The sequence below is a fragment of the Bacillus sp. PS196 genome, assembly GCF_037963555.1.
Taxonomy (GTDB): Bacteria; Bacillota; Bacilli; order Bacillales; family Bacillaceae; genus Bacillus; species Bacillus subtilis.
This window is the reverse complement of record NZ_CP150159.1, coordinates 1,213,838-1,267,991: the sequence shown is the minus strand read 5'-3', so window position 1 is coordinate 1,267,991 and position 54,154 is coordinate 1,213,838. Positions and strand designations below refer to the sequence as shown.

76 protein-coding genes, 1 tRNA gene, 1 pseudogene and 2 riboswitches (1 of these 80 only partly in view) are annotated in these 54,154 nt (G+C 42.3%); of the genes and pseudogenes, 24 read left to right on the top strand and 54 right to left on the bottom strand.

Annotated elements, in window-relative coordinates; all coding sequences use genetic code 11:
• Positions 1-298 precede the first annotated feature (298 nt).
• A complete protein-coding gene (locus tag NST79_RS06720) occupies positions 299-628 on the top strand; it encodes a YjdJ family protein (protein WP_003232822.1) in 330 nt (109 codons plus the stop codon).
• Positions 629-759: 131 nt separating this feature from the next.
• Entirely contained in the window at positions 760-954 is a 195-nt protein-coding gene (locus tag NST79_RS06715) for a DUF4177 domain-containing protein (protein WP_003232825.1), read from the top strand.
• 39 nt (positions 955-993) lie between these two features.
• On the opposite strand, the gene ybaK is transcribed toward NST79_RS06715, so the two are convergent.
• Complete coding sequence (gene ybaK / locus NST79_RS06710) at positions 994-1,473, bottom strand: Cys-tRNA(Pro) deacylase (RefSeq protein WP_038828768.1); 480 nt, start codon at positions 1,471-1,473, stop codon at positions 994-996.
• A 228-nt stretch (positions 1,474-1,701) separates the two neighbouring features.
• On the opposite strand from ybaK, the gene NST79_RS06705 reads away from it, so the two are divergent.
• On the top strand, positions 1,702-2,097 hold the full coding sequence (locus NST79_RS06705; protein ID WP_212059122.1) for a hypothetical protein: 396 nt from the start codon (positions 1,702-1,704) through the stop codon (positions 2,095-2,097).
• Positions 2,098-2,315: 218 nt separating this feature from the next.
• Complete coding sequence (locus NST79_RS06700; RefSeq protein ID WP_212059121.1) at positions 2,316-2,822, top strand: GNAT family N-acetyltransferase; 507 nt, start codon at positions 2,316-2,318, stop codon at positions 2,820-2,822.
• A gap of 45 nt (positions 2,823-2,867) precedes the next feature.
• Here NST79_RS06700 and NST79_RS06695 read toward each other — a convergent pair whose 3' ends face one another.
• The 4 genes from NST79_RS06695 to manR form a co-directional block, all read right to left on the bottom strand.
• Positions 2,868-3,350 carry a YjdF family protein gene (locus NST79_RS06695; RefSeq protein ID WP_212059233.1) on the bottom strand — a complete coding sequence of 161 codons (483 nt, stop codon included), beginning with the start codon at positions 3,348-3,350 and terminating at the stop codon, positions 2,868-2,870.
• Between the two features lie 169 nt (positions 3,351-3,519).
• Positions 3,520-4,467 carry a mannose-6-phosphate isomerase, class I gene (gene manA, locus NST79_RS06690; RefSeq protein ID WP_014479507.1) on the bottom strand — a complete coding sequence of 316 codons (948 nt, stop codon included), beginning with the start codon at positions 4,465-4,467 and terminating at the stop codon, positions 3,520-3,522.
• Between the two features lie 14 nt (positions 4,468-4,481).
• Positions 4,482-6,434 carry a fructose-specific PTS transporter subunit EIIC gene (gene manP / locus NST79_RS06685; protein ID WP_212059119.1) on the bottom strand — a complete coding sequence of 651 codons (1,953 nt, stop codon included), beginning with the start codon at positions 6,432-6,434 and terminating at the stop codon, positions 4,482-4,484.
• 148 nt (positions 6,435-6,582) lie between these two features.
• Positions 6,583-8,529: a mannose transport/utilization transcriptional regulator ManR gene (gene manR, locus NST79_RS06680; protein ID WP_046380945.1), complete on the bottom strand. Its 1,947-nt coding sequence runs from the start codon at positions 8,527-8,529 to the stop codon at positions 6,583-6,585.
• A gap of 561 nt (positions 8,530-9,090) precedes the next feature.
• Between manR and NST79_RS06675 the strand changes: the two genes are divergently transcribed.
• A complete protein-coding gene (locus NST79_RS06675; protein WP_212059117.1) occupies positions 9,091-9,438 on the top strand; it encodes an Ig-like domain-containing protein in 348 nt (115 codons plus the stop codon).
• 148 nt (positions 9,439-9,586) lie between these two features.
• On the opposite strand, the gene NST79_RS06670 is transcribed toward NST79_RS06675, so the two are convergent.
• The 8 genes from NST79_RS06670 to NST79_RS06635 form a co-directional block, all read right to left on the bottom strand.
• The gene (locus NST79_RS06670) at positions 9,587-10,342 is read right to left on the bottom strand and encodes an SDR family oxidoreductase (RefSeq protein WP_015252321.1); all 756 of its coding nucleotides are present in this window, start codon (positions 10,340-10,342) and stop codon (positions 9,587-9,589) included.
• A 236-nt stretch (positions 10,343-10,578) separates the two neighbouring features.
• Entirely contained in the window at positions 10,579-10,896 is a 318-nt protein-coding gene (locus tag NST79_RS06665; RefSeq protein ID WP_212059231.1) for a putative quinol monooxygenase, read from the bottom strand.
• A 173-nt stretch (positions 10,897-11,069) separates the two neighbouring features.
• The gene (terS, locus tag NST79_RS06660) at positions 11,070-11,597 is read right to left on the bottom strand and encodes a phage terminase small subunit (RefSeq protein ID WP_212059753.1); all 528 of its coding nucleotides are present in this window, start codon (positions 11,595-11,597) and stop codon (positions 11,070-11,072) included.
• A 179-nt stretch (positions 11,598-11,776) separates the two neighbouring features.
• Positions 11,777-11,998 (bottom strand): hypothetical protein, encoded by a 222-nt coding sequence (locus tag NST79_RS06655; protein WP_339225816.1) that lies wholly within the window; start codon positions 11,996-11,998, stop codon positions 11,777-11,779.
• 135 nt (positions 11,999-12,133) lie between these two features.
• Positions 12,134-13,087 (bottom strand): DUF2971 domain-containing protein, encoded by a 954-nt coding sequence (locus NST79_RS06650; protein ID WP_339225815.1) that lies wholly within the window; start codon positions 13,085-13,087, stop codon positions 12,134-12,136.
• A 318-nt stretch (positions 13,088-13,405) separates the two neighbouring features.
• The gene (locus tag NST79_RS06645; protein ID WP_212059852.1) at positions 13,406-13,618 is read right to left on the bottom strand and encodes a DNA-binding protein; all 213 of its coding nucleotides are present in this window, start codon (positions 13,616-13,618) and stop codon (positions 13,406-13,408) included.
• 112 nt (positions 13,619-13,730) lie between these two features.
• Positions 13,731-14,249, bottom strand: coding sequence for a sigma-70 family RNA polymerase sigma factor (locus tag NST79_RS06640; protein ID WP_212059850.1), 519 nt, complete (start codon positions 14,247-14,249; stop codon positions 13,731-13,733).
• Between the two features lie 13 nt (positions 14,250-14,262).
• A complete protein-coding gene (locus NST79_RS06635; protein ID WP_015715375.1) occupies positions 14,263-14,391 on the bottom strand; it encodes a hypothetical protein in 129 nt (42 codons plus the stop codon).
• 194 nt (positions 14,392-14,585) lie between these two features.
• Between NST79_RS06635 and NST79_RS06630 the strand changes: the two genes are divergently transcribed.
• Positions 14,586-14,978: a hypothetical protein gene (locus NST79_RS06630; protein WP_212059848.1), complete on the top strand. Its 393-nt coding sequence runs from the start codon at positions 14,586-14,588 to the stop codon at positions 14,976-14,978.
• Positions 14,979-15,027: 49 nt separating this feature from the next.
• On the opposite strand, the gene NST79_RS06625 is transcribed toward NST79_RS06630, so the two are convergent.
• Together NST79_RS06625 and NST79_RS06620 are read right to left on the bottom strand one after the other, a co-directional pair.
• Entirely contained in the window at positions 15,028-15,684 is a 657-nt protein-coding gene (locus NST79_RS06625; protein ID WP_212059846.1) for a dUTP diphosphatase, read from the bottom strand.
• Entirely contained in the window at positions 15,681-15,899 is a 219-nt protein-coding gene (locus NST79_RS06620; protein WP_212059838.1) for a hypothetical protein, read from the bottom strand. Before NST79_RS06620 ends, NST79_RS06625 begins: the two co-directional genes overlap by 4 nt.
• A 171-nt stretch (positions 15,900-16,070) precedes the next feature.
• Here NST79_RS06620 and NST79_RS06615 point away from each other — a divergent pair, with 171 nt between their 5' ends.
• Positions 16,071-16,340 (top strand): hypothetical protein, encoded by a 270-nt coding sequence (locus NST79_RS06615; protein WP_212059836.1) that lies wholly within the window; start codon positions 16,071-16,073, stop codon positions 16,338-16,340.
• Between the two features lie 116 nt (positions 16,341-16,456).
• Here NST79_RS06615 and NST79_RS06610 read toward each other — a convergent pair whose 3' ends face one another.
• From NST79_RS06610 to NST79_RS06535, 16 genes and pseudogenes are all read right to left on the bottom strand, one after another.
• Entirely contained in the window at positions 16,457-16,705 is a 249-nt protein-coding gene (locus tag NST79_RS06610; protein ID WP_010330964.1) for a hypothetical protein, read from the bottom strand.
• Positions 16,702-16,986, bottom strand: a complete 285-nt coding sequence (locus NST79_RS06605; RefSeq protein WP_212059834.1) for a hypothetical protein — start codon at positions 16,984-16,986, stop codon at positions 16,702-16,704. Before NST79_RS06605 ends, NST79_RS06610 begins: the two co-directional genes overlap by 4 nt.
• Before the next feature lie 32 nt (positions 16,987-17,018).
• Positions 17,019-17,225 (bottom strand): XtrA/YqaO family protein, encoded by a 207-nt coding sequence (locus tag NST79_RS06600; RefSeq protein WP_015715365.1) that lies wholly within the window; start codon positions 17,223-17,225, stop codon positions 17,019-17,021.
• Between the two features lie 80 nt (positions 17,226-17,305).
• Complete coding sequence (locus NST79_RS06595; protein ID WP_172640595.1) at positions 17,306-17,473, bottom strand: hypothetical protein; 168 nt, start codon at positions 17,471-17,473, stop codon at positions 17,306-17,308.
• A 119-nt stretch (positions 17,474-17,592) separates the two neighbouring features.
• Positions 17,593-18,051, bottom strand: coding sequence for a DUF1064 domain-containing protein (locus NST79_RS06590; protein WP_144453599.1), 459 nt, complete (start codon positions 18,049-18,051; stop codon positions 17,593-17,595).
• Between the two features lie 135 nt (positions 18,052-18,186).
• Positions 18,187-18,477, bottom strand: coding sequence for a hypothetical protein (locus NST79_RS06585; protein ID WP_212059832.1), 291 nt, complete (start codon positions 18,475-18,477; stop codon positions 18,187-18,189).
• A gap of 93 nt (positions 18,478-18,570) precedes the next feature.
• Positions 18,571-18,714 (bottom strand): hypothetical protein, encoded by a 144-nt coding sequence (locus NST79_RS06580; RefSeq protein ID WP_064911542.1) that lies wholly within the window; start codon positions 18,712-18,714, stop codon positions 18,571-18,573.
• Positions 18,707-19,558, bottom strand: a complete 852-nt coding sequence (locus tag NST79_RS06575; protein ID WP_212059829.1) for an ATP-binding protein — start codon at positions 19,556-19,558, stop codon at positions 18,707-18,709. Before NST79_RS06575 ends, NST79_RS06580 begins: the two co-directional genes overlap by 8 nt.
• Positions 19,443-20,127: pseudogene (locus NST79_RS06570) on the bottom strand (DnaD domain protein). The gene NST79_RS06575 and the pseudogene NST79_RS06570 overlap by 116 nt, the downstream one beginning before the upstream one ends.
• A gap of 197 nt (positions 20,128-20,324) precedes the next feature.
• A complete protein-coding gene (locus NST79_RS06565; protein ID WP_284692387.1) occupies positions 20,325-21,122 on the bottom strand; it encodes a PD-(D/E)XK nuclease-like domain-containing protein in 798 nt (265 codons plus the stop codon).
• A complete protein-coding gene (locus NST79_RS06560; protein WP_212059827.1) occupies positions 21,082-21,999 on the bottom strand; it encodes a hypothetical protein in 918 nt (305 codons plus the stop codon). The genes NST79_RS06565 and NST79_RS06560 overlap by 41 nt, the downstream gene beginning before the upstream one ends.
• On the bottom strand, positions 21,996-22,187 hold the full coding sequence (locus tag NST79_RS06555; protein WP_212059825.1) for a hypothetical protein: 192 nt from the start codon (positions 22,185-22,187) through the stop codon (positions 21,996-21,998). Before NST79_RS06555 ends, NST79_RS06560 begins: the two co-directional genes overlap by 4 nt.
• 100 nt (positions 22,188-22,287) lie before the next feature.
• Complete coding sequence (locus NST79_RS06550) at positions 22,288-22,485, bottom strand: hypothetical protein (RefSeq protein ID WP_212059823.1); 198 nt, start codon at positions 22,483-22,485, stop codon at positions 22,288-22,290.
• Positions 22,482-22,739, bottom strand: coding sequence for a YqaH family protein (locus tag NST79_RS06545; RefSeq protein ID WP_212059821.1), 258 nt, complete (start codon positions 22,737-22,739; stop codon positions 22,482-22,484). Before NST79_RS06545 ends, NST79_RS06550 begins: the two co-directional genes overlap by 4 nt.
• Entirely contained in the window at positions 22,736-23,305 is a 570-nt protein-coding gene (locus NST79_RS06540; RefSeq protein WP_212059819.1) for a helix-turn-helix transcriptional regulator, read from the bottom strand. The genes NST79_RS06545 and NST79_RS06540 overlap by 4 nt, the downstream gene beginning before the upstream one ends.
• 197 nt (positions 23,306-23,502) lie before the next feature.
• A complete protein-coding gene (locus NST79_RS06535) occupies positions 23,503-23,694 on the bottom strand; it encodes a helix-turn-helix domain-containing protein (RefSeq protein WP_114150697.1) in 192 nt (63 codons plus the stop codon).
• A gap of 80 nt (positions 23,695-23,774) precedes the next feature.
• Here NST79_RS06535 and NST79_RS06530 point away from each other — a divergent pair, with 80 nt between their 5' ends.
• Positions 23,775-24,350, top strand: a complete 576-nt coding sequence (locus NST79_RS06530; RefSeq protein ID WP_212059817.1) for a hypothetical protein — start codon at positions 23,775-23,777, stop codon at positions 24,348-24,350.
• Here the strand turns inward: NST79_RS06530 and NST79_RS06525 are convergent.
• Both NST79_RS06525 and NST79_RS06520 read right to left on the bottom strand, forming a co-directional pair.
• Positions 24,324-24,563, bottom strand: coding sequence for a hypothetical protein (locus tag NST79_RS06525; protein ID WP_212059816.1), 240 nt, complete (start codon positions 24,561-24,563; stop codon positions 24,324-24,326). The genes NST79_RS06530 and NST79_RS06525 overlap by 27 nt on opposite strands.
• 12 nt (positions 24,564-24,575) lie before the next feature.
• Entirely contained in the window at positions 24,576-24,809 is a 234-nt protein-coding gene (locus NST79_RS06520) for a helix-turn-helix transcriptional regulator (RefSeq protein ID WP_212059815.1), read from the bottom strand.
• Positions 24,810-24,968: 159 nt separating this feature from the next.
• Here NST79_RS06520 and NST79_RS06515 point away from each other — a divergent pair, with 159 nt between their 5' ends.
• From NST79_RS06515 to NST79_RS06500, 4 genes are all read left to right on the top strand, one after another.
• Positions 24,969-25,346 carry a helix-turn-helix transcriptional regulator gene (locus tag NST79_RS06515; protein WP_114150700.1) on the top strand — a complete coding sequence of 126 codons (378 nt, stop codon included), beginning with the start codon at positions 24,969-24,971 and terminating at the stop codon, positions 25,344-25,346.
• Between the two features lie 484 nt (positions 25,347-25,830).
• Positions 25,831-26,415, top strand: a complete 585-nt coding sequence (locus NST79_RS06510) for a hypothetical protein (RefSeq protein WP_268306417.1) — start codon at positions 25,831-25,833, stop codon at positions 26,413-26,415.
• Between the two features lie 123 nt (positions 26,416-26,538).
• Complete coding sequence (locus NST79_RS06505) at positions 26,539-27,033, top strand: ImmA/IrrE family metallo-endopeptidase (protein WP_212059650.1); 495 nt, start codon at positions 26,539-26,541, stop codon at positions 27,031-27,033.
• Positions 27,034-27,035: 2 nt separating this feature from the next.
• A complete protein-coding gene (locus tag NST79_RS06500; protein WP_212059652.1) occupies positions 27,036-28,247 on the top strand; it encodes a site-specific integrase in 1,212 nt (403 codons plus the stop codon).
• Between the two features lie 114 nt (positions 28,248-28,361).
• On the opposite strand, the gene NST79_RS06495 is transcribed toward NST79_RS06500, so the two are convergent.
• Positions 28,362-28,434, bottom strand: a tRNA-Val gene (locus NST79_RS06495).
• Positions 28,435-28,606: 172 nt separating this feature from the next.
• Here NST79_RS06495 and NST79_RS06490 point away from each other — a divergent pair.
• Both NST79_RS06490 and NST79_RS06485 read left to right on the top strand, forming a co-directional pair.
• Positions 28,607-29,797 (top strand): DUF819 family protein, encoded by a 1,191-nt coding sequence (locus tag NST79_RS06490; protein WP_192858363.1) that lies wholly within the window; start codon positions 28,607-28,609, stop codon positions 29,795-29,797.
• Between the two features lie 69 nt (positions 29,798-29,866).
• Positions 29,867-30,412: a GNAT family protein gene (locus NST79_RS06485; protein WP_015252328.1), complete on the top strand. Its 546-nt coding sequence runs from the start codon at positions 29,867-29,869 to the stop codon at positions 30,410-30,412.
• Between the two features lie 32 nt (positions 30,413-30,444).
• On the opposite strand, the gene metC is transcribed toward NST79_RS06485, so the two are convergent.
• The gene (gene metC / locus NST79_RS06480) at positions 30,445-31,617 is read right to left on the bottom strand and encodes a cystathionine beta-lyase (RefSeq protein WP_128992644.1); all 1,173 of its coding nucleotides are present in this window, start codon (positions 31,615-31,617) and stop codon (positions 30,445-30,447) included.
• Positions 31,610-32,731: a cystathionine gamma-synthase/O-acetylhomoserine thiolyase gene (gene metI, locus NST79_RS06475; RefSeq protein ID WP_192858443.1), complete on the bottom strand. Its 1,122-nt coding sequence runs from the start codon at positions 32,729-32,731 to the stop codon at positions 31,610-31,612. The genes metC and metI overlap by 8 nt, the downstream gene beginning before the upstream one ends.
• Before the next feature lie 67 nt (positions 32,732-32,798).
• Positions 32,799-32,919, bottom strand: a riboswitch (SAM riboswitch).
• A 167-nt stretch (positions 32,920-33,086) separates the two neighbouring features.
• Between metI and NST79_RS06470 the strand changes: the two genes are divergently transcribed.
• From NST79_RS06470 to NST79_RS06460, 3 genes are read left to right on the top strand one after another with little or no spacing between them, the layout of a single operon-like run.
• Positions 33,087-33,809: an esterase family protein gene (locus NST79_RS06470; protein ID WP_015252332.1), complete on the top strand. Its 723-nt coding sequence runs from the start codon at positions 33,087-33,089 to the stop codon at positions 33,807-33,809.
• A gap of 36 nt (positions 33,810-33,845) precedes the next feature.
• Entirely contained in the window at positions 33,846-34,361 is a 516-nt protein-coding gene (locus NST79_RS06465; RefSeq protein ID WP_003232861.1) for a YjcG family protein, read from the top strand.
• A 3-nt stretch (positions 34,362-34,364) separates the two neighbouring features.
• The gene (locus NST79_RS06460) at positions 34,365-34,787 is read left to right on the top strand and encodes a GNAT family N-acetyltransferase (protein WP_192858362.1); all 423 of its coding nucleotides are present in this window, start codon (positions 34,365-34,367) and stop codon (positions 34,785-34,787) included.
• Positions 34,788-34,859: 72 nt separating this feature from the next.
• On the opposite strand, the gene NST79_RS06455 is transcribed toward NST79_RS06460, so the two are convergent.
• Positions 34,860-35,114, bottom strand: coding sequence for a hypothetical protein (locus tag NST79_RS06455; protein ID WP_003232866.1), 255 nt, complete (start codon positions 35,112-35,114; stop codon positions 34,860-34,862).
• 116 nt (positions 35,115-35,230) lie between these two features.
• On the opposite strand from NST79_RS06455, the gene NST79_RS06450 reads away from it, so the two are divergent.
• Positions 35,231-37,510, top strand: coding sequence for an ATP-dependent helicase (locus tag NST79_RS06450; RefSeq protein ID WP_212059654.1), 2,280 nt, complete (start codon positions 35,231-35,233; stop codon positions 37,508-37,510).
• Between the two features lie 73 nt (positions 37,511-37,583).
• Here NST79_RS06450 and spoVIF read toward each other — a convergent pair whose 3' ends face one another.
• The 4 genes from spoVIF to yjcA all read right to left on the bottom strand — a co-directional run bounded on the left by spoVIF (position 37,584) and on the right by yjcA (position 39,043).
• Positions 37,584-37,838: a sporulation-specific transcription regulator SopVIF gene (gene spoVIF / locus NST79_RS06445; RefSeq protein ID WP_003232870.1), complete on the bottom strand. Its 255-nt coding sequence runs from the start codon at positions 37,836-37,838 to the stop codon at positions 37,584-37,586.
• Positions 37,839-37,970: 132 nt separating this feature from the next.
• The gene (gene yjcZ / locus NST79_RS06440) at positions 37,971-38,117 is read right to left on the bottom strand and encodes a sporulation protein YjcZ (RefSeq protein WP_015252337.1); all 147 of its coding nucleotides are present in this window, start codon (positions 38,115-38,117) and stop codon (positions 37,971-37,973) included.
• An 81-nt stretch (positions 38,118-38,198) separates the two neighbouring features.
• Positions 38,199-38,405, bottom strand: a complete 207-nt coding sequence (locus NST79_RS06435; RefSeq protein ID WP_017695696.1) for a hypothetical protein — start codon at positions 38,403-38,405, stop codon at positions 38,199-38,201.
• Between the two features lie 281 nt (positions 38,406-38,686).
• On the bottom strand, positions 38,687-39,043 hold the full coding sequence (gene yjcA / locus NST79_RS06430) for a sporulation protein YjcA (protein WP_014476457.1): 357 nt from the start codon (positions 39,041-39,043) through the stop codon (positions 38,687-38,689).
• Between the two features lie 159 nt (positions 39,044-39,202).
• Here yjcA and NST79_RS06425 point away from each other — a divergent pair, with 159 nt between their 5' ends.
• From NST79_RS06425 to cotZ, 5 genes are all read left to right on the top strand, one after another.
• On the top strand, positions 39,203-39,589 hold the full coding sequence (locus tag NST79_RS06425; RefSeq protein WP_029726269.1) for a spore coat protein: 387 nt from the start codon (positions 39,203-39,205) through the stop codon (positions 39,587-39,589).
• 39 nt (positions 39,590-39,628) lie between these two features.
• Positions 39,629-39,952 carry a hypothetical protein gene (locus NST79_RS06420; protein ID WP_015252340.1) on the top strand — a complete coding sequence of 108 codons (324 nt, stop codon included), beginning with the start codon at positions 39,629-39,631 and terminating at the stop codon, positions 39,950-39,952.
• A gap of 94 nt (positions 39,953-40,046) precedes the next feature.
• Positions 40,047-40,559: a spore coat protein CotX gene (cotX, locus tag NST79_RS06415; protein WP_015252341.1), complete on the top strand. Its 513-nt coding sequence runs from the start codon at positions 40,047-40,049 to the stop codon at positions 40,557-40,559.
• 151 nt (positions 40,560-40,710) lie between these two features.
• Positions 40,711-41,199, top strand: coding sequence for a spore coat protein CotY (cotY, locus tag NST79_RS06410; protein ID WP_014479465.1), 489 nt, complete (start codon positions 40,711-40,713; stop codon positions 41,197-41,199).
• Between the two features lie 127 nt (positions 41,200-41,326).
• Positions 41,327-41,776: a spore coat protein CotZ gene (gene cotZ / locus NST79_RS06405; protein WP_014479464.1), complete on the top strand. Its 450-nt coding sequence runs from the start codon at positions 41,327-41,329 to the stop codon at positions 41,774-41,776.
• A 91-nt stretch (positions 41,777-41,867) separates the two neighbouring features.
• On the opposite strand, the gene cotO is transcribed toward cotZ, so the two are convergent.
• The 10 genes from cotO to NST79_RS06355 all read right to left on the bottom strand — a co-directional run bounded on the left by cotO (position 41,868) and on the right by NST79_RS06355 (position 50,860).
• The gene (gene cotO / locus NST79_RS06400) at positions 41,868-42,551 is read right to left on the bottom strand and encodes a spore coat protein CotO (protein ID WP_080265338.1); all 684 of its coding nucleotides are present in this window, start codon (positions 42,549-42,551) and stop codon (positions 41,868-41,870) included.
• Positions 42,552-42,651: 100 nt separating this feature from the next.
• Positions 42,652-43,428 carry an enoyl-ACP reductase FabI gene (fabI, locus tag NST79_RS06395; RefSeq protein ID WP_003232896.1) on the bottom strand — a complete coding sequence of 259 codons (777 nt, stop codon included), beginning with the start codon at positions 43,426-43,428 and terminating at the stop codon, positions 42,652-42,654.
• 135 nt (positions 43,429-43,563) lie between these two features.
• Positions 43,564-44,379, bottom strand: coding sequence for a bifunctional hydroxymethylpyrimidine kinase/phosphomethylpyrimidine kinase (gene thiD / locus NST79_RS06390; RefSeq protein ID WP_014479462.1), 816 nt, complete (start codon positions 44,377-44,379; stop codon positions 43,564-43,566).
• An 18-nt stretch (positions 44,380-44,397) separates the two neighbouring features.
• Positions 44,398-45,408 (bottom strand): thiazole biosynthesis adenylyltransferase ThiF, encoded by a 1,011-nt coding sequence (gene thiF / locus NST79_RS06385; protein ID WP_212059656.1) that lies wholly within the window; start codon positions 45,406-45,408, stop codon positions 44,398-44,400.
• On the bottom strand, positions 45,405-46,175 hold the full coding sequence (gene thiG, locus NST79_RS06380; RefSeq protein WP_010886483.1) for a thiazole synthase: 771 nt from the start codon (positions 46,173-46,175) through the stop codon (positions 45,405-45,407). The genes thiF and thiG overlap by 4 nt, the downstream gene beginning before the upstream one ends.
• Positions 46,172-46,372 carry a sulfur carrier protein ThiS gene (gene thiS / locus NST79_RS06375; RefSeq protein WP_015252345.1) on the bottom strand — a complete coding sequence of 67 codons (201 nt, stop codon included), beginning with the start codon at positions 46,370-46,372 and terminating at the stop codon, positions 46,172-46,174. Before thiS ends, thiG begins: the two co-directional genes overlap by 4 nt.
• Positions 46,372-47,481, bottom strand: a complete 1,110-nt coding sequence (gene thiO / locus NST79_RS06370) for a glycine oxidase ThiO (protein WP_047182438.1) — start codon at positions 47,479-47,481, stop codon at positions 46,372-46,374. Before thiO ends, thiS begins: the two co-directional genes overlap by 1 nt.
• On the bottom strand, positions 47,465-48,082 hold the full coding sequence (tenI, locus tag NST79_RS06365) for a thiazole tautomerase TenI (RefSeq protein ID WP_021479540.1): 618 nt from the start codon (positions 48,080-48,082) through the stop codon (positions 47,465-47,467). The genes thiO and tenI overlap by 17 nt, the downstream gene beginning before the upstream one ends.
• Positions 48,057-48,767: a thiaminase II gene (tenA, locus tag NST79_RS06360; RefSeq protein ID WP_003232909.1), complete on the bottom strand. Its 711-nt coding sequence runs from the start codon at positions 48,765-48,767 to the stop codon at positions 48,057-48,059. The genes tenI and tenA overlap by 26 nt, the downstream gene beginning before the upstream one ends.
• A gap of 78 nt (positions 48,768-48,845) precedes the next feature.
• Positions 48,846-48,954: riboswitch (TPP riboswitch) on the bottom strand.
• A 61-nt stretch (positions 48,955-49,015) separates the two neighbouring features.
• A complete protein-coding gene (locus NST79_RS06355) occupies positions 49,016-50,860 on the bottom strand; it encodes a monovalent cation:proton antiporter family protein (RefSeq protein ID WP_029317615.1) in 1,845 nt (614 codons plus the stop codon).
• Between the two features lie 231 nt (positions 50,861-51,091).
• Here NST79_RS06355 and prpE point away from each other — a divergent pair, with 231 nt between their 5' ends.
• Entirely contained in the window at positions 51,092-51,826 is a 735-nt protein-coding gene (gene prpE / locus NST79_RS06350) for a bis(5'-nucleosyl)-tetraphosphatase PrpE (RefSeq protein WP_003232912.1), read from the top strand.
• 12 nt (positions 51,827-51,838) lie between these two features.
• Here prpE and NST79_RS06345 read toward each other — a convergent pair whose 3' ends face one another.
• The 3 genes in view from NST79_RS06345 to yjbM are tightly spaced (at most 18 nt apart) and all read right to left on the bottom strand, a layout consistent with a single transcriptional unit that may run on beyond the window.
• Positions 51,839-52,738 (bottom strand): RluA family pseudouridine synthase, encoded by a 900-nt coding sequence (locus NST79_RS06345; RefSeq protein ID WP_033883581.1) that lies wholly within the window; start codon positions 52,736-52,738, stop codon positions 51,839-51,841.
• 14 nt (positions 52,739-52,752) lie between these two features.
• On the bottom strand, positions 52,753-53,553 hold the full coding sequence (locus NST79_RS06340; protein WP_003232918.1) for an NAD kinase: 801 nt from the start codon (positions 53,551-53,553) through the stop codon (positions 52,753-52,755).
• Positions 53,554-53,571: 18 nt separating this feature from the next.
• Positions 53,572-54,154: the 3' portion of a GTP diphosphokinase gene (gene yjbM / locus NST79_RS06335; protein WP_003245294.1), read on the bottom strand. Its footprint extends 53 nt past the window's final position; the window shows 583 of its 636 coding nt (coding positions 54-636); its start codon lies beyond the right edge, outside the window — the gene reads right to left on this strand; its stop codon occupies positions 53,572-53,574.

The following is a 54,154-nucleotide window of genomic DNA, read 5'->3' as shown; positions in this document are numbered from 1 at the left end:
AGAAATCATTGTTTTTTAGCCAGCCAATTGTAAAGCTCAGGCAAACAGATGAAAACCGTTTCTGTGAAAAAGCAGATCTAATCGAATGCTTCTATACTCTCTCCACAAATAAATACATTTGTTTCTCTAATCTATAAACCCTCACTCTTTTTCCATCATCAGGTATTATAAGCCAAAAACAAACAAAAAAATAGACTTGCGTTTGAGTTGTATGGAAGTGAAATTGCAAGAATAACCCATACGGTGGTAATATATTGTTTGATTTTCCCATATTCATAGATTTGGAGGTCATACAAAAGTGAAGGGAATATTTTTAGTTGTTCAGCTTGGATTTTCTATTATGGTATTTCTGTTTTTAGCTGCTGTTAATTGGTATCAAGGAAGCGAGCTTGTTTCAGATCGATTTGATTGGAACTATACTGCTAAACTCTCAAAACTGCTTAATGGAATTGATGCCGTCAGCAGCCCCAAACAAATTTCACAGCTTGATTTTTTCATTTACTCCGCTAAACACTACCCTGTTATGAGTGCGTTAATGATCATCTCCTTCTTATATGTTCTGGCCGCTCTTTTTTTACTTATATACTCAGTCAAATGCAATAAGCAAGAGATTCATTTGGACTGCTGACCCGGTGAAATTCGTTTTTATAGCCCCTTAACTCTTCAAGATGTTCCTGTGTTTAGTGAGGCAGACCTTAACCTAGGTTTTCGGAACTTCTTGCTCAATTATGCGTATACCTTAATAGGAGGGATCAAACGATGAAAGAATATGAATTCGTAAGAGTTGAGCTGAGTACGATGAGAAGAAGGCCTAAAGAAGACTACCAGCAAATCATCCATGATTATGCGAAAAGAGGCTGGAGATTCGTTCAGATTTTCGCTCCCAGTATAGATGGGTATGGGGCAGCTGCTTATTTTGAAATCATATTTGAAAGGGATGCGGAAAAAGCTTAATCCATATGACTAAGCTTTTTCGTTCCCCTATATCTGCATCTATACAATTTCTGCAAATGCGGCATCACATGATCTGGCTAAATCTTGTGGCGCCAACTTTAGCTGCATACCGATTTTCCCTGCACTGACAATAATAAAATCAAGCGTTTCTGCAGATGCATCAATATAGGTCGGGAACAATTTTTTCATGCCAATTGGCGAGCAGCCGCCGCGAAGATAGCCAGTTACCGCTAATAGCTCCTTCATTGCAAGCATTTCTATTTTCTTTTCCCCTGTCACCTTTGCTGCCTTTTTTACATCTAACTCTTCTGCAACGGGTACAACAAAGACATAATAATGATTTGTTCCTGCTGCTGCAACCAACGTTTTATATACATATTTCAAAGGATAACCGATTTTTTCCGCAACAGAGATGCCATCTACCGGCTGGCCGTCTGTTTTATACCCTAATACCTCATAAGAGATGTTCTGCTGTTCTATCAGACGAACCGCATTTGTTTTTGCCATTTTTTTCGCCATTGTTTTCACCCACTATCAAAATGATGTATGTCTAACTTCTTGCAGTAATATGTAAATTCTATCATCCTAACCTGCATTTTCAAGGTTACTAGCATTGAATCAACGAAAGGACAAATTGATTTTCTTGGACGCCTATAGCCCATTATTAGACTACATGGAACAAAACAGGAATGAACAAATAACTCCCACATACAATTTGTATGAATGGAAAATAAAGGAGTGGTTGCTTTGTATCATTACTTTTATGGCCCTGCGTTAATTCCTTACTTTTCACATACTCATACCCCTCAAAGAAGTCCAGACTTTTCAGAAAGACAGCGAAGAAGAGAAATCACATTGACTGTAGATGGCTTTGTCCCCCCATCTTCCACCGAAGATCTTGGAGACGGCTTTTATTCTTACGCATGGACGAACCAACAGGTCATCAATCCAGGTGAATACTTAGTTTGTCATCTTGAAGGAAGAGATATCAACGTGATAAATGGTGGGTTCACTCCGCGCGATACTGCTCCATTGTATGCGGTAGCAAGCTTTCCAAGACGAAGAAACCAATGGGTCATTATCATTCATAATCCTGTGCAAACCCAAAGAGCCATATCGCTTTATTTGATTGCGAAAAGGTAGCACAACATGTTATCAGAAACCCTGCATTCAGGAACAGAAAAACGGGTAGGGACACATTAACATCGGTATTTTCCTACCCGTTTTTGGTCTGGGCAAACTCTTACCTGTCACTCTTTCAATTCCCCTCAATTTCTTCATCTTTCTCTACTGCCAAGGTATCAGAGAAAATTGTTATATGTTATCATTATTCCCAGTAAAAAGAAAAGAGGATTAGATATATGGTTCTCCTTGAGACGAATCGATTACGATTAATAACGATTGATATTCCCCTTTTTGACGCTGCGTCTAAACAAGATCATCAGGCTATCAAAGACTTAGGTTATGAAACAAATGGTGAATGGCCAAATTCTGATTTTTTTGAAGCGATACCTTATTTCCGCGAGATTTTAGTCAAAAACAATGGAACAAAAGGATTTGATTCATGGATTATTGTAAAGAAGGACAGTCATGAAATTGTTGGGGGAACTGGATTTTTAGGTGACCCAGACGAAAATGGCATGATTGAAATCGGTTTTGCAACAAATAAAAGTCATCGCCGCAAAGGTTATTGTGTGGAAGCCGCCCAAAAACTAATAAACTGGGCATTAAGCCAAGAAACAGTAAACCGGATCACCGCAAGATGTGAACATGATAATCTAGGCTCACAAAAAACCTTGGAGAAGTTAGGGTTTATATTGAATCATAAATCAGCGGAGTATAAACATTGGATATATGTTACAAAGTAGAGTCCTTAATTACAAAAGCAGGCACTGCGCCTGCTTTTGTTTGGATTATTTACCTCTGTGCTTCTTTTTCGCTTTTTGCTTTTTGAGCATATACCTTTGCTCTTTTACATGTTCTCGTTGTTCTTTCATTATTTGTTTTTTCTTTTGCTTTCTTGCTTCAAGCTCTAGCTTTATCGCCTCTTGAGCTTTAGAAGTTACTCCGGCGTTTTTCAACTCTTTTGAAACCTGGCGCTGCAATCTTTTTGGATTGATCTTTTTTTGACGTCTGCCTTGTAAACGAACTCCTTCCTGCTCAGCTTGGGCCAACATATTCAGGAGTTGGTTATGAACAAACTCTAATACTTCAGAATCCCTCGGCTCTTTGCCAAAAAGATGACGAAAGGCTCTTAGCTTTCCATTGTCCACAACTTCAACAACGCCTATCCAAAACTGACCATCGTAGTAAATCGTTAATTTCATAACGATTCCCTCCTCATAAAAGATATTAAAGAATGATGGACATCCCGAGGAGGGGAAGGTTACTGACATTCTCAATCATGCATCCGGACTACCAACCGAATCGTGTTTTTTCATTCTTTACCATATACAGAAAAGAGTGTAACATTTCTTCTCCAACTATTAAACTCTTATTTTATTTAGATCATTGCTGGAGAATAGGCGTCTTCACTCGCAAATTTATTTCTCAAGCCCTGCCATGTTACAGATGGGAGACGATACATTCTGCATATCCTTCGAGTTTAAATTCTCCAAGACCGTAAGGCAGCAACATATGATCTCCTTTTTTGAAAGGATAGACATACTCACCAGAGATCATACGGCCCTCCCCTTCAATCACACTGATAAGAAGGAATGGTTTTTGCTGCTTTAAGCTTGCTGATCCTGATAAGTTCCATTTCCCCACCGAAAAGTAAGCGCATTCAACCAATGTCGTTGTAAGCAAATCCTCAATTTGTTCATGGTGAACTGTATGCCGTTCTGGAATAGACGGGACCTCTATCACTTCGATGCTCTTTTTCAGATGAAGCTCGCGCAGCTTGCCTTCTGCATCTTTTCGGTCATAATCATATAATCTGTAGGTTGTGTCTGAATTCTGCTGCGTCTCCAAAGCAAGAATTCCTTTTCCAATCGCATGAACAGTACCGCTTGGCACATAGAAAAAATCCCCCGGCTTTACCTTTACACGGCGCAAGAGCTCATCCCATTCTCCACGCTCTATCATGGTAGTTAGTTCTTCCTTTGTTGTTGCATTGTGGCCATAAATAATCTCGGCATCTTTTTGGCAATCAATAATGTACCAGCATTCTGTTTTTCCAAGCTCACCGTTTTCATGTATGTTGGCATATTCATCATTCGGATGCACCTGAACAGATAAGTCCTGGTCAGCATCTAATATTTTTGTAAGCAGAGGGAAACGGTCCCCTTCAAGCTGTCCGAATAAATGTCTATGATGTTCCCATAATTCGCTGAGCGTGAACCCCTTATACATTCCGTTTTGAACAACGCTTTGACCATTTTGATGCGCGGCAAAAGCCCAGCACTCCCCTGTTCGTTGTGACGGAATGGTATAGCCAAAATCAGCTAAAGCAGTCCCGCCCCAAATTCTTTCTTTGAAAACAGGCTTGAAAAATAACGGTTCAGTCGTCATGAAAATCCCCCGCTTTATTCGATTTCTTCTAGCAGCTTGTATGCTTCTTCTGTTGTTTGCACGGAGAGCAGCCGCTCCCTATAATTGTCATCCATTAGCTTTCGAGATAGCATCTGCAGTATTTTGAGATGCTGGTTTCCCCCGCTCTCTTTCGGTACAGCAATCATAAAGATTAATTTAGCTTCTGATCCATCCAGGCTATTCCAATCAACGCCTGATCGTTTGATCCCAAAGGCAACACTCGGCTCCCTGACCGCCTCAGACTTTCCGTGCGGAATCGCGATATTCATGCCAATCGCCGTTGTTCCCTGTTGTTCACGATTCAAAATGGCTTGTTTAAACCCGCTCTCTGAAAGCAGCGCACCTCTTCGGGACAATTTCTGAATCAATTCATCTATGATGTCATCCCTCGTTTCCCCCGATAAATTTGGTTCAATTAATTCCGGGCTGATAATGTCTGTCAGTTTTTTAAATTCCGACATCTCAGCTTTTTGGCTTTGAATTGGCTGCTTTATTTCATTTGCTGCCGCAGCTTCACTTGGCGCGGAGGGCGGTGCAGTTTCACTGAGCACAGGAGGCGCCGTAATATCCTTTTTTAGTACATTGACAAACAGAGCAGTGACAAGAGATCCTGCAATCACAGCAATAAAAAACATCAAGACATGATCAACTGCGCCAAGCACTGCAACGATAGGTCCGCCGTGCGCCACTCTGTCTCCCACATTGCCAATCATGGCTATCACAGAACCTGTCATTGAGCCTGCCATAATACTTGGAATAACGCGCAGAGGGTCCTGCGCCGCAAATGGAATCGCTCCTTCAGTAATGCCGAAAAGACCCATCGTAAATGCCGCTTTCCCCATTTCTCTTTGAGATGCCTCGAATTTTCTTTTTCCTAAAAACGTCGCAACGCCAAGGCCAATCGGGGGGATACAAATGGCGACAGCAATTGGTCCCATAATTTCATAATTTCCTTCTCCAATCATTGCCGATCCAAACAGAAACGCCACCTTATTTACGGGACCGCCCATATCAAATGAGATCATCGCCCCTAAAATCAATGCCAGAAGGATCGAGCTCGACCCTTTCATCCCCGCCAGCCAAACTGTTAAAGAGGCGAAAATTTGAGCTACAGGCGCGCCGATCAAAAACACAAACGCTAAACCTACAATCAGTGATGCAAACACCGGAATAATAATAATCGGCATAATCGGCTGGATTGCTTTTGGAACTTTTAATTTTTTGATCCAAAGTGCCGCGTATCCAGCCAAAAAACCGGCAATAATCCCCCCGAGGAATCCGGCGCCGCTTGCGCTGTCATAAAAACTTCCAGTCGCCGCAATATAACCGCCGATCATCCCTGGCACAAGTCCCGGTTTATCAGCGATGCTATAGGCGATATAGCCGGCTAAAATCGGAATCATAAATGAAAATGAAGCACTGCCGATCTGTTCAATCGTTTTCCAGAAGGAATCATCCGGAATAACTAAGCCGTTAGGTGTTTTCTCCCCTCCTAGAGTTAATGCAACCGCTATCAATAATCCGCCGACAACAATGAAAGGAACCATAAATGAAACGCCGTTCATTAAATGACGGTAAATTGGATTTTGTTTCTTCTCCTGATGATTACCGGATTCCGATTTTAAAGCGGAACGATAGACCGGTATATCCCCGTTAAGAGCTTTTTGAATCAATTCTTCCGGTTTGCGGATGCCGTCCTGTACCCCCACAGACAGCAGTTTTTTGCCTATAAACCGGTCTTTGTTTACCGAGCGGTCTGCAGCAATAATGATTGCGTCCGCTTCGCGAATTTCCTCTTCGGTTAGCTTATTTTCGACACCAATCCCTCCCTGGGTCTCAACTTTGATGCTAACGCCCAGTCTGTCAGCAGCTTTTTGCAGATTTTCCGCTGCCATATACGTATGGGCGATTCCATTCGGACAAGATGTAATCGCTAACAGTTTCATAGGAAACCTCCTTTAAAGTGTGAATAATAAGATCTTGTCTCAACTGTATACCGAAATCAGCTCATTAAAATCGCTTTTTTTTACCATAGGTTCCGGTAATAAAGGCATTTTTCCCTATAACAAAAAAAAGCAAGGAATAATCCCTGCTTTAATAATCCAAATGAGATAAAAATGTCATGACATTGGCTTCTTTCGTCAGCTTCTGGACGAAGGCCGGCTGCTCGCTAAGATATGAAAGCTCGCTAAACAGCTGCTTTGTCATGGTTTGATCCTCGTGTTTGACAGCCAGCATAAAAACGAGCGAAACTTTTTCATTTCCCCATTCAAGCGGCTCCTTTAATGTGGCAATCGCGATTGCTGATTGTTTAATAAATTTAGCGTTTGCATGAGGAATGGCAATGCCTGATCCAATATTTGTCGCCGACATTTTTTCCCTCATCACCGCATGAACCGCATAGTCCTTATCAACATAGCCTTTCTCAAACAAAGCTGTCGCCAGCTGTTCGATTAACTTGTAGCGGTGCTCTGCCTCCTGCTGCAAAAAAACCAAAAAAGGAGTCGTATTGTTCAGCATCTGAAACGTTTTTTGTTTTTGGCGGTGTGATTCGCCCAGCTGACGTATAAACGCACTTAATTTCTTCTCTTCGCCAGGCTCTAAAAGCGGAGATACAACAATATGGGGAACCGTTATATTCTCCAGCGCAATGGTGGATATGACAAGATCAATATCCTCATGCTTTTTGATATAATCCTTTAAATCGGCCTTTGCAATACAAGCCATTACAGCGATTTGGTGATATTTCCGTTCAATTTTTGTCCGCAGCAATTGTGACATCCCAATCCCCATGTGGCAGACGATAACCGCCTTTTTATGTGTCTCGCTGCTGCCCTGCATCCGTTCGATCGCTGCCTGAAAATGCAATGTCAAATATGCTGCCTCTTCCTCAGGAATATGAAGATCAAAAGTTTGATTGATGTCTTCCAAAACATCTATGATGAGGTGGAACAAATAAGGGTACATCTTTTTGATGTCATTGAGCATAGGATTTGCTACAGAAAGATCGTAGCTCAGCCGTTGTAGCACAGTATTGAGATGAATGTTCAAACCATTGATCAAATCCTGATCCTTGTGAAAATCCATCATTTTCAGCTCTGAAACACGATTGATTAAATGCCCTACAACCTTAGGAAGCACAGCATTTTCAAGGTTCTCTTCTGTCTGCAATGGATAACGAACCTTACCGCCCAATATATGTAATGTTAAGTACACGGCTTCTTCTTCAGGGAAGCGAATTGCAAAAACCGGTTCAAGCCGCTGTAAACAAGCAAATGTCCATTGATATTCTTTCTTCTTTTTTACTGCCGCCATTTCTTTTGGGGACAATGAAATCGGCTGCTTCATTTTGATGCGGCGGACCATTAACAATGTATGCAGCAACAAACTTTCAAACGTTTCGTCTGTGAAATAGAGGGAATGCTTTTTTTGTAGTGATTTGATTTCTTTCGTCACAAAGTCTACTTCATAATGTAAAAACTTACTTTTAATAAATTGGCTGGTAAACGCTGTATTGTGAATCAAATCAGATATTCTTGCCAATGCCTTTCTTTTATTTCTTTCGTTCCCTTCAACCTTTAATCCAAGCCGCTGCCTAGAAACCAGTGTGAGATCAAAACGCTTCAGCCACTCTTCTACTGCGTATAAATCCTTTTTAATGGAAGATCGATTGACAAAATGCCGAGCGGCAATGTCTTTTGCGGAAACAGGCTTCGGATTCATTAATAAGTCATAAGCAATGTGCAGCATTCTTTCTTCATCGCTCCGCTGCCTAGAAGAAAAATGTTCAGTATGTAATTGTTGGCTTAGCCAGGTCCTTTCCTGTTCTTCTATATGTAAATAAACGCCCAACCCTGGTTTTCGAATAAGCTGTGCATGAGAATGCTCATTGAGATAATCCTCGATCACTTTCAAATCATTCCGGATTGTTTTTTCAGAACACTGTACCCTATCTGCGAAATCTTGCACAACTAAATAGTCATCAGGTTCAGATAACAACAGATACAAAATCTCTTTTTGTCTTGTATTTATGTATTCCATCTGTTTTTCTATCCTTCCTGTCAGTATCTACTTGAGCAAATTGATAGTATAAGTATACTATATAAGAAACCGTTTACATTATAAAATAAAATCATAGAGACAAAAGTTTTGTTTTTTACCGAAGCTTCCGGAAAAAAGCGATTTTTATATTCTTTGAGTTTGCTATGTAATGTATTTTTTATCGTTATTCAGCAGAAATTCATAAAAATACTCCAATTCTTCACCTATTTAGAACGAAGATTTTCTAATGTATGAGTACGAAAGTAAGAACATGATGAAGAAAAATGATTTGGTATCTTCGGGGATAAAGTGCAGGTAACAAAATTCCCACACGCTCAACAAACTAATACCCATCAAATGTGTGCTATTAACATTTTAAGGATGGCCATTCTCTCTCAGCAATTTTCCATCATAAATACAAACTCTGTGCAGGGCACACAATATTCTTAGCTCAAATCAATTGATCGTTCACATATTATTAACATTTATTTACAAGGAAAATAATTACTTTTATTGAATTGTTATAGTGCAAGACAAAAAACTTTAAAGGAGTGTTTCAAAATGAATTTCAAAAAAACGGTTGTTTCTGCTTTATCGATTTCTACGTTAGCTCTGTCGGTCAGCGGGGTAGCTTCAGCTCATGAAATAAACTCCACACCTACTGAAGTAAAGAACATTTCTATTTCACCTACACATGTTATCAAGATTCAAGACTATAATTTACCTCTAAAAGTTGGAGAAACCTATTCTGTTAAAAATAATTCAGCTACTCGTTATTGGACTGATAACCAAAAAGTTGCTGAAGTCGATCAAAATGGTTTAGTGACGGCTAAATCAAAAGGAAAAGCCACGATTACTTTGTTTAAAGGTACTGCAGTATTCGGAAAAGTATATGTAACGGTTTATTAATCTTTATCCGCCAGATTTTCTGGATGCAAAACATGCATGAATAAAATAAGGTCCCCCTCTAAAAAGAGAAGGGACCTTATTTTCGCTTCAAGTTTAGATTTAGTTTTGGGAATACATCATACATTGGTGTATATCGTGTTTCATTAGCTTAGCCCCGAATAAATCCACCTTCTGAATGAATAATTTGTCCAGTTATCCATTCAGCCTCATCACTTGCAAGAAAGGCAATCATTCGTGCCGCATCATCTGGTGTGCCAATACGCCCCATTGGAAATTTAGGTGAAAGAAAATTTCTTATTTCATCTGTCATCCATGTAGAATCTGTTGGACCTGGGTTTACGGCGTTAACAGTGATGCCCAATGGTGCAAGTTCTTGTGATAACGACCTAGTAAATGCAGAAATAGCTCCTTTAGTTGCTGCATACGCTAACTCCCCAGGCAAAGGACCTAAATCCTGCCCTGATGTCATATTGATGATTCTTCCTGATATTAAATTAGATTTTTTAAACCGACGGGCGAATTCAACACAAAGAAGAAAATTCGATCTCATATTAACCGCATAATGCTCATCAAGTGATTTAGCATCTAACGATACATAATTATCACTTGCGGAATGAGCTGCATTATTAATAAGGATGGAAGGATATCCTAATTTATCTGAAATTTTTTCATGTATTGTGAATGCAGCATGTGCATCTGATAAATCAATTTTCATTTCCTCACAGCGGACACCCATATGTAAAATTTCTTGTTGAAATTCTTCTATCCAGGCCGCATCAGAGTTCCAGTGAGTAAAGAAGATATGTATACCCTGTGAGGCTAACTTACGACAAATAGCCGTACCAATATCCCCTTGACTGCTTGCTCCTGTAATTAGTGCAATTTTTTCTTGAGAATGACTCATTATTTTAACCTCCAATTTATACGGAGTATCTCCATTATGATGGTAACAAGTTATCCAAAGAATATAATCCATTAAATCAAACAGAGCTGACTTTGAATACATTTTAAAATCAGCTTTAAAAAACATTTTCGTCTCAAAAAATATTAAATAGAAAAAATAAGAGTTGGACAACAATTTACTACTTAGTCACAAGTGGCTGATACTAAGTCATTGAATGTCTCTTTTTAAAGAGCCTTTCAATCATTCACATTGCTTTTCATTAACCATTCTACTTCCGTTAATTCTTGTTTTTGAACGTCTATTGTGTGTTTTTTCGTGAAATGGGTTTTCACAGCTTCTTCGTTTTCCCAAATCTCCCAAAGCATTATTTTACGTTCTGATGGCTCAAGCGGATAAGCATGGAATGTAATACAACCCTCTTCTTTGTTCGTTTCTTCCTCAAGTTTTTTGAATTCCTTCATTATTTCATTAAGGCCTTTATCACTGATGATTTTTAAACATGCCGTTATGTAATGCATCGAAATTTCCCCTCCCATCATTTTATGGCTTTTCATTATAACATTTTCTTGAAAAATAAATATAACTGCGACATTGATTGCTCGAGTTAATCAATCGCTGTATGTAAAGGATTTAAAAATTGATAACAAATAAAAAACCTTCATTTTATAGGAAGGTTTAGAAGTTATATTATCAAGTTTGAAGGCAATCTGAAGCAATGTGAAATGTGTTAGGTGTTTGTTTCACTGTAAAGTCTGTAGCGAAACCACGTACTAAAACTAATGACAAGCCCATCTTCAATTTCGCTGACCTCAGATATGAGGGACCTATTCTTTTTCAACTCTTTGATCATTTTTTCCTTATCAGAAACGAACATAATGCGTTGCGCCCGGAGAATGGCTGCATATTGAATTTGTATCTGATCCCATATCATATCAGCAGGCGAACGCTCTTGAATCTCTTCCATGATTTCAAGCGTTTCTTCTGGCAGGAATTTAGAGAAAAAGCCGTGAGTCACAGCATTTTGGTTCCTTTGTGGTGCGCCGCCGTTGTTCCCGACTGCATTTTTGTTGCCCGGTTGCCCGCCTTTTTTTGTGTGCACACTTTTTTCAATGGGTGCACCCTTTTTTCTTTCCCAACCATGCCGCTGCTTCCACGATTTTATGGTGTTCACTGACACCCCGTATTTCTCGGCAAGGTCCTTGTATTTCATGCCTTTGACGTAATCCTTATACGCCTGAATGTGCTTTTCAGCCATCTACATCCACCGCCGCCCCCTTCTGATTCGTGTTGTTTTGGAAAAGATATTCCCTCTAAACCACCACCGTGCTCAAGCCGTTAACCGCCAATTGTCTATCCTGAGGCTTACCGGAAGCAGTTTACAAGGAACAAAAAAAGCACCCTTAACAGGTGCAATATACAAGCTAATGATAATTATTACTTTAATGTTGCTGTTCCTCTACCAAATTCGTACTTTTCATTACATAGTTTGCAATCGGTAAAAATATCAGTACTTCTGAAACCAGGTATACTTTCCTTTTCATAAGTCACTTTCCCATTTCCGCAAGGACATTGATATTCTTCATATATAACATCTCCGCTCCCGGCTCCATATCCTTGATGCTCATACTCAGATTGATCGATTGGCTTTAATTTCACGCATATCACCTCCCACCTTTATATCGGCAGGAATCGTGACAAACGAACCAACTGCAAAATTTGTCGAACGAAAGCGTCCTTCATAAATAGGTGGCAACCGTAAGACAAAAAGCCCCCCAAAAGGTTACTCAATCACTAATATCTATATGGAATACGTGATTTTAATATTTTTTCATCCTGAATATCGTTATATTTATTTAATTTCAAGAAATGTTTTAAACCATTTATAGTGATATCCATATTGTTTTTAGGTCCAACCGTTATACCTTCAACGCAATCTTTTTCAAAATGAACTCCAATATAAGGAATAAAGGCTCCATTAGATATTCTACAGGAATAATCATCAAAATTTTCTTCGAATACCATAGCTATTCTAAATTCCTCTTCTTGTGAAAAACATTCATCCTTAAAGAAAATTGAATATTGACTCAGGATGGAATATACACCTACAAGTACTTTCTCTAGTTCGAGATTCGGTTTCAAGAGATTTCTAACAATACCTAGTAAAGTCTTTAATAAGCGCTCAATTAATTTTTTTTGCACTTTTTTATCGTAAATAACATACCCACTATGTACAAAGTCTTTATATTTAAATTTTTCGTTTAAGTAATTCTTGAATTTAGGATAATTTATTTGAATAGAGTAGCCATCATTATTTGAATAATTTGACCACAATAAATTAGAATCACTATTAATACAAAAAGATAAAGCATAAATCCTGTATCTCGGCTGATGAAATACGTCATTCACCACAACATTATATAAATCTCGTAAATGTTCTATTATTTCTTCTTTATCTTGCTTTTCCTTATTTCCTTCATTAGAGAAAACCCAGCATTCTTCTTCCGATAAATTTTCACAATATTCCTCGAATGCTTCATTACTTAAGTTTAAAGTGTAATTAATCTCTGTCTTATCGTTTAAAAAATGAGCATGAGAAACCCAGAATTGATTATACTTTAATATTCCTTCTAATCCGTTAATATTAGTATAATGATATAATAGCTCTATATTATTGTCATTTAGATGAGGCAAAAATTTATAGAGTTTATTTAATTCGTCATCAGTCATAGTATTAAATGAATTCATTTGAATCTCCTTGTTGTTATTTAAATCCACTTGTTGGTAGTTTCTAAGATAAATTATCAATAGAAGGGGTTTCCTTCTATGATTATCGCAAATTAAAAATTCTTTTAGCTACAAATATAATTAACCTCGAGAGTTATTCTGAAGGTTTCTCCATTTTAGGGTTATATTAATTAGGGTCAATACCAACCAGATCAATGCCAAAATCATGGTGATAATATCCAAGGTGCTAAGATGACCATAATTAAAGTTAGTAAACAATATCACAAACAGAATAAAGAATAAGACCGTTGAACCGTCGATTAATTTTTTCATATTCACTCATTTCCTTCTATGTTTTTGAAAATCCAAAATATCCTCTTTGAGAAAAAGCCTGTCTCTCAGCATTTCTTTAACCGGTTCAAATTCACCCACCTTAACCAAATAATTAAGGTATTGACGAGTAAAGCCCAATATTTCAATTGCTTCGCTTGTATTAACGATCTCCTCATTTAAAAACCTTTTAATTGCATCACGTTCTTTTAGATTGTACATCAACAGCGTCCTCTTTAAATTCCCTAATATTGAAAAAGTAACCAATATGATTATAACTATATCAAAAGTAGTTTTAAAGGATTTTTTCTTACTTTTAAATAAAACAAAAAGCCTATTCGGCTAAACAGAATAGACTGTGTTTCGCTCTATTTTTCATTTTCATACGGGAACGCTCAATGTTTTTCTGTACTGTTCCCTTCTTAATGTCCAGCAGCTGGGCGATCTCTTCAAAAGACATATTTTGTACAGTATGCATGATAAAAATGTCCTTTTCTCTTTCAGTAAGGACAGAAAGGGCATCAGCAATTCTTTCTTTGTCCCAGTCGCTTACCTCTCCTTCTGGCTCCTGATTGATTGCATATTCTTCTGGCATTGCATCAATAATACGAGGATCAGCAAGAATCGTTCTTTGGTAAACGTCCCTTCTGTCAGCCCCCCTGCGTGCTCCTGGTTGTCTACCGTTCTGAAGCCATTCGAGAGTGAATTTAATATCACTGATCATACTGCCAATGATCTTCTTATCGTTCTTTTGTTCTGCTGTCATTTCATTTTCTGGTGTTTCCGAGAATGCCTCGTACATCTTTCTCGCTTCTTTTAACGCTCTTTTGTATTCAATGATTAAATCCTGCATGTTTATCCTCCTCTTATTTACGCTTAAAAGCGCCGCCTTTGCCTCTTCTGAGTGTTTGCCTGTCTTGCCCCATCATTTGCCGCCAAAACCGTTCAGAACGCTCCTGCGCGTTTTTATTGGGCTTTTTCTTTTCCTGTTTCATGTCATCCCTCCGCTCAAATAAAAAAACGGACACCAAACAAACAGCTTTAATGCTGTAAGTTCAGTGTCCGCAGGCTTTCCATCTTGGACAGACCATTATTCTTTTTATGATTTTTATTTTTCTCCCAATAAGAGGAATCTTACCTACGATTGTCTAATTACTATATGACTAAAAAACAAAGGAGCTAATATAAGGTGAAAAAACTCTCAGTTTTATTTCTTACAGTTCTATTAAGTTCAACAATTTTTTCGGCAACAGCAAGCGCATCGCCAACTACTGGAAGTGTTTCTAATTATCATTCAACTACATCAAGTTTTTCTAGCTTCACAACATTATCAGGTGCAGGAAAGTACATGAAATTCATTTGCACCTATAGTGGCACAGTGACAAATGGTGGATACTGTGAGTTACGCAAAAACAATGGTAATGGCTCTACGTCTACTATCTCCAATCTTTATGTAGGGCAAGGTATGTCATATAGAGCAACTGATGTTTGGCTCAATAAAGGTGAAGAATATACTCTTGTATCGAATGCTAGTATTTCTTCTACCTTCGGTTATGTCACTGCTTCAATAAGTGAAAGATAATATTAATGACTAAATTTAGTCGTCGATTATGTTTCGACGGCTTTTTTCTTCAATACCCCTCCTGCTGCCGCTGATGATTGACGGCGTTTTTCTCCATGTAAGCAGCTTCGATTTGTTCCCATTTAAAGCCGAGCTTGTTGCCTAATTCAAAGAACGTTGTAAATAAGCTGATATATGTCCGCTTTTCTACATTGCTGAAATGGAATCCATAAGCAATGGATAACAAACAGGAGAATGTTTTTGCTATGTCAAACCCTTTGTCAGATATTAAATGCTGTACAACTACATCATCTATGGTGCCAGTGTCATTCCAGCCAAGCCGGTTTCCGATGCTCAAGATAAAATGCAGGCAGTCCACGTATTCCTCTAGCAATGGATTCGATTCACCTATCTTTCCAGAGCCGTTGCAGTCTTGGCATTTGGAATATGGTTCAGCTGCATGTCCTTCTTCGAGATATTGCAAATTAATATCGTGGTTTTCATCGCCAGTGCCTTCGCATGTAGGGCAAAAATGTTCTATTTTTGTACGTGGCTCCCGGTCATTGCTCCAATGCTTAAAGCCGCGCCATTCATTCGCACACTCGGCCAGCTCCACCTGTAAAGCGAGAATGAGGTTTGGCAGCAAGTCCTGACCTTCCAGCCCCTTCTCTTTGATGATCCGTTCATCAAGCGCCTTTTGCATTTCGAACATTTTTTCAAGATTCATTCCGCATCCTCCTGAATATCTTTTTTGATCACTTTTAAAGCGAATGAAGCAATGTTTTTCACATCTACTTTGCTAAAACACTTTCTTTCAGCTGTGTCACACAGAGGAATGTTTAAAACTATGTTGGATTGTTCATAGATTTTATAACTGCTAGTTTTTCTATTGCATAGTGCACATGGTTTACTTTCGGATGATGACATGCTCCCTATTTTCACGCTATTTCCTCCTCCACGCCCATGCTGCAGCCGCCTTTCGGGCAGCAGGCATCTGGGCGGATTTCTATATCTCAACTAAGTTCACAAAATATTAACAAAAATTTCCTTGGATATTTTTGTATTCTATGCAATAATACAGTTGTATTAAAAAAACCAAAGGGAGTGTTTAAAATGAAATTGAAAAGAGTGTTAACAGGTTCCGCATTGTCCCTTGCTTTACTCGTTTCCGCAGCTCCTGCTTTTGCTGCAGGCCCTACTACCGCAGATGGCGCGAGTCATAAAACTGCCCCTCAGGCTGTGTTAAAAACTATATATATCAAAGCTAATACACGTGGAGAACTTCTTAATGTAACAGTATTTAGTGGTGTTAAATACTATTTAAAAGATGCCTGGCAGAACAGTGATGGCACATGGACCGGTGAATACCAAGGTTGGTATTAAGATTATCTGAGAGATAAGAGATTTTTCTCTTATCTCTTTTTTTGGACAAACCCATTACCTTTCTAACCTATCGTAATCACATTCAGGGCAGCTGTATTCGATCATGCTGTCATCCCCTATTCCCAGCCGACTGCAATTGCAAAGAATAAAACCAAAACCATCGCCCCAATGAGCCAGCCATTCGTCTTATCACGCTTTGCAATGATTGTTTCATCACCGATCATTTTCAGATCGTCTGACTTTGCCACAAGTACCGGTATGTAATCTGGATGCACTTTCAAATATTCCGCCGCCTGCTCAACTGTCATCGCTTCGTCTTTCGTGGCTTTGACTGCCCGCTGTAGTTCAACTTGTAAAGGGATCATTTCACATCACCCTCCAATTCATTTTGGGCAACTTGTATCGCAAAAGTGAGATTGGTAATGATCTTCTCTAATGCCTTTTTGTATCGTTTCCTATCCCCGCTTAGTTGCTGAATGTCCTTTTGGGCCTGCCGAAATTGATGAACCGTTACTTCCTGCTGACGCTTATTTTCCTCGATGATTTCCCGCTGCTTAACAGCCAGTTCAGCTTGCTCAATAAGCCAAGCAATTTCCTTCTGAGGAATGTATGTCAATTTTTTTAGACGTTCAATTCTCTCTTTCATGTCCGTTCCTCCCCCGCAGGGGAAAGCCCCTGCTATTTGATTTTGAAACCTATTTCGTGATCGACTCGAGCAAAGCTGCCCTTTGCCGTTTGAATGATTGTTTTTCCATGCTCCGGGGCTTCCAAGACATGTGCGGTGCCCTGGCTCCCGTCTAAAACGATGATCTGTATTTTGCCCGACTCCATTGCCTGTTCGATTGTTGTATCTTTGCTTAAATTAATTTCTCTTGGGTTGTACATTCTTAGCGCCCCCTGTGCTATGATAGAAGTACCAGTTCATATCAAAGCGCCGGGGCTCTGCTTCGGTGCTTTTTTTGTGTTTAATAGTGATCCGGTTTCCATCCAGCCATTGTGAATGTTGGCGATGGTTTCAGATCCTCCCGGTAAACGATCGGATGCTTTTTCACGTATTCCGCAAGCTGTTCCGGCGTCATCTTCCATTCTTCAACCGGTCCTGGCAGGTAAGGATTGATGCTTTGCTGTTCCATGGTATCTACCTCCTGAATTGATTTTGGGAATTTCCGTGCCGCCGAGCTTCTTGCAATCAGAACCCATTCGGCTGGCGCATGCCTTAAACTGAGAGCAACGTGTCATACAGGCCATGAGCTTATCTTCTTCCTGCACCCACAACGGCCGATCGTCTGCGATTACCACGTTTAACAGTGGACTTTCCCGCCTTTCTTTTGAGTTTTTTCAGCTCGTCCAGCTCGATGAAGCCAAGTGACTTATCCAGAGCCAGCACCTTGAGTGGCGTATCGTAAAGCCGCTCATACAACTTGCGTTTGATGGCAAATTCCTTTGTTTCCACGCCCTTGATGTCAATGATCTCGATGCTGCCGTCCAAGTTATGAACCTCAAAGTCTGCAATATATTCAATCTTCCGAAAAGTTTTGCCGTTCTTTTTGAATGCTTCTTGCAGTATGAACCGTGGCTGCAGCTTAAAATCTTTTATCTGCTTGCTCACCTTGAGCCATTTCAGTTGCTCATAGTATTTGGCTTCGGCCCGGCTATCGAACGTGATGCCATCCACCTGCGTTTTTCTTGCACCGTATTTATTTGCTGGCATGTGATGCCTCCCCTATTCTGATTAGTAGTGTAAGAGGAAGGAATGTGCATTTTATAAACCGCATCCCACCAACTGAAAGGATTTCAAAACCGATATTCCAATTTAGCAGTGCCAATCCCCAGAAGAACCTTGGCATCATTCTGCATGCCCCTGAAGCTTATTCTTTTGCTCTTCAATCTCCATTTCTGACATGCCGCAGTCAATACAACATTCATAGTCAGGTATTTGCAAATGACCTTCTCCCGGCATAGTGCAGTAACTCATTTCCATGTGCTTATGCTCACAGGATTCCTGACGTTTTTTCTGTTCCGCCTCTTTGACAACCGAGCAGTATTCTCTTTCGTGCAACCTAGCTCCGTGCTTTGTCATCAGCCGCTTTCCGCAATGTTCACACTGGTAAAGCGTCTGATTTTCTAACACTTTCATTCTTCTTACCTCCCGTCATTCTCTTCCCATTGCTGAATCTGCTTTTCTATTGCTGGCGCCGTCAGTATGATGGCCGGCAGCAGCATCACCGCTTTAAGCACTGCGCATCAGCTCCATTTGTCTTATCTTTTCCTCAAGCACCCGGATAGCAGGCGTGAGATCCTTTCCGACCTTTTGTTCAGCAGGCCCGAACAAATACATTCCTTTGGATCCATTAACATTCGTTTTTTCATCCATTCCGCAACCCTGCCAATCTATGATTTAATTGCATTCTGTCGCCCTTGATGATCACGCAATAATCCGCGCACATTTCATAAATCCTGGTGCCGAGTGCTTCGTCTATATCGACAAGTTCTTCGATGTCTAATTCACTCGAGATAAGAACCGGTTTATGGTTCAGATATCGATAATTGATGACGGAGTATGTCTGCTCCACCTGCCAATCGGTTGCCCGTGGTTTCTTAATCCGTCCTTCTTTGGTGTTTGTGTACACAGGCTTGAACAGATCATCTATGAACAGCACTTCAACCTCTTTCATTCGATTGAGTTTCTCTTCCAGCTTGTCAAAGTCGTCTTTCAGATCGTTGAAGCCTTCCACATAAGGAAAATACTGAACCGCGACATTTTTCGATTTGATCAGCTTGTTTGAAATGGCAGTTAACAGGTGCGTTTTCCCTGAGCCTGGCTGCCCCAGTAAAGCAATGCTGTTGCTTCGGGTGCCCCGGATGCTGTCAAAATCCTTGTAGTATTCCACCGCAGTATCGTAAGTTTCTTTCACAACAGCTGGCTTTCCCTCAGTTATAAAATTCTTGAACTTCAACTTCTCAAATTCAGCAGTTATGTCACTAGAATTCATCAGTTTTCGGATGCGCCGGCGCTCTATGCAGTTGCACCGGACCCAAACCTCGTGTCCGTCCTTGTTCTCGATGTAGCCAAGTTGATCTTTGCATTTCGGGCATTCATATTCAGCCTTTTCTTCTGATCCGGCCGACCCCGCCGAAAATTGGGCTGACCTTTGCTGAAGCTTCTTCAGTATTGCTGCCATTGCCGCGTCTGTACTTTGCGTTTTGTGTGTTGCCATGTTGCCACTCCTTACTTTTGTTCTTGTTTGACTGGAGAATGCGCTGTACGTAGGCGTGCGTTCCGCGTTACTGCCTCTTTCATTGCACCCAACACCTTATCTTCGCCATAATCGTCTATCAAGCTATTAAGCTTCTCAGCCATGAACGATGATAGAAGGCCGAATCCCTCATCCTCGAAAAATGCAAATGCGTTACTCTTCATTTTCTTCTCATCCTCCTGTTGCTCTTCTTGTGCTGGTGCCAAGTCTTTTTTCTTGTTGTAATTTCCTAGTTGGATGTACTCAGCGTAATGAAGAACTGTTACGATAAAACCGCGCTTTTGTGGTAGCCGGTCCAACTTCAAATATTCTTGTTTAACCATTCGATCTAATGAATACTTGATTTGATCAGCTGACCAGTTAAAGCGTTTAGCTAGATCCACCAGTTTGATAATTGTTTGGCCGGGCTCTAATTGTTGATCTGGCCTGTACTCAGCTCTTTTAAACAAATGATCGTAAATCGTCTCATCGCGTGAATCCTTAAAGGGTAGCCGGGGCAGGATCACATACCCCAAACCGTGCATATCCATGCCGCTCACCTACTTCCTTTCACACAGTACTGTCAGGGCTCTAAAATCAATATCAATCAATCGCAGCGTCGGTTCATTTCTTTTGAGGTAATCAGTAACATACCGCGTATACAAGTCTTTTCGCATATCTCTGTGGACGGTCTTCACAAGCCAGACATAACAATGGGGAATAGAGACTTTGAGCACTGCCCTTTCCATCAACTAACCAGCTCCGAAAAATGAATAATACTGTTCAGTTGATTAGTAGACCGGCAATACTTGCATTTTTCACACCGTACGGGCTTCTCCCCGCCATATTTAACTTGGATAATGCGTTCCATTCTTTTTTCAATATTCTCAAGCTCTACTTCCATCCTGCCTTCATCAATATTGATGACAGCTTTATCAGGTGGATCTTCTTTTGAAACCCCTACGATCAGGGGCTCAAGCCATTCGTTTCGTCCAGTCATTCTTTTTTCAAGCTCTGCATACAGCGCCATTTGTGCAATATAGCCATTTGCCTCGACAAATGAGCAATATCCTATTTCCGGGTCCCAAACTTTCTCCCGCAATGACCGTGCTGTTTTCAGATCGGAGAAACGGCCGCCAGCTGGGTTGTATACGTCCAGCTTTCCTTTCCACGGAACACCGAACAATTCAGCAGTTACGATGACTTCCTTTTCTCCTTGAAGAACAAACATACAGAGATCATCATTTTGAATCGCCTCAATCATCAGATCAGCTAGCTGATACTGTTTGTACAGCTGTCCCTTTTGAGTAAATAACGAAGGTGTGTTCATCTTGAATTCATCAAAAGCCTGTTCACCTTCAAGCCAGGCATGAACGTATTGACCAAAGAGAAGGGCCTCCGATGTTGGTGGCGTCCATTCTCCATTAATCTTTGCCATCGTTGCTGCCTCACATTGAAGAAAGCTTTTATATTGAGAGTTTGACATGTAGTATCTATCAATCTCGTTAGAATAATAGTTCTCCTTGTTTAGCGCTGGTATCCGCATTAGCAGGATCACCCGCCTTTTCTTTGCTATCAGCAGGCTTGTCAGCTTGATCTTTTTGCTTTTTGAACGCTTCCTCAGCCTTTGATTTTGTTGCACCTGTAGCCTTGGTATTGAAGTAATCTTCCTTCTTTGCCATACCGTCACGAAGCGCTGTATAAATGCGGCCTATTTTGAGAAAGTCTTGCTCTGTGAATGCATCTAAATTGCTGCCGATGTATTCCTGAATCATTTCCTTAGTAACGCCAAACTCTTTTTTAAAGAGAGACAAAGCACTTCTGAGACGATCTTCCAGAGGCTCCTTATAGCCACTGATCAAAGTTTTTTGACACATATCAACCGCTGCATCGACAATGTCACCAGGTATGACACCGAGAATACAAGTCCGGACACGTCGAGCTCCTTGATTGGCAACCATTTCGTAAATATCCCGTGGATCATCTAGTTTTGTGATCTTTCCCTTTGCCTTTCTTTCGTGTTTCACAGTGAAAATTTTGGTTTGTCGTGTGTTTGTTTCAAGGTCCCAAGCGTAGGCCATGACAGAGGATTCTCCTGCTTTCTGCTCAAGCTCCATGATTCCGTAATCAATGTTGCCCCAATTCTGCGCTAGTGCTTCGGCCAACCTAATTGATGGCCCTGATACTTTACTTCCGCCGCGTGGGTATTCATAGACAGCATTTTCAGCTAACAATCGTCTTTCACAAGCTTTTCTGATGCGTTCAAACGCCGCATAAACGTCACGCGGGAATTTTTTTGCAATAACCATAGCCGCCTGTACTTCTTGCGCCTGCCGGCTTACCATTGCTTCTGTAGTCACGCTGGATGCCTGCTGTGAGACCGGCATATAATCGGAGTAATCTACCTGTGATAATCCATTCATTGTGCTTCTGCCACCTTTCTTTTGTAAGCTTCTATTCCAAGCCGTTGCCATTCCCGGTAATGGTCCATTGAAGGGAAACTAAACTGCGCCTTACCGTTTTTGGCGATTACAATAGAACCTCCAACCTGTCTTAAACGTTGCTGATCCTCCGCACGCTCGCTGAACGCCACTTTAACTGCTTTAGCCATGTATAAAACCTCCATTGATTTTCATGAGGCATTTTGGTATAATTAAGTAAATATTTCAGTCAAAATGCCTTACTGAGTCCACTTGCCAGAGTGGGCTTTTTTATTGCTCATTTTTAAATTTGAAACCAAGCTGTTCCCTCAGATAACGATCAAGGTTCTCTCTCAAGATCACCGCACCGCAGTCGATTACATAATCATCAACTGGCGTAACTTCATCCCCGAAAAAATCCTTTTGTTTTTCCTGCTCAGTCAGCCTGTCGTGCCAATTATTCAGAATCATTGGGTTTTCGATGTTCATCCCAGACACCTACTTATCACTGCCAAGTTGATTCCGCGCTGTTGCATATTCATAGCTGTTTCATACAATCGACCTTTATTGGCCAGTCGGCTTATATCCTCAGTAAGAACTTTGATACTCCCTGCGAGACTAATAGCCTCTTCATAATCACCGTCACGCAACGCCTCTGACAGCATGATAGAAAGTTCTTCTGCTGATTCGATTTTTCTTTTGGCTGACTCTACATCTGAATTTAAAAACTGATTGATTTTCATGCTAAAATGGCCTGCCTTTCCTTTTGTTTTGACATTGCAACCTGATTCATCAAAGCTTTACGCGTCCACCTATCAGCAAGCTCCTGCATATTCAGGCCATGATTCCGGACCAAAGAATAGATCAGTGTTTTATTTGCTGGAATAAGATCAAAGATTTGCTTTATATCCCCCATCGGTAAATCTTTTGAACGGCCAGGCCGATCATTCGCCAGCCAGCGCGCCAGATGTTTTGTTGCTTGCAATGCTTCTTCAAGTTGATGAACCATATTTATTACCGCAGCACTTGCACTTTCGTTTAAAGCCGGATCTACTGGTGCAGCAGCTGTCGGATGTAGCTTGAATAAGTAATGTACTAGATCAATATGTTCATAGGCTTCACATACCTCAAACCACTTGACGCATAACTCCGGGGTTAGTCTGCTCAGACCATTTTCAATATCTGATACATACCTCTGATCCTTCCCTCCAATTAAATTACCGATTTGATATTGAGCGAGACCTGCTGCCTTTCGGGCACTACGCATAATTTGCGGTAAGTTCCGCAAATTGTATGGGTTGTTCTCCATATGTTTGCCTCCTGATACATTCAGTTTTTATTGGTAAAATTCAAGTAATGAAGAAACTAACTTATAGTTGATAAGGCTTTTCAAGCTTTTTTAGAGTCGTGTTTTTATCGCTTCGGCTCTATGTGTTTCGAATTTCCAGCTACTAGAGCTTAGGATTTCGCTTTGTTGCCTATAATAAAAACAAGAAATGATTTACTTTATAAAGCCTCTTTCATGTTTGCTAGTTCCTGAGCTTCGATCCATGCATCAATATTGTGTTTCGTAAAGAAAATGCGCGAACGCACTCGGAAATGAGGAATTTGTTTTTCACGAACCATTGTGTAAATCGTATCGTGATGCACACCGAGGTATTCAGCTGCTTCTTGAACGGTTAATGTGTTGCGGGTCATTTCTAATCCTCCTATGCTGTTTTATAAATCTCTCACTCTTCCATGTGGTAAAATCTTCATGGGAAGGTGGTGAAATCAAAATGACAATTGATGATATGATCCTGAAAGATGGTCAAAGGTTTAATCACTATCGCAATAAAGATAGAATCGGTAATGTTTCATGTATTCGTGGTCAAGACGATAAAGGAAGATATTTCAATTTCATTTCAGATAAACCTGTACAAATTGGTGATATATTTTCTACAGATAAAATTAAGTACTTCGTAAGTGACCTAGATGAAATCTCTAGTTTTGATGATGATACTTTTTTACGGGTCTACTACCTTACCGAGACAGAAATGAATGAAAAAGAAAACGTTCAATCTAATGTTAGTTTTCAAATACAAAACGTTCATTCATCCGTGCTTGGAAGTGGAAACCATACAGTATTTAATATCAACCAGGGATTAGATGAAATACTCTCAGAAATCAATAAGAAAAACTCGGTTGACAGAGAGAAACTGATTGAAATGGTAAACGAATTAAGAAATTTAACTGAAAATGACGAACCAATACCTCAAGGCACCCTTAGCAAATTTGGTGATCTATTGATTAAACACTCATGGTTAACTGGTCCACTTGGACAAACTTTAGTCTCGTGGGTGTTCAAGCGATAATTCGTTTGCTAATACAAGTAGCAGTAAATGAGCAATAACATAAGCATTATTTATTTTCTCAGGGAGGGAATTCTCAATTTTTAACTCGAGTGAGACTCTTCCTCCCTCAATTGCTCTTTCTTTTGTAAAAGTTAAAACATCCACTGACAAGTCATTTTCAGTAAGCTTATTAATCCGATTCTGTAAATCTTTAATAAATTGTTTTGTCGGCATTCATTCCACCTCCTATGCACTATTAATTTCTAATTCAGAAACGTTTTCCGCAAAAAAATCTGTGATTTTACATTGCAAATGTTTCGCTAAAGGAGGTAACTGTTCAGCTTTAAATGAGTAGACACCTTGCTCATACTTTAAATATGTTGATCCATTTTTAAAGCCAAGCTTCGTTGCCATATCTTGCAGGGTCAGTTTTAATAATTTTCTTCTGCTCTTGATAAAAAGTAAGTCAAATTCTTGCAAGCCATTCACCTCCTTCATTTCTAATTTAGAAATGATTTAACCTCATCTCACAGTTCTAAAACAGAAATGTCAACAAAGATATTTACATTTTAGAAACTTTTTTGTTGCCATTACAGAAACATGTTATTATTTGTTCTAACTAAGAAAGTGGTGAAAACAATGAGTATAGGTGATCGGATTATTTTCTTGAGGGAAAGGAAAGGCTGGTCGCAACGAGAGCTAGCACGCCGTATAGATTTAAATTATGCTGTAATGAATCGTATAGAAAAAGGCACCCGCCCTATTACTGATTCAGAAATAATTAAACTAGCTGATGTTTTAGATACAACAACAGACTACTTGTTGGGATATAGCAACTCTAATATTAAAGAACCTGTTAAAAATGAGACATTCGACGATCCTGATTTACAAATAGCCTTTAAAGATGCTTCTGATTTTTCAGAGGAAGCACGTAGACAAACTATTGATTTTATTAATTACTTAAAACAGAAAGAAAAAGCAAAAGGACGAAAAACACCAAATGCGGAGAATGATTGACATTCCATAAAGCAAAAGTATTGCAATTTTTTATTTCTACAGACGCATATAACAGAAGCACTTTCTCCATTATCTTTTTATGTTTATTATGTTTTAAATTCTGTTTACTAATAAGATCCGGATTCTATTTCGGATTGAATCCGGATTCTCATCAGAAGATTTTAATTTTCAAGCTGATTAACCCTTATATATCCAGAGTCTTGCCATATGTTCTCATCAGGATTTCCTTCAGAATTGGATTGGAACTCTCTTCTGGATAAAAAACTTGTAAATTTATTTGAATAGTTAAAAATAACCTAGATGTGAGCCGATAATGATATTTAGCATGTATTTCAATAAAAGGGAAAATTACTTTGAGAAAGTGGTTGTAAGACATCGGAACTTCGGCATAAAGACATGCGAAAGATAAAATTAAGAATATTTAATGGTCTTAGCAATAGAGAATTTCACACCTAATTTTAGTTTGTGGAAAGTGGTGTTTATGTTGTCAAAAAATTTAAGACCTTCTAAAGCAGAAATCGCATTTCTAGATCAGGCATATAAAAAATTTTACGAAATTTATAGAGAAACTCTTAATGATGAATTTTGGGAAAAGGATTCTTATTACCGTTTTTTCAGAATAAAAACTGCATTTGAAATATACGCTGAGTTATTAAATTACGAACCTATAAAGTGGGAAATAAAATTAATCAAAAAAAATCGTCCTCCAATGGAGGGAGAGTTAGGTAGCGAATTATTTAAGTGCATTAGAAACATATTTGCACATTTTCCTTTCTTTGACTCGTGGAATGAAGTATGGATTAATAAACTGTTAATTAATTGGTATAAAGAAGGACAAACTATTGATAGGTTTCTAAGAAAATACGTTGGTAAAGATGAGATACATTTACGAATATGGGAAGGCGATAAGAAGCAAATGACATACTTAAGCATCACTTTCCCTAATGAATATAATGATAACACCCAAATATATCTTAAAGATATAATGTCAGAAAGAGAAGGAGTAAAATTCTCTCTAATTCTGATGAAAAAAATAATAGACACACAGCTTATTCATCCAAATTTTTAGTGTCTATTGAAAATTTTGAATACACCGGTAACAATGTACATTGGAGAAAAAATTAAGGCCCCAAAAAAGGGCTTTTCTTTCACACCAAATACAGAACATACATTCCCATCAGGTGGTGCTATTATGACAATTCAGTTATCTCATCTAGAAGAAGAAGTAAAGAAGATTTATACAAAATTGAATATGTTTACTCCTGAAGAGGTTGACATGGAAGGGATTGCGGCTGCTTTCAAGATATGGATTCATTATGAGAAAGCTAATAGCAGCATGTTTTGTATCAATGGACTTTATAGCATGGTTTTGGATATTCGAGCTTCACCACAAGAGCAATGGCAAGACTTCGTTCATGAACTCGCCCATGTGCTGAAGCATGCCGGAAACCAATTTAATATGAATAGAATGTTTAGAGAGCTTCAAGAATATCAGGCCAATAGTTTCATGTATCACTTTTGTGTACCGACATTCATGCTCGAAAAGATTTCGTTGCCACGCATGCAATCGGAGGCTATAAAATTAATTGGGGATACCTTTAATGTTACATACCCTTTCGCAGCCAAACGGTTTGAAATGTGCAAAAGAAAACTGTTTTCAGAGAAACTTTATTTAGTGGGGTGTTAATCATGGGTCATTGGATGGCTAGAGGTCAAAAATCATTTTTATTAGTTGTTGAAAATGGTTATGATTCAAAAGGCAAACGCAATAGGAAGACTAAAACAATCAAAATTGAAGATCCAAAAATTCTAAACAGCGTTAGAAAGCGAGAAAAATATTTATCACAGCAACTCCTAATGTTTGAAATGGAAGTAACATCTGGTGAATATATATCGCCCGAAAAAACAACCTTCGAGTCTTTTGCAAAAGAATATAAAGAACGAATTTTATATAAGAAATTTGCACATAGAACATCTGAAATGCATGAGAGTCATATTAAAAACTATATTCTTCCAGCAATCGGTCATAGGAGATTAGATCAGATCAAAACAATGCATATTGTTGACTTTATGGATTCACTTGAAAAAGACGGAATTCGAAAAGACGGCAAACCAGGAGGTTTATCAAGTTCAACCAGATACGACGTATTCAAAGTTCTAAAGGCAATGTTCAAAGTTGCTGTTAAGCAATGGAAACTAATCAAAGTAGATCCAACCGAAGATTTAGATCCCCCTTCTGTTGAAACCAAAGAAATGCAATTTTATGATTCAGAAGCAGCTAAAGAATGCATTGAAGCTCTTTATCAGATTGATATAATGTGGAGATTGTACTTTTTGGGCGCAATGATTGGCGGTCTAAGAAGAGCAGAAGGATTAGCCTTTGAATGGCATTTAGATGTTGATTGGGATGCGGGAGGTTTTTATGTAAATCGTTCAATTCCAAAAACAATTGATGGAAAACCACTTATCAAAGATCCTAAATCAAAAAAATCCAAGCGCTTTGTAAAAATGCCTGATTGGTACATGGAAGAGCTTGAGAAGTACTATAGAATGTGGAAAAAAGAGAAACTGAGATTAGGTGATGCTTGGGAAGGTGGAGAACATCAATACATTTTCCATAGTGGGAAAGGTAAGCCCTATTATTACACAACCCCCACTGCAAAATGGTCCAAGTTCACTAAAAAGTATGGGCTGAAAAAAATACGACTTCATGAGTTGCGTCATACAATGGTTACTTTATTAATTGAAGCTGGTGCAAATTATAGAGCGATTCAAGAACGAGTCGGTCACGCCAGCTATCGAACTACATTCGATAGATATGGCCATGTAACAAAAAAATTAGCTGATCAGACAGCTGAACTATTCAATAATTTTGACCCTAAAAAGAGATACGGTCAATGAATTTTGAAGACAAAAAATCAAGTTCGCCAACAGTTTGCCAACAACTCGCGAATTTGATAAACCGGCTTTATTAAAGGAAAGTAAAAAACCCTTGCGTAGCAAGGGTTTAAGCTATGATTCCGACTGGGCTCGAACCAGCGACCTCTACCCTGTCAAGGTAGCGCTCTCCCAGCTGAGCTACGGAATCATGATATGTATGTGTTGCTGGGTATGTTGTTGTCTTTCTGACAAGTTCTATTATATAACCTTACCTTCTATTCGTCAACTGCTTTTTTAGAAAAACTTTTTTTGGACTTGCTGTTCCGTTCCCCGGCTATTATAATATGTCTTAATTTTCTAACAATAGAGGTGATGGGGTTTTGCATTCTTTGATTTCTTCCGATGATGTTTGGGTATTATGGGGGTTTATTGCGGTGTGGGCGGCAGTGAGCATCGGGCTGGAGCAGCGCTTTAAGTGGGCGTCCGCTGTGTCGGGCGCTATTATCGCCCTTGCAGGTGCTATGGTGTTTACAAATGTAGGAGTGCTTCCTGTTGAGTCGCCTGTGTATGATACTGTGTGGGCTTATGTGGTGCCGCTTGCGATTCCCCTTTTGCTGTTTCAGATCAATGTTCGGCAAATTTTTAAGGAAAGCAGGCGTTTGCTGTTTATTTTTCTGATTAGCTCCGCTGGCACTGTGCTTGGGAGCATTCTTGCTTTTTTTCTACTTAAACAGCATATTCCTTACTTAGATAAAATCGGCGGGATGATCAGCGCCTCTTATATCGGCGGCGGGGTCAACTTTGCGGCGATGGCGGCAAAATTTGAGACGCCTGGTGAATATGTGTCGGCTACCGTTGTGGCTGATAATTTTATGATGGCGCTTTTGTTTTTTATTTTAATCAGCATTCCTGCACTCAAATGGTTTCAGCGGCATTATGCCATGCCGTTTGAAGAGAAGGTAAAAGCCGATGAAAACAGCGGAAACAGTGCTGAAAGCTATTGGAAACGGAAGGATATTTCCTTAAAGGATATCGCTTTTAATGCCGGTGCCGCTTTCGCACTTGTTGCGGTTAGTATGAAGGTTTCCGGTTATTTTAAAAGCGTTTTTTCTCATCCCCTGCTGACCGGTACGCTTGGCGATCAGTACCTAATGCTTACATCTTTAACTGTTCTTATCATTTTTCTTTTCCCGCGTTTTTTTGAAAGGCTCAATGGATCTCAGGAGCTTGGAACCTTTTTGATTTATTTGTTTTTTGTGGTGATCGGCATTCCTGCAGATCTCCGTTTAATCGTCACGAATGCGCCTCTTATTCTATTATTCGTGTTTATCATTGCGATCAGCAATTTAGCGGTTTCCTTAGCTGCCGGAAAATTGTTCCGTGTGCGGCTTGAAGAAATTCTGCTCGCCGTCAACGCTACTGTCGGGGGACCGACGACTGCGGCTGCGATGGCAATTGCCAAGGGATGGCGGGAGCTTGTCGCCCCGATCATGCTTGTCGGTACGCTCGGCTACTTAATCGGCAACTATGTTGGCACTTTTATGGGAAATTGGTTTTCTTCCTTCTTATAAAAAGGATATTTGCATTTCCCTGAGAATAATGTAAGAGGAATGCTGACATGAGAACGGAGAGATCACTGTATGTTAAAAGGAAAAACCATTTATGTTAGACCTTTAGAAGGAAAGGATGCCGAAGAAAATTTGCGGCTGCAAAGCGAAAATCGGGATTTTTTCGAACAGTTTTCTATGATACGCGCAGACGATTACTATACGGTTGAGGGGCAAAGAAAACGAATAACCGAGTATCAGGAAAGACTTGAGAAAGATGAAGAATATCATTTTGGCATCTTTACAGCGTCAGACGATAGATTAATCGGGACGGTTTCGCTCTTTCAAATCATCCGTGGCGCGCTGCAAACTGCGTTCATCGGGTATTTTTTAGACAAAGCCCATAATGGAAAGGGCATTATGACAGAGGCAGTCAGATTGGTTGTTGATTATGCGTTCCACGAATTGAAACTGCATCGGATTGAAGCCGGTGTGATGCCCCGTAATCTCGGGTCCATGCGTGTTTTAGAAAAAGCGGGATTTCATAAAGAAGGCATCGCCCGAAAAAATGTAAAAATTAATGGCGTTTGGGAGGATCATCAAGTCCTCGCGATTCTGAATCCTGATGACGAACAATAATAAAAGAAGCCGGGCCATCCCCGGCTTCTTTTTTAACGAACCGCAACTGGAGCAATTTCTTTCAGCGCTTGTTCGAAATCGTGTTCTAAATCGTCTGCATGTTCGACGCCCACACTCAGACGGAGCAGGCCATCAGTGATACCGCGTTTTTCACGCTCTTCCTTAGGCATTGCCGCGTGAGACATCGTTGCCGGATAGGACAAAATCGATTCCACGGCGCCAAGGCTGACAGCGAAGACTGGAAGTGACACATTCTCGACTAACTTCTTAACGGCCTCTTTGCTTTCAAGCTCAAAAGATAGCACGGCGCCCGCTCCCGTTGACTGGCTTTTATGGGTTTCAGCGCCGGGATGATCAGCCAGTCCCGGATAATACACGCGCTTGACCGCCGGGTGCTTCTGGAAAAATTCCGCAAGCCGCTGCGCTGTTTGGCTCGCTTTTTCTAAACGGACCTGCAACGTTTTTAAGCCGCGCAGCACGAGCCAGCAATCTTGCACGCCAAGGACGGCGCCGAACGCGTTTTGCAGCTTATACAGCTGCTTCCCAAGCTCTTCATCTTTGACAGCAGCTAAACCTGAGAGCACATCGCTGTGTCCGCTTAAGAATTTTGTCGCGCTGTGAAGTACAATATCCACGCCGAGATCAAGCGGACGCTGCAGTGCCGGTGTCATGAATGTATTGTCCAGAAAGGTCAGACAGCCGTTTTCTTTTGCAAGCTGAACAATCGCTTTAATATCTGTAATCCCAAGTGTCGGATTTGATGGCGTCTCCATATAAATGACCTTTGTGTTCGGCTTGATGCTCCGCGCCACTTCATTACGATCCGTCATGTCCACAAACGTATGCTCAATGCCAAACCGGGTCAGCACCTCTGTCACCATACGGAAGGTTCCGCCGTATACATCTTCGGTCACAAGAACGTGATCACCCTGTGACAGCAGTAAAAATGCTGTTGAGATAGCAGCCATGCCTGAACTGAAAGCAAATCCTCTTGTTCCGCCTTCCAATGCGGCAATTGTTTCTTCGAGAGCTGTTCTTGTCGGCGTGCCAGAGCGGCTGTAATCATATGCCCCGAACTCTTCAAATGAAGGTTGGTGAAAAGTCGAGGCGTGCTGAATCGGTACACTGACCGCCCCGGTTCCGCCGTCTGTTTTAAATGGATTGTGCACGAGCTGGGTTTCCAGCGTCCAATTGTGTTTACTCAAATGAAACAGCTCCCTCTTTGACCTGAAATAATGCCTGTTTTAGATCCTCTTTTAAATCTTCCGCATGTTCAATACCGACAGAAAAGCGCAGCAACCGATTGCACACCCCGTTTGCGATGCGGATCTCTTCAGGAATATCCATGTGCGTCTGGGTCGCAGGGTATGTAATAAAGCTTTCCACCCCGCCGAGGCTTTCTGCAAAACAAATGGTCTTCAGTGCTTTTAAAAACGGATTGACCCATTCTTCTTTTTGCAGACGGAAGGACAGCATGCCGCCTTTTCCGGGATACAGCACATCCGAAATTTCTTCCTGCTCTTCTAAAAACGCCGCAAGCTCCTGCGCGTTTGCCTGATGCTGACGCATTCTGAGGCTCAGCGTCTTCATTCCTCTCATCAGAAGCCACGAATCAAATGGCGGCAGGACGGCGCCAATCGCATTTTGATGCTGAAACATTTCCTCTCCGAGCCGCTCATCCTTCACCACGACAAGTCCAGCAAGCAGATCGTTATGCCCGCCTAAATACTTGGTTGCGCTGTGAATGACAATGTCAGCTCCCAGCTCAAGCGGCCGCTGCAAGACCGGTGTATAAAATGTATTATCTACGATCAGCAGAAGACCGTGCTCCTTTGTAATCCGGGCAATATGTTCAATGTCCGCCTCCTGCATGAGGGGGTTTGTCGGCGTTTCCACAAACACCGCTTTTGTATTCGGCGTAATCTTAGAGCGTAAACAGTCCTCATCGCTGAAATCATCATAATGAAAAGTCAATCCGTATTTTTTCCATTCATTTTCAAATAAACGGTACGTGCCGCCATATAGGTCCGATGAAACAATCAGTTCATCTCCGCTTTTAAACAGCGCCATAATCGTTTGGATAGCAGCCATTCCTGAACTAAAGGCAAGCCCTCTTGCGCCGTTTTCTAAGTTAGCGATCGCGTCCTCAACAAGCTGGCGTGTCGGATTTTTTGTGCGGACATAATCAAATCCAGTTGATTCTCCGATCCCTCTGTGGCGGTATGCTGTTGATAAATAAATAGGAGCACTCACTGTTCCCGTGACTTCATCGCTTCGGTTCCCTATTTGGGCTAATTTCGTTTCAACGTGCTGTGACATATAGCTGACACCTTCCCTTTTCAAAATAAAAACCCCTTCTTCATAAGAAGAAGGGGTTTAACGCTTCTTCTTATCTTCCAAGCATAAAAAACGCTTGCTGGATTTAGCACCTTGGCGCTTTGCACATGCAAAACAAGCCGGTTGCTGAGGTTTCTAAGGGCCAGTCCCTCCACCTCTCACGATAAGAAATATCGATTTCAATTTTCTGATTGTTTTATATTAGCGCAATTCACAGTTTATTTCAACACTTTTTTCTTCGTGTTCCGAACCGTTTAAAGAGAGAAATTTCTAATAATTCATGGTACAATAATTGAAAATGCAAGAAAGTATAGTGATGTCCTGGAGGAATGTTTTTATGGCACCGAAAAACGGCACAGTGCAAGAAAAGAAATTCTTTTCAAAAGAGCTTAACGAGGAAATGACCTTGCTTGTTTATCTGCCGTCCAACTACTCCCCGCTTTATAAATACCATGTCATTATCGCACAGGACGGCCACGATTATTTCAGGCTGGGGAGAATCGGCAGACAGGTTGAGGAATTGCTGTCGAAACACGAAATAGACCGGAGCATTATTATCGGTGTTCCCTATAAGGATGTAAAAGAGCGCAGAAACACCTATCATCCGGAGGGTTCAAAATTTTCGGCGTATAAACGGTTCATCGCCCATGAGCTCGTTCCTTTTGCAGATGATGAGTATCCAACCTATCAGATCGGTTATGGCCGAACCCTGATCGGTGATTCGCTCGGAGCGACCGTGTCACTTATGACAGCGCTTGATTATCCGAATATGTTTGGCAACATCATCATGCAGTCTCCCTATGTTGACAAACACGTACTAGAAGCCGTAAAACAGTCAGACGATATCAAACACCTCTCTATTTATCACCAAATCGGAACAAAAGAAACTGACGTCCACACGACAGACGGGAACATTCTGGACTTTACAGAACCGAACCAGGAGCTGAAGCAGCTGCTGGAGAAGAAGCTTTCCGATTATTATTTTGAGCCATTTGACGGAGACCACAAATGGACATACTGGCAGCCGCTCATCACCCCGGCGCTGAAAAAAATGCTTTAACACTCTATCATACTTTATTTCCAGGAGGGACATAATATGAAATACGGAATCGTTTTATTTCCATCAAAAAAGCTCCAAGACCTTGCAAACTCTTACAGAAAGCGCTATGACCCAAGCTACTCTCTGATCCCGCCTCATTTGACGCTGAGAGCATCCTTTGAATGCGCGGAGGAGAAAGCGGATCAGCTCGTATCACATTTAAGAAACATCGCAAAAGAGTCCCACCCACTCGTTCTCAAAATGACAAAATACAGCTCATTTGCGCCTGTCAATAATGTCATTTACATCAAAGCAGAACCGACGGAAGAGTTAAAAACACTCAATGAAAAGCTATACACCGGTGTGTTGGCAGGAGAACAGGAATATAATTTCGTTCCGCATGTGACGGTCGGCCAAAATCTTTCCGACGATGAGCATTCAGATGTGCTGGGACAATTAAAAATGCAGGAAGTGTCGCATGAAGAAATCGTTGACCGTTTCCACTTGCTTTACCAGTTGGAAAACGGATCGTGGACAGTATATGAAACCTTCTTGCTAGGCAGAGGAGAATAATGTTTGAAAGCAGTTATCGCAAAAAATGAAGACCAACTGAAAGATGCATTCTATGTAAGAGAAGAAGTCTTTGTCAAAGAACAAAACGTGCCTGCTGAAGAAGAAATTGACGAACTTGAAAATGAGTCAGAGCATATCGTCGTGTATGACGGTGAAAAGCCTGTCGGTGCCGGAAGATGGCGCATGAAGGACGGTTACGGCAAGTTAGAGCGGATTTGCGTACTGAAAAGCCACCGCTCAGCCGGTGTCGGCGGCATCATTATGAAAGCGCTCGAAAAAGCCGCGGCAGACGGAGGCGCTTCCGGTTTCATGTTAAACGCGCAAACACAGGCTGTGCCGTTTTACAAGAAACACGGGTATCGTGTGCTTTCTGAAAAAGAATTCCTCGATGCCGGCATTCCGCACTTACAAATGATGAAGGACTGAACGCATCCGGATCTTTTGAGATCCGGATTTTTACTGCATATAAAAAAACCGTTCTCTCGTATGAACGGTTTTTTATACATATCGATTAATATATGTGCCCATTCCTTTTTCTCGCAATCTCTTATAAAGAGAGCGCTTACGTTTCATCTCGTTTACTTTTCTTTCAGCGGCCGTTTGATTCTCCTGCTGCTTTTCCAATTCTTTGTATACCCGCTGAAACGGGACATAGCTGATTTTTTCGGTTCCGGCATAATCCTGCTTATGTCCAATCGTTCTATTAGCATATTGAGCGTATTGCTGGTTCTGAATTTGACCTGCATATATCATACAATACCCACCCCTCTGCTGTCTCTTTTCCCTTAAACTTACTTTTTGAAACACATTTCTTTTGATATGATAGTCATTGTCTGTAATGAACACCTTTTGATTGGGAGGACCCCTTTTTGAAATGCGCCCGACTGAATGATAGAATCATACATTTACATACATATTCGAGAGAACATTATCAATTCCTCTTTGAAGAGGGAATAAAAGGACATTTATTTTGTTCCCATTGCGGAAAGCCCGTTTTGTTACGGCTTAACATCGCCGATCCGCCAGAGTTTATCCATCGCCAGCCAGGCGATTTTCCGGCATGTGAGGAGGCGTGCGAACCGAAGCCCTCTAAAGAGGAAAAAAAAGAAGACGATCAGGAATCTGGTGTCATTCGTTTACCCAAGGGAAAAGCGATCGCCGCTGACCCGTCCCCAGCTGTTACGGAATGGCACCGTCCTAGAAGCATTAAACCAGGAACACCATTTGTGCCAAAAACAATAGAACCCGATACGAGCCTTTTTCCGTCTGTCGGTTTAAACACGGATCAGCTGAAAGCTGTCACGGAAACAGAGGGCCCGCTGCTCGTGCTTGCAGGTGCGGGGAGCGGAAAAACACGGGTGCTGACAGCCCGTGCCGCCCACATGATCGAACACTTAGGCATACCGCCTGAAAATATGCTGCTTGTCACCTTTACAACAAAAGCTGTCGCTGAAATGAAAGAGCGTATGGCCAACCAGTACGGATTACAGCCGGCAAAAGTCAGAAGACTTGTGACAGGAACATTCCACAGTCTGTTTTATAAGATCTTGTATCACTCTAATTCTGCTAAATGGAACGGTGAGCATCTGCTGAAAATGGAGTGGCAGCGGGAACAATATATCAAAAAAGCACTCTATGAAGAAGGCATCGATGAGAAAGAATTCCCAGTTGACCAAGCTCTGCAGCAGATCGGTTTTTGGAAAAACACTTATGTCCCAAATGAACGCATCCCTCTAAAAGATGAGTGGGAAAAACAAGTTTATCGTTTATATGAACATTATGAACGCCAGAAAAAAGAACACAGCCAATTTGATTTTGATGACATGGCTTCAGCCTGCTATGAATTGTTTATCGAGCGGCCTGACCTTCTGGAACAATATCAATCTCGGTTTACGTATATCTTAATTGATGAGTTTCAGGACATTAATCCGGTTCAATACAAAATCATGCAAATGCTCGCCAGTCCGGAGCAAAACCTGTGCTGTGTCGGAGACGATGACCAGTCCATCTACGCGTTTCGCGGAAGCAATCCGTCTTTCATTCTTGATTTTCAAAAGGATTATCCGGGAGCGAAGACGATCTATTTAACTGCGAACTACAGGTCTACGCACCCGATCGTCTCTAGTGCTGATATCGTTGTGAAAAAGAACAAAAACAGATATGCCAAAACGCTTGAAGCGGCCCGCGATGACATTCAGGTCCCTGTGCTGTTTTATCCTTATGATGAAGAGGAAGAAGCCACAATGGTCGTTTCCGATATCAAAGAAAAAATTCAAAATGGAGCCAGTCCAGAAGACTTTGCGGTTCTTTACCGCACAAACAGCGGAGGCCGTGCTATATATGAAAGGCTTCATCAATCGTCAATTCCGTATACAGCTGACCGCGGCGTCCAATCGTTTTACAGCAGACGGATCGTCCGCCAGATTCTCGCCTACTTGTATGCCAGCCAAAATGAGGATGACACCGAAGCGATTAAACACTTGCTTCCCGCCTTGTTTTTAAAACAGTCCGCTTTGAATACGCTGAAGGCGCTCTCGATTACAGAGGACTGTACCATGATCAAAGCGCTGGCCAAATTGCCTGATCTGAAGCCATTCCAGCTGAACAAAATCAAGAAAATCGTACCGTTTTTTGCAAGCCTCCGCACAATGAAACCCGTAGAAGCCATCACCTTTGCAGAAGGAAAAATGGGCTTCTCCGAATATTTAAAAAAGCGGGGCAATGAGGGCAACAAGCTGGAAAAAGGCTCTGATGACTTGCGTGACATCAAGGTTGTCGCCAAGAAGTTCAAAACGATTCCTGACTTTCTTGCCCACGTAGACCATATGAGGGCCGCTGAGAAAAACAGAACGGATGAACATGGCGTTCAGCTGATGACCATTCACCGGTCAAAAGGCCTTGAATTCAAAACAGTCTACGTGTTAGGCACTGTAGACGGCTCGATTCCGCACGATTTCTCATTAGAAACGGCAAGAAAAGGAGACGAGGCCGCTCTTGAGGAGGAAAGACGTCTTTTATATGTAGCCATGACCCGGGCGAAACAGCATTTATATTTGTCTTGCCCCGCTAACAGGCGCGGCAAAACAGCCAACCGCTCAAGATTTTTGTATCCCCTTCTACAAAAAGCAAGACAGCCCTTGCATCATTAACAGCCCGGCAGATTACTGCCGGGTTTTTACTGTAAAAAAAGGCCCGCTGCAGTGAGTCAGCCAGGCCATCCACTTATTTATTATCCATCATTTTAGAAATCGTGCCAAAATCAAGCTTTTCTTTTCCGCTTGTAATAGATTCCACAATTTTATCTTCTAATTCTTTTGGCACGCGTCTGTTTGCCATCTGAGCTACGCGGTTAATCACACTGCGCACTGTATTTTCATCTTTAAAATTAGCGTTTTGGAGTGATCCGGCAAGATTCATTACATCCTGCATCTTCACACCTGTTTTCTTTTCGATGTTCTTAAAAAATTGATTATCCATAATGCGCCTCCTTTTGGCGGAGTAATACGGTATTGTATGAATGCACATAATACAATGTGCTTTTCCAACATTTTTAAAAATAAACACAAGGCAAGGAAGCACGGGTTATAACCCGTACTTCCTCAATACATCTTAAAAGAAAGATGCACCTACGATGATGAGGAGAATGAATAATACGACCAACAAAACAAATGTTGAACCATAGCCGCCGCCGTAACCGCCAGCATAACCGCCATAACAGCCGCCGTAGCCGCCGCCGAATCCGTATCCAAAGCCCATAGATAAGCACCTCCTTTACTCTCTATACACTATGTGAGCTGCTTGGATCGGCTTGGATATTCGCATAGGGCGTTTGCGGATTTATGATTGATCATATTGAGCTTGATGTTTCTTAAGTAAGGCCTCCGTTTTTTCAGCCAGCTCTTCAATCTCATCTTCAAATTCCAGACCGGCTTTATCAAATGCATCCAAGTCTTTTCTGATACGGCCCATCGTGTCTTCATACTCTTTTTGCTTTTGTTCGTGTGGTTCATATCTTCCTTCTATCCATTTTTCAAACTCATTCACTTTTATCCCCCCGCTTATGATATATGCTGAGCGAGGCCGCCCCGTTAAAAAAACAAAAAACCGGAGTTCTCCGGTTTCTTTGCCAGGCTATTGAGGCTTTTTCTTTTTATTTCCGCACCCGCAGCCTTTCTTTTTTATCTTTTTTGATTGATACGATGAATCTGTATATGGAGATTTTTGGGAAGGTTTATGATGTTGGCTCATTTTTGTCCCCTTCCTTTCCTTATGTCATATATGCTACTTTATGCTGATGCTAGTGAAAAGTTGCTGGTGGTAACGCCTCATTCTTGCAGCCATTTTGATACGAGCGTTTCTATGATGCCGGCAAGGCCGGCGATCGCCAAAAGTAAAATCAGCCACTGCGCCGCTTGCGGGATCAACGCCTGGCATAAAATCAAAAAGCCGGCGCACCACACGCCTGTGCACCAATAGCAGCTCAGCAATTCACCAATAAACGCCCTGACACCGGTTCCCTTAATCACGATATAGGTTTCAATGTTCCCGTCCGCATCCTTTTCTTCCTTCTCTTCATGAAACAGACTGCGAAGCGGCGCCATAATCGTGTCAAACACCAGCAGGCGGGCGAGCCGAAAGACCGCAAGCGATAGAAGAACAATTGTCAGCCCATTTATAACCACTCGTTCACTCCTTTGCCAATCATGATCCCTTCACATATATGCGAAAACCCTATTCTTCATGAATTGTATCTTGTCCGGCAGAAAATTGGTTATTTTTATTATTCCGCTCGGCACCCCATTTGCATTATATAGAGTATGGATAAGAAAGGAGTGAAGGTTATGTCATTTGAAACAAAAATTGAATCCCTGCATCCTGACATATTTGAGCAATTATCAAGCGAATTCGAGCAGCAGATCGAAGTGATTGATTGCGAAAATATCACAATAGATACGTCACATATAACAGCTGCCCTTTCTATACAAGCCTTGGTTACAACATTGATTATCCTGTTGACACAGCTCGTTATTGCCGACGAGGACTTGGCCGACACAGTAGCAAGCGAAATACTCATTCTTGATAACTCTCAAATCAAAAAAAGAACCATCATTAAAATTATCAACAGCCGAAACATCAAGATTACTTTGTCTGCAGACGAAATAATAACCTTTGTACAAATCTTGCTTCAGGTGTTAAACAGTATGCTCCTTGAATTCGACATCCTTTAACCCTTTCTTTTCACAAACTAAAAGTTGAGGTGAGAACAAATGTCAGATAACGATAAAATCAAAGAAGAGCTTGAAAAGCTCCCAGAAGTTGATCCAATGATGAAAATGCTGGTCCAAAACATATTTGTAAAACACGGCATCACAAAAGACAAAATGAAAAAAGTATCAGATGAAGAAAAAGAAATGCTTTTGAATATGGTAAAAGACCTGCAAGCGAAATCAGCGGAGCTAGCTGAAAAACACAAGAAGAAAAAAGAAGAAGAAGCCGTACAAGAGCAAAAGAGCGATAAACCGCTTAGCCGCAGAGAGCAGCTCATTGAACAGCTCAGACAAAGACGGCAAAACAATAACAATTCAAATTAATCATAAAAAATAGGGCACATCATCAAGATAAATGCCTCAGTCAAAGTAAGAGGCTCGCTCATTTAATAACAGTAAAAGAAAAGGAGGAATAGATATGGAAAGCAGACCATACTCTTGGGTTGCACTTGATCCTGACTGTGACCATCCGTTAGAGCACAAAGAGAAAGAAAAAGAAGAAAGAAAATGCAATTGCGATATTTGCTGCAATAACAATGGGTTTGGCAATGACAACAACGCCTTTATCGACCAAGATCTAGCTCAGGCAAATCTCAATAAACAAGTCTCAGATGAGACAATTATTATTAGAGACTCTTGTGACATCAACGTTTCATCTACAGACGTTCAAGCCGTAACATCTATTGTAACAGCGCTTAATGCAGCTGTCTTGACAGTAGCTCTCACCTCCATTGCAGATGGCGTTATTGCTGAATTAGTCGCACAAGATTTATTGCAGCTTACAGCTAACAAGCAAGTAAACCGCCAGAAACTTCTTATCGAATGCTCCCGCGGCGTAAACGTCACAACAGTAGATGCCGATATCGCAACCCTTGTCTCTACAGCTACAAACGTTCTGATCGCTGTCCTAGTCATCACTCTTGTCCTCTAGAACCTAAAAGCAGAGCTAAAAACGCTCTGCTTTTTCTTATTTTCCAAGCATATGATGAATATATAGACGTTCACCCACACCAAGTGGGGCACGGGTACATATGTTGTTAAGGACTAAAGTCAAATACCCTATAAAGAAGGAGCTGAAATCAATGAGCTGCGGAAAAACCCATGGCCGGCATGAGAACTGTGTATGCGATGCAGTGGAAAAGATTTTAGCAGAGCAGGAGGCAGTTGAGGAACAGTGTCCGACTGGCTGCTATACAAACCTTTTGAATCCGACAATTGCAGGTAAAGACACAATTCCGTTTCTCTTGTTTGATAAAAAAGGCGGATTGTTCTCCACATTCGGAAACGTGGGGGGATTTGTGGATGATATGCAATGCTTTGAATCCATTTTCTTCCGCGTTGAAAAATTATGTGATTGCTGCGCAACACTGTCTATTTTACGCCCTGTCGATGTTAAAGGCGATACCTTAAGTGTTTGCCACCCTTGTGACCCGGATTTCTTCGGGCTAGAAAAAACAGATTTCTGCATAGAAGTGGATCTCGGATGCTTCTGTGCGATTCAGTGCCTGTCACCAGAGCTAGTTGACAGAACATCGCCTCATAAAGATAAAAAGCATCATCACAATGGATAATCACTTGTAAAGAGGAATCCCCTTCCAAACTCTATTACAGGTGCAAATCATTCAGCTGCTTCCAGCGTGAGGCAGCTGACTCTCCATCATTTCGCCAGTCTCAAATTTATAAGGCAGGAGGGATAATATGAGCCAGAAAACATCAAGCTGCGTGCGTGAAGCTGTAGAAAATATTGAAGATCTGCAAAACGCTGTTGAAGAAGACTGCCCGACCGGCTGCCACTCTAAGCTTTTATCTGTAAGCCATTCGTTAGGCGACACAGTGCCTTTTGCAATATTTACATCAAAATCAACGCCATTAGTCGCCTTCGGAAATGTCGGCGAACTCGATAACGGCCCTTGCTTTAATACAGTATTTTTCAGGGTCGAAAGAGTGCATGGAAGCTGCGCAACACTGTCATTATTAATCGCATTTGACGAACACAAACACATTTTGGACTTCACCGATAAAGATACGGTGTGTGAAGTGTTCCGACTCGAAAAAACGAACTACTGTATTGAAGTTGACTTAGACTGCTTCTGCGCAATCAACTGCTTAAATCCTCGATTAATTAATCGTACACATCATCAGCATTAATCATAAGCTGGAAAAGCTTGCAGGCCTGCAGGCTTTTCTCTATGTAAAAAAGCTGTCCGGCAACATCAGCCGGGCAGCTTTTTCTTTTTCGTTAAAAACCGAGCGGGTGCAAAGAGGTAATATCATCGATTGCCAGTTCGGTTGGGGCTCCGTTTCCGGTTGTTCGAAGCAGGACGGAATCATTTCTTCTTCCGACAATCACGCCCCTGTACGTTCTTCCATTGGCTTCAATCAAACAAAGCGCTCTCGGCATGTTATGAGGCAGCTTTGTTAAAAAATCAATTTTTTCGTGGATCGTCATCTTGCTCATCGGTTTTTTCACTTTTCGTGCCGGCGGTGCTTTTTCCTCCGCTTTATCAGCACTATGGACAGCTTCCGGTTCTTTCTCAGGCTTCCGGGCCTCAAGTGCAGGCTCTTCCTTTTTTTCTGCTTTCGGGGGCTCGTGTTCGACGGTTTCTTCTACGGCCTGCGGCTCTGCTTTCTGTTCCTCTTGGCTTTTTATGTTCTCTGGCTCTCTCACCTCTTGTATTTGCTGACTCACTGGTTCGGCTGCAGGCTTTTGGTCTTCTTGCAGGACATCCTGTGCCACAGCTTCCTCCTGCTGCTTCTCATGGTAAGCCGGCTTTTCCTCAGCTTTTGGCGGAGCGGGTTTGTCGGCCTTTCTTTTGATGACAATCTCCTGCATGGATGACCTTGTAGTTTCTGCATAATCCGGCTGAACAATATACATGAGCGGTTTTTTATCCGCGTTTCTTTTCTTATTAGACATCTTCATCCCTCCGATTGTGTCATATTCTATCTATATGACAGAAAGCTGAAAATCAGAAGAAATAAAAAAGCAATCCCTATTCGGGATTGCTTGAAATAGATCCTGCTTAGCGGGCAGTGATATGGAAACCTGAATCAACGTGAAGATTTTCACCTGTAATCCCGCGGGACATATCGCTGAACAAGAACGCAGCTGTATCGCCCACTTCTTCAGGTGTTGTCGTGCGGCGAAGCGGTGCACGCTCTTCGATGTCTTTTAAGATAGAGTTGAAATCGCTGATGCCTTTAGCAGATAATGTTCTGATCGGGCCGGCAGAAATGCTGTTGACGCGGATATTTTCTTTTCCTAAGTCAGCAGCTAAATATTTCACACTTGCATCAAGAGAAGCTTTTGCTACACCCATAACGTTGTAGTTTGGCATCACAAGCTCTCCGCCAAGGTACGTCAAAGTGACAATGCTTCCGCCTTCAGTCATCATCGGACGTGCCGCTTTGACAACAGCAGTCAGAGAATATGAGCTGATGTTATGAGCCAAAAGGAAGCCGTCACGATTTGTGTTTAAGTATTCGCCCACAAGCTCTTCTTTGTTGGCAAACGCGATACAATGCGCGATACCGTGGATTACACCGACCTGCTCCTTAATGCTTGCGAAGCAAGTTTCGATTTCTGCGTCGTTTGTAACATCGCAAGGAAGGATGATGGAGTCGTTGCGGTCTAATGTTCCGGCAAGCTCGTGAACGGATTTCTCCAGGCGTTCACCAGCGTATGTGAAAATCAAACGTGCACCCGCTTCATGTAAAGAACGCGCAATGCCCCAGGCGATGCTGCGTTTGTTGGCTACCCCCATCACAACAATGTTGCGGCCTTCAAGTGAAAAATTCATATGTATAAAGCCTCCTATATTTAATAAAGACATAGTATTAGTACCTGATCTTAATTTCTATCATATCATAACCTTGTCCAGATGAAAAGCGCATACCGTAGCAAACGCAAAAGAGATCACCATCAGCTGGTGATCTCATCGGCTTGTATTTAAGCTGTTTCGTTTAAAAGCGAAATGGTTTGTCGGCCCGTGTCCCGATCCGATGCCGAGCGTATTTTCCACCGCTTCACGGACAAAGTTGGCCGCAACCTCAAATGCCTGATGGATGCTGTCTCCTTTAGCCGTTTGGGCCGTTAAAGCTGCAGCAAAGGTGCAGCCTGTGCCATGCGTATGCTTCGTATTGATATAAGGATGGGTGATTTGCATAAACATGCTGCCATCAAAAAGAAGGTCAGTAATGTGATTGTCCTCAGGCTGGTGCCCGCCTTTGATAATGACATGCTGCGCACCCATCTTGACGAGCTGCTCTGCTGCTTTTTTCCGGTCATCCAGCGAGCTGATTGTCATTCCTGTCAGCGTTTCTGCTTCCGGGACATTCGGCGTAATCGCGTAGCTTCTTGGAATGAGCAACTCCTTTAAGGTGGCAACTGACTCATCACGCAGCAAGGATGCCCCGCCCTTTGCGATCATAACCGGATCAACAATTACACGATTGAATCCGTACTCGTCAATTTTTCTTGCCACTTCTTCAATCATGTCGGCATTCCAGAGCATTCCCGTTTTGACTGCATCCGGTCTCAAATCCTCAGCAACAGCGTCAATTTGCTGTCTCAACGCCTCTACAGTCAGCGGATGCACCCCATGAACGCCAAGCGTATTTTGAGCGGTTACCGCTGTAATCGCAGACATTCCGAATACATCAAGCTCTTGAAAGGTTTTAATATCAGCCTGTATCCCTGCGCCGCCGCCTGAATCTGATCCGGCGATTGTCAATGCTTTATATATACTCATTACACTACACTCCTTTTATTACCCGATCCATTTATGATAAATGGATTTTGCCCGGGCAATATCATTTGTTCCATGGATCAAAGCTCTGCCGTCCCGGAACAGCACCATTTTCATATCATCCGAGCGGCAAGAAATTAAATACGGGTTCGCAGCTACTTCAAGCCCGGCCTGCCTCAGCTGACCGGCAAGCGCTTCAAGATCCGCTTCTTTCGTAATAGATGATCTGATCTGCACCGTGTTCCTGCCGCACAATACAGCCGCTTTTGTTTGATTTTCATATGACAAAAACGGAAAATCCTTTGTGCCGCAGCTTGGGCATGCGTCATGTTTGAGACTGGCCGCTCTCACTTCTGACCGCTCATTTTTCCACAAATCAAAGGAGCGCAGCACCGGCTCGCACTCCTCTCCCGTCAGCAGCTTCAGTGCATCTGTTACCTGAAAGACTGCTACCTGCAAAACAGCCGGACTGATGATGCCAGCTGTGTCACACGTTGCTCCGCCAATCGGAAGTGTATCGAGCAAGCAATGCAGGCAAGGAGTAGAACCCGGCACCACGGTAAAGGTGAGGCCGTAGCTCCCTACACAGGCACCGTAAAGAAAAGGAATCCCTTCCTTTACCGCAGCATCATTTACGATCAGGCGGGTTTCAAAATTATCAGCCGCATCCACTATAATTGATGCATCCCTAATCAGCTCGAAGATATTTTCTGCTGTCACATCGATGACAAGGCCGGTCACATCAACATCGCTGTTAATCGAACGGAGACGGCGCTCCGCAGCGGCTGCTTTCGGCATTTCTTTTTTGACATCATCTTCTGTATAAAGCTGCTGGCGCTGGAGGTTGCTCCATTCAACATAATCTCTGTCGGCAATTTTCACAGAGCCGACTCCCGCTCTCACCAGCATTTCTGCACTGGCTGTTCCGAGCGCGCCGGCGCCGATAATCACGGCGCGCGCTTCTTTCAATTTTTTCTGGCCGGATGGGCCGATCGGAGCAAACAGCTCCTGCCTTGAATACCTGCCCGTCATACAGGAAGACCTTCTCCCGGACTGCTTGCCGTTCCGTATTGCTTAAGCGGGATTCGGCCCGCCTCATAAGAAAGGCGCCCTGCTTCCACTGCGAGCTTCATGGCACGAGCCATTTTCACGGGATCGTCAGCGCCAGATACAGCCGTATTGAGCAGTACGCCATCCGCTCCAAGCTCCATTGCGTATGCCGCATCTTTAGGCGAGCCGATTCCCGCATCCACGATGACCGGCACTTTCGCCTGTTCAATAATAAACGACAGATTCAAAGGATTTAAGATTCCTTGTCCTGATCCAATCGGAGATGCACCCGGCATGATGGCATGAACGCCGAGCTCTTCCAGCTTTCTCGCCAGCACAACGTCATCCGACGTGTACGGGAGCACAATAAAGCCTTCTTCAAGAAGCTGTTCAGACGCTTTTAATGTCTCAACAGGGTCAGGCAGCAAGGAACGGCTGCATCCGATGACTTCAACTTTAATCATGTCACAAAGGCCGGACGCTTTCGCCAGCCTTGCAATCCGAACCGCTTCTTCAGCAGTGCTGGCGCCCGCTGTATTCGGCAAAAGCGTATATTTGGATAAATCAAGCTGTTCCAAAAAATTCGGCTGAGATGCTTCAAAGATGTTCATTCTCCTTACAGCAAATGTTAAAATATCAGACTCAGAAACAGCTACTGCTTCCTTTTGAATGTCAAACGATGGGTATTTCCCCGTGCCCAGCAGCAATCTTGATTGAAATGATTTTCCGCCAATTGTTAACATGCTCATCCGCCTCCTACAAAATGGACAATTTCAATGACATCACGATCACAAAGCTCAACCTCGTGATAGCGTTCTTTCCCGATTATTTCTTTATTTCTTTCCACGATAACGATTTTATTTTCAAGCTGATACGACGCCAGCAGGTCTTGAATTGTACCTGCGTCTTTTTCCCACTTCACGTCTTTACCGTTCAGCTGTAGCATCATATCTGAACCGCCTCCTTGCGATCAATTCGGAATGCGTGCAGCCAGTCTTGGTTGACCTCTTTATTCATGATGAGATCACTGATCAAAGCGCCCGTTGCGGGAGCAAGCAGGATCCCGTTTCTGAAATGGCCCGCCGCAAATAAAATACGGCTGTCCTCAGGATGTCTGCCGATGTACGGTTTTCCATCCTTTGTTCCCGGCCGGAGTCCCGCCCAAAAACGATCCACCTTCATATTCTGTATAGCCGGCAGCATCGTTTTTGCTTTTTTCATAACGGATTCCAATCCGCCAAGATCCGGTGTTTCACTCCAGTCCCCCGGCTTCATTGTCGCGCCGACAACCAGTCTTCCGCTTTTTCTCGGTACGATATAGCAGTGATCATGGTAAAGCGTTTTTGTCAGCGGGATATCATCATTCCAAACGGACAGGCACTCCCCTTTTACAGGGAGAAAAGCATTGTTCAGTCCGAGCTGTTTAAAAAACATCCCGCTCCACACCCCGCTGGCAACGACAACATGATTAGCCCATACGTCTCCGCTAGGGGTCTTGATGGACAGGGCTTCACCGTCACGTTCGACATGCAGGACGGGCGTATGCTCAAAAATCTCCGCCCCAAGCATTTTTGCTGCTTTCACATATGCCTTGCAAACAAAATAAGGCTCCACATGCACATCATCCTGAATAAAAGATGCACCAAAGATGTCACCAGACGCATACGGCTCTTTTTCTAACACCTCTTCTTTTGAATACCAGCTGACAGAGTCCAAATCGTCCATCTGTCTCAGCTGCAGCACATCTTCTTCAGAAAATGCAAGCTTAAACATACCGCCGTTATGCTGCCTGATATCCACACCGGATAATGCATAAAGCTCTTCTCCAAGACCTTTGTACAGACGCTGGCTGTGCATGGCGAAATCAAAAAACGCGTCACGTTCCTCGCATTCGGCATGGGCGCCCAGCATTCCGGCAGCGGCACTTGTCGTTCTGCCGCCCATTGTTCCGCTTTCAAACAATGCGGTGCTTTTGTTTTCCTTTGCCAAATGATAAGCAATCGCGGAACCGATAATTCCGCCTCCAATCACCACTGCTTCATAATGCCTTTTCATAGCGCATCTCCTTTAGCTTGCGGGAATATCGTCTGGCTGCTTCCAAAGGTTCAGCGGAAGAGAAAATTCCTGACATAACAGCAATGCCGTCTGCCCCTGCTTGTTTTACGTCTCTTAACCTGTCCGGCGTCATCCCCCCGATGGCTATAACCGGGATGGAAATCCGCTGTTTGATATCTGACAGCAAAGATACTCCTCTGCCTTCAAGACCCTTTTTGCAATCCGTTTCAAACACATGGCCGAACAGCACGTAGTCCGCGTCTTCCTTTTCTGCTTGAACCGCTTCCTCCAGTGAATGCACCGACCTCCCGATATGAAGGTGTGGAAATCTGGCTCTGACCTGCTTCGGTGAAAAGCTGCCGCTTGGCAGCTGCACGCGGTGAATAGTAGAGAAAAGTGCAATATCCACGCGCCCGTTCATCACCAATTTTCGTTTATCTATACCGCCTTCAAAAATAAGCTCGAGCAATTTCAAAATATCCGCCGCCGATTTTGAGCGTTCCCGAATATGAATAAAATCAACTTCATTCTTAATCGTAATGATGATTCTCGCTAGCTCTTCTACCGGCTTGCTGTCATCCGTTATGGCGTGAAGCTCCACATTCCTCCACCTCTTTTATGGCGCTGTCAGACCAGCCTTCTTTTCGATAGGCCATTCCCCAAAATTGATATTCGTAGTAGCTGGAGATGACAAAATTCTCTTTCATCTTGGCACGCACTTCCTCCGTGCTGTTTTCCGCCAGCTCATCAAAGCGGTTGATTTGCTCCTCGACCTGTTGTCTAAACCAATCACCGCCATATGTGCCAATCCACTTCTGATAAATTGGATGCCCCGGATCACAATGCAGCAATTTCTCACCAACCTCGTAATAGAGCCAATAGCATGGCAGCAGGGCCGCTAAGATTTCTGCGAAATTCCCGCTCAAAACCGAACGGTACATATGGGATGTATAAGAGTACGCCGTAGGAGACGGCTTAAACGCCTTACGCTCTTCCTCGCTGATTTCCAACAGCTCGGCAAACTCGCGATGAAGCGCCATTTCCGCCTCATATGTACCTTGGGCATGGCTTGCCATCCGCCCCGTTGTATAAAGATCCTTCGCATAAGCGGCACCAAATGACTGCACCTTTGCAAAATGCGTTAAATAATAGGAATCCTGAAGTACGTAGTATTTAAAACGGTCAATCGGAAGCGTTCCGTCACCGATTCCTTGAACGAACGGATGGACAAAGCTCCCCTCCCACCATTCTGCGGCTGCACTGCGGCATTCTTCTGAAAACTTCACAAATCATTCCCCCTCTGAAAATAAAAAAACCACTTTCCCGCAAGGAAAAGTGGTTTGGAATTGGCATAGTAAAATAACACAAATACCGCTCCACTTCCCTACGCAGGTCTGAACCTGTTCAAGTTATGAGGGTCTAAAAGTCACACTTTTATCTCAGCCCTTATGAAGGACACCCCTAGTGGTTAAACGAATACATATTGAATTGTTCTGCACCTCTATATTAACACGAATCCTTATTTGGTCAAGATTTATCCTTCCAATGTTTTCTTAAGATCCGTTACGTACCCCCGAGATCCGGTGACAATTAAACGGTCTCCAAGTTTCAGCCTCGTATCCCCATGAGGAACGATGCTGTCCACACCTCTGAAGATCCTGACAAAGATGACGTCACCTGTTAAAGGGAATTCCCGTAAAATGACACCATCATATTTACTGTTCTCCATATTAATTTGATACAGCGAAGACTCTTGGTTCGTGAGCAGCTTCATGACGCCAGGCGCTTCAATCAGTGCGCGAAGCAGCGTTTTTGTCGACAGCAGAATAGAAAAGATGCTGATTCCCTGCTCCTTCAGAGCTGCTTCATGCTCCGGTGATCCTACGCTTGCAATGACTCTTTCTGTGCCTTTATCTTTTGCAAGTAATGCAATGTCTGCATTCATATCTTCATTTCCTGTCGCCACAACGAGGATATCCGTTTCAAAAATGCCGAGTGATTCAAGCGTCTCGTGTTCATAGTCAGAAATTGTTTCAACAGCAAACACTGATTCTGACAGCTTTTCCTCCGCATTCTCTTGGTAGACGTGTACAACACGCACGTCATACTCTTCCTCTGGCAATTCGAGTGTGACAGGCAAAGTCATTTGATTGGCGCCAATGAACGTAATCGTCTTTTTCTCCTCCGGCTGCTCTTCCCGTTTGTATAATTTTTTAAAACAGATCGGCGTAAAAATACTTGCAATGACGGCTACTAAAATGAGCGCTCCTGACATATTTGCACTGATCACGTGAAGCTGCTGCCCGATTGTTGCAGCGGCAATCACGAGCGAAAGCGTTGATGTCAGCAAGAAGCCAGACGCGAAAATGGTTCGGTTATCATACCACTTCTTTAGGTACATGACAGGAATGATTTTGCTGACTAACAGCGCCAGCAGCAGGAGCGGAATCATGATTAAAATTGTTTTATCCTGAAAAAGAGTCCAAATATCAAGCTTCACACCGACCATCACAAAGAAAATCGGTATTAAGAACCCATAACCAAATGAATCCAGCTGCTGAACAAGTTCTTTGTTTGGCGAAAGCAGGGAAACGAGAACCCCCGCTAAGAAAGCGCCGAGAATATTTTCCGCCCCAAGTGATTCAGACAGGGCAACGAGTACAATAATTAACGTAAAAATGGCACGCGTCCCGATCTGGATCGTCCCTTTTGACATGGATTGAACAAAAGAGCGATGTTTGAAGACCCGGCCGAAAAAGTAAAGCACCACTCCGGCCGCAAACAGGATCATCAGGAGCCACATGTTTCCGCTGTCCTCTCCGTATAAAGAAGAAAAAACAGCAAGAAGAATCATCGTGGCCAAATCAGCAATAACAGCAACAAGCAAAATAATCTGCCCGATATTCGAATTCATGATCCGTTCTTCTTTTAATGTTGGAACGACAACGCCTAATGAAATCGTTGAAATAATCAGGGTCATCAAAAATGCATTTTGGATAAATCCGGCCAAGACGAACCCATAGGACAAGAGCAATGATAAAATAAAAATACCGACGAAAATAACAGATGCCGCAGCAAACGTATTCGGCGCTTCCTTGCCATTCGGCAGGAACTGCTTTTTCTTTCCTTTCTCAAACGACGAAAAATCAATTTCAAGCCCGCTTAAAAACATTAAAAAGATAAATCCGAGCATAGAGAGTGTTTGGAGCCAGGTGTCACCCTCCACAACTAAATTAAGGCCGCTTTTCCCAATAATCAGCCCCATAATGATTTCAGCAACAACAACCGGGATGCTGAGTTTAAACCGATGCAAAAGGATGGGTGTCAAAAATGCAACGATAAGTACAACAACTAAAGATGCGACAGATGTATGCGCCATAATCAGAACCTCCTTTTTAAGTCAGGGTTATGCCAGTTCTCACTCAGAGAACAAAACCTCATTTTTAAAAAACATAACGCGATTTTAACAAGGGTGATGATGAAAAATAAAGTGATAAGGTCTTAATCCTGTTTAGAAAATGATTCTTCTATAATTTGCACATAAAAGCTTGTGATGACTCGCAACACTTTGCTTCATAATAAATAAAACAATCGGTAAGGAGGATGCTGCATGGCTTACGATATCATCAGCGATATTCATGGCTGCTATGACGAAATGACTGCATTAATCCAAAAGCTTGGCTATACAATCAAAAATGGAGTACCTGTCCATGAAGAAGGCAGGGTGCTTGTTTTTGCCGGAGATTTAACTGACAGAGGGCCCAAATCGATAGAGGTCATCCGATTTGTAGCCGGCGCTTACGAAAAAGGCGCTGTGCGTTATGTCCCGGGAAACCATTGCAATAAATTATATCGTTACTTAAAAGGAAATCCGGTAAAAGTGATGCATGGTCTCGAAACAACAGCGGCAGAGCTTGAGGAACTTTCCAAAGATGAGAAAAAATCAGTCAGCGAACAGTTTATGAAGCTGTACGAAACAGCGCCGCTTTACGACATCTTACATAATGGAGAATTAGTTGTCGCCCATGCTGGCATAAGAGCTGACGATATCGGCAAATATACCCGCAGAGTGAAGGACTTTGTGCTTTACGGTGACGTGACGGGTGAAACATATCCGGACGGCAGACCCGTCAGGCGTGATTGGGCGGCAGCCTATAACGGAAAGGCTTGGGTGGTATACGGTCATACACCTGTGAAAGAGCCTCGGAAGGTCAATCGCACCATCAACATTGATACAGGCTGCGTGTTCGGAAATCAACTGACAGGCTTTCGCTTTCCAGAAATAGAAACCGTCTCTGTTCCAAGCTCCCTGCCTTACGACGAATCAAGATTTCGCCCCATATAAAAAAGGAGAGAATCAATGATTCTCTCCTTTTATCAGTTTTCTCATATCCTGAGGCAGTGGAGCATGAAACGTCATGTTCTCCTGTGTCAGCGGATGGATAAATGAAAGATGCTCGCTGTGCAGAGCCTGCCGGCCAATTTCCTGTCTCGTTCCGCCGTACAGTGTATCGCCGCACAACGGGTGCCCGAGATAACTCATATGAACACGAATTTGATGGGTTCGTCCAGTCTCAAGCTGCAATGCCACCGAGGTCATGTCGTCATTTGCACATGTGACGTAAAAATGCGTAACAGCCTTCTGGCCGTCTGGCGTTACCGTCCGTTCAATAATACTGTCAGGATGTCTGCCAATCGGAGCATCGACTGTTCCCTCCATCTGTGCCATCCGCCCGTGAACCACTGCCGCATACCGGCGCTTCACAAGGCCGTTTTTTTGCGCAGACGATAAAATGGAGTGGGCAAATCGATGCTTGGCAACAAGCATGACACCTGATGTATCCCGGTCTAGCCGGGTGACAAGATGTACTGTCGCCCTCACTCCGGTTGTTTGATAATGATCAATAATTCCATTGGCAATGCTGCCGGAGGGGTGCTCTCTCGAAGGGATTGATGACACATACGGCTGCTTGTTTATCACAAGCACATGTTCATCCTCATAAAGGATATCGAGCGGAACAGGCTCTGCCAGCAGCGTCTCGCTCACCTGTTCCTCAGGAAACTTCACGATAAGAAGATCTCCCTCTTTCAAAACGTATTTGACCGTCACATGCTCACCGTTAATCTGCAGGTCTCCCCCGCCAAACTTAATATCGGTCAGCAGACGTTTCGAAATTCCCATTTCACCGGCATATTCTTTTACAGTCATCCCGTCCTCAGCGGAAGTAATGTTCTTTCTGATAAAAAAATGCTCCACGATATGTCCTCTTTCTATTCACCTTTTCCAATAAACGAATCCTGGACTCTTTTCCAAAATGGAAACGGACGGAATCTCGCAAACCGCACTTTTTCGGATGCAACTTGGCAGCGGATCGACTTTACATCCTTATGGAGAAGGGTTAAATGGTCAATCGTCACTTGAAAGTCAACTTCGTTTCTCGGCTTAATCATGCAATCATGATGGGATGGGAGAAGCAGAGGTGACCCGACCGTACGGAACACGCGGTTATTAATTGAAGCCATTTCCGCAAGCTGGATCGCCCTGATAGACGGATGGATAATCGCTCCGCCCAGCGCCTTATTGTAGGCTGTGCTGCCTGATGGAGTTGACAGGCAGAGGCCGTCGCCCCGGAAGGTTTCAAAGAGCTGCCCTTTGATTTCCACATCAGCAACAAGGCTTCCTTCGATGCTTTTAATCGTACATTCATTCAAAGCTAAGTATCTTTCTTCCCGCTCGTTTTCGTGATAGGTCACAATGACTTCGAGAAGCGGATATTCGACTGTATGATACGGCGTTTTCGCGATGGCAAGAACAAGTTTTTCAATTTCATGAGGAACCCAGTCGGCATAAAAACCCAGATGACCTGTGTGAACGCCGACAAATGCTGTTTTGTCCAAGCGGTCGCTGTATCTGTGAAAAGCATACAAAAGCGTTCCGTCGCCTCCGACTGAAATAACGATTTCCGGTTCATTTTCATCCAGTTCCATATCAAAATCCAATAAATACGCCTGTATTTTGCTTTTCAGCGTATCAGAAACTTGATCTCCTTTTGATGATACGGCAAATTTCATGCTCTTCTTCCCCTTTACCTATTGTTGCTCGCTTCCTTTTTTCTTTCTTGAAAAGGCAGCTTGAGCTTCCTGTACTTCACCCCTGATCTCCGACATCTCTTCATCAAGCCGGGAAGCCGCTTCAGAGGCGCGCTGAAGCCTTAGTTTTACTTTTTCAGGAATGTTTCCGCTGTATTTATAATTCAATGAATGCTCAATGGTCGCCCAAAAATTCATCGCCAGTGTACGGATCTGTATTTCCACGAGAACATGCTTTTCTCCGGATACCGTCTGCAAAGGGTACAGCACAACAAGATGGTATGACCGGTATCCGCTCTCTTTATGTTCCGCAATATAATCTCGCTGATCCACAACGGTGAAATCTTTTCTGGCAAAAAGCATCTCTTTTACGATTTGGATGTCATCGACAAATTGGCACATGATTCTAAGGCCAGCAATGTCCTGCATGGTTTCAATTTCATGCAGCGGTATGCTTTTCCGTCTCGCTTTTTCAAGTATGCTCGCCACAGGCTTGACGCGTCCGGTCACAAATTCGATCGGTGAATGGTCGTCCTCGTATTCATATAGTGTGCGGATCCCCTTGAGCTTCACTTTCAACTCT

Coding starts and splice junctions, on each gene's coding strand:
- NST79_RS06615 (WP_212059836.1), top strand. CDS start 16,071: ATGAAATTGAAAAGAGTGTTAACAGGTTCCGCATTGTCCCTTGCTTTA.
- NST79_RS06610 (WP_010330964.1), bottom strand. CDS start 16,705: ATGATCCCTTTACAAGTTGAACTACAGCGGGCAGTCAAAGCCACGAAA.
- cotO (WP_080265338.1), bottom strand. CDS start 42,551: ATGAAGATGTCTAATAAGAAAAGAAACGCGGATAAAAAACCGCTCATG.
- NST79_RS06470 (WP_015252332.1), top strand. CDS start 33,087: ATGGCACCGAAAAACGGCACAGTGCAAGAAAAGAAATTCTTTTCAAAA.
- NST79_RS06675 (WP_212059117.1), top strand. CDS start 9,091: ATGAATTTCAAAAAAACGGTTGTTTCTGCTTTATCGATTTCTACGTTA.
- NST79_RS06585 (WP_212059832.1), bottom strand. CDS start 18,477: ATGAAAGTGTTAGAAAATCAGACGCTTTACCAGTGTGAACATTGCGGA.
- NST79_RS06500 (WP_212059652.1), top strand. CDS start 27,036: ATGGGTCATTGGATGGCTAGAGGTCAAAAATCATTTTTATTAGTTGTT.
- NST79_RS06555 (WP_212059825.1), bottom strand. CDS start 22,187: ATGGCTAAAGCAGTTAAAGTGGCGTTCAGCGAGCGTGCGGAGGATCAG.
- thiD (WP_014479462.1), bottom strand. CDS start 44,379: ATGAGTATATATAAAGCATTGACAATCGCCGGATCAGATTCAGGCGGC.
- thiF (WP_212059656.1), bottom strand. CDS start 45,408: ATGACGGGCAGGTATTCAAGGCAGGAGCTGTTTGCTCCGATCGGCCCA.
- metI (WP_192858443.1), bottom strand. CDS start 32,731: ATGTCACAGCACGTTGAAACGAAATTAGCCCAAATAGGGAACCGAAGC.
- NST79_RS06425 (WP_029726269.1), top strand. CDS start 39,203: ATGTCATTTGAAACAAAAATTGAATCCCTGCATCCTGACATATTTGAG.
- thiS (WP_015252345.1), bottom strand. CDS start 46,372: ATGCTACAGCTGAACGGTAAAGACGTGAAGTGGGAAAAAGACGCAGGT.
- yjcZ (WP_015252337.1), bottom strand. CDS start 38,117: ATGGGCTTTGGATACGGATTCGGCGGCGGCTACGGCGGCTGTTATGGC.
- NST79_RS06550 (WP_212059823.1), bottom strand. CDS start 22,485: ATGAACATCGAAAACCCAATGATTCTGAATAATTGGCACGACAGGCTG.
- NST79_RS06525 (WP_212059816.1), bottom strand. CDS start 24,563: ATGCCGACAAAACAATTTATTAAAGATTTACAGAATCGGATTAATAAG.
- NST79_RS06695 (WP_212059233.1), bottom strand. CDS start 3,350: ATGTCAGTAACCTTCCCCTCCTCGGGATGTCCATCATTCTTTAATATC.
- NST79_RS06700 (WP_212059121.1), top strand. CDS start 2,316: ATGGTTCTCCTTGAGACGAATCGATTACGATTAATAACGATTGATATT.
- spoVIF (WP_003232870.1), bottom strand. CDS start 37,838: ATGGATAATCAATTTTTTAAGAACATCGAAAAGAAAACAGGTGTGAAG.
- cotZ (WP_014479464.1), top strand. CDS start 41,327: ATGAGCCAGAAAACATCAAGCTGCGTGCGTGAAGCTGTAGAAAATATT.
- NST79_RS06530 (WP_212059817.1), top strand. CDS start 23,775: ATGACAATTGATGATATGATCCTGAAAGATGGTCAAAGGTTTAATCAC.
- terS (WP_212059753.1), bottom strand. CDS start 11,597: ATGGCTGAAAAGCACATTCAGGCGTATAAGGATTACGTCAAAGGCATG.
- NST79_RS06540 (WP_212059819.1), bottom strand. CDS start 23,305: ATGGAGAACAACCCATACAATTTGCGGAACTTACCGCAAATTATGCGT.
- manA (WP_014479507.1), bottom strand. CDS start 4,467: ATGACGACTGAACCGTTATTTTTCAAGCCTGTTTTCAAAGAAAGAATT.
- thiO (WP_047182438.1), bottom strand. CDS start 47,481: ATGAAAAGGCATTATGAAGCAGTGGTGATTGGAGGCGGAATTATCGGT.
- NST79_RS06625 (WP_212059846.1), bottom strand. CDS start 15,684: ATGAATCTTGAAAAAATGTTCGAAATGCAAAAGGCGCTTGATGAACGG.
- NST79_RS06455 (WP_003232866.1), bottom strand. CDS start 35,114: ATGATATATGCAGGTCAAATTCAGAACCAGCAATACGCTCAATATGCT.
- NST79_RS06645 (WP_212059852.1), bottom strand. CDS start 13,618: ATGTACAATCTAAAAGAACGTGATGCAATTAAAAGGTTTTTAAATGAG.
- NST79_RS06600 (WP_015715365.1), bottom strand. CDS start 17,225: ATGTACAACCCAAGAGAAATTAATTTAAGCAAAGATACAACAATCGAA.
- NST79_RS06340 (WP_003232918.1), bottom strand. CDS start 53,553: ATGAAATTTGCCGTATCATCAAAAGGAGATCAAGTTTCTGATACGCTG.
- NST79_RS06580 (WP_064911542.1), bottom strand. CDS start 18,714: ATGGATGAAAAAACGAATGTTAATGGATCCAAAGGAATGTATTTGTTC.
- NST79_RS06560 (WP_212059827.1), bottom strand. CDS start 21,999: ATGAATGGATTATCACAGGTAGATTACTCCGATTATATGCCGGTCTCA.
- manR (WP_046380945.1), bottom strand. CDS start 8,529: ATGGAATACATAAATACAAGACAAAAAGAGATTTTGTATCTGTTGTTA.
- NST79_RS06485 (WP_015252328.1), top strand. CDS start 29,867: ATGTTAAAAGGAAAAACCATTTATGTTAGACCTTTAGAAGGAAAGGAT.
- cotY (WP_014479465.1), top strand. CDS start 40,711: ATGAGCTGCGGAAAAACCCATGGCCGGCATGAGAACTGTGTATGCGAT.
- thiG (WP_010886483.1), bottom strand. CDS start 46,175: ATGAGCATGTTAACAATTGGCGGAAAATCATTTCAATCAAGATTGCTG.
- NST79_RS06565 (WP_284692387.1), bottom strand. CDS start 21,122: ATGCGGATACCAGCGCTAAACAAGGAGAACTATTATTCTAACGAGATT.
- NST79_RS06465 (WP_003232861.1), top strand. CDS start 33,846: ATGAAATACGGAATCGTTTTATTTCCATCAAAAAAGCTCCAAGACCTT.
- NST79_RS06545 (WP_212059821.1), bottom strand. CDS start 22,739: ATGAAAATCAATCAGTTTTTAAATTCAGATGTAGAGTCAGCCAAAAGA.
- NST79_RS06515 (WP_114150700.1), top strand. CDS start 24,969: ATGAGTATAGGTGATCGGATTATTTTCTTGAGGGAAAGGAAAGGCTGG.
- NST79_RS06640 (WP_212059850.1), bottom strand. CDS start 14,249: ATGCAGGATTTAATCATTGAATACAAAAGAGCGTTAAAAGAAGCGAGA.
- fabI (WP_003232896.1), bottom strand. CDS start 43,428: ATGAATTTTTCACTTGAAGGCCGCAACATTGTTGTGATGGGGGTAGCC.
- manP (WP_212059119.1), bottom strand. CDS start 6,434: ATGAAACTGTTAGCGATTACATCTTGTCCGAATGGAATCGCCCATACG.
- NST79_RS06505 (WP_212059650.1), top strand. CDS start 26,539: ATGACAATTCAGTTATCTCATCTAGAAGAAGAAGTAAAGAAGATTTAT.
- NST79_RS06595 (WP_172640595.1), bottom strand. CDS start 17,473: ATGGAACAGCAAAGCATCAATCCTTACCTGCCAGGACCGGTTGAAGAA.
- NST79_RS06715 (WP_003232825.1), top strand. CDS start 760: ATGAAAGAATATGAATTCGTAAGAGTTGAGCTGAGTACGATGAGAAGA.
- NST79_RS06355 (WP_029317615.1), bottom strand. CDS start 50,860: ATGGCGCATACATCTGTCGCATCTTTAGTTGTTGTACTTATCGTTGCA.
- NST79_RS06605 (WP_212059834.1), bottom strand. CDS start 16,986: ATGAAAGAGAGAATTGAACGTCTAAAAAAATTGACATACATTCCTCAG.
- NST79_RS06575 (WP_212059829.1), bottom strand. CDS start 19,558: ATGGCAACACACAAAACGCAAAGTACAGACGCGGCAATGGCAGCAATA.
- NST79_RS06670 (WP_015252321.1), bottom strand. CDS start 10,342: ATGAGTCATTCTCAAGAAAAAATTGCACTAATTACAGGAGCAAGCAGT.
- NST79_RS06590 (WP_144453599.1), bottom strand. CDS start 18,051: ATGCCAGCAAATAAATACGGTGCAAGAAAAACGCAGGTGGATGGCATC.
- NST79_RS06420 (WP_015252340.1), top strand. CDS start 39,629: ATGTCAGATAACGATAAAATCAAAGAAGAGCTTGAAAAGCTCCCAGAA.
- NST79_RS06535 (WP_114150697.1), bottom strand. CDS start 23,694: ATGACCCGCAACACATTAACCGTTCAAGAAGCAGCTGAATACCTCGGT.
- NST79_RS06650 (WP_339225815.1), bottom strand. CDS start 13,087: ATGAATTCATTTAATACTATGACTGATGACGAATTAAATAAACTCTAT.
- cotX (WP_015252341.1), top strand. CDS start 40,047: ATGGAAAGCAGACCATACTCTTGGGTTGCACTTGATCCTGACTGTGAC.
- prpE (WP_003232912.1), top strand. CDS start 51,092: ATGGCTTACGATATCATCAGCGATATTCATGGCTGCTATGACGAAATG.
- ybaK (WP_038828768.1), bottom strand. CDS start 1,473: ATGGCGAAAAAAATGGCAAAAACAAATGCGGTTCGTCTGATAGAACAG.
- NST79_RS06635 (WP_015715375.1), bottom strand. CDS start 14,391: ATGAAACAGGAAAAGAAAAAGCCCAATAAAAACGCGCAGGAGCGTTCT.
- NST79_RS06665 (WP_212059231.1), bottom strand. CDS start 10,896: ATGAAAAGCCATAAAATGATGGGAGGGGAAATTTCGATGCATTACATA.